The 57,067-nt window shown below is 71.2% G+C and carries 49 protein-coding genes (2 of these 49 only partly in view); 22 read left to right on the plus strand and 27 right to left on the minus strand.

What is annotated here, in order from left to right; all coding sequences use genetic code 11:
- Positions 1-195: the 3' portion of a DeoR/GlpR family DNA-binding transcription regulator gene (locus tag ACIREO_RS13245; RefSeq protein WP_404108312.1), read on the plus strand. Its footprint begins 603 nt before the window's first position; only the last 195 of its 798 coding nucleotides appear in the window; its start codon lies beyond the left edge, outside the window; it ends in the stop codon at positions 193-195.
- Here the strand turns inward: ACIREO_RS13245 and ACIREO_RS13250 are convergent.
- The 4 genes from ACIREO_RS13250 to ACIREO_RS13265 all read right to left on the minus strand — a co-directional run bounded on the left by ACIREO_RS13250 (position 110) and on the right by ACIREO_RS13265 (position 4,385).
- Positions 110-388 carry a TMEM175 family protein gene (locus ACIREO_RS13250; RefSeq protein ID WP_404108315.1) on the minus strand — a complete coding sequence of 93 codons (279 nt, stop codon included), beginning with the start codon at positions 386-388 and terminating at the stop codon, positions 110-112. The genes ACIREO_RS13245 and ACIREO_RS13250 overlap by 86 nt on opposite strands.
- Positions 389-503: 115 nt before the next feature.
- Complete coding sequence (locus ACIREO_RS13255) at positions 504-1,457, minus strand: oxidoreductase (RefSeq protein WP_404108318.1); 954 nt, start codon at positions 1,455-1,457, stop codon at positions 504-506.
- Positions 1,458-1,528: 71 nt separating this feature from the next.
- Complete coding sequence (locus ACIREO_RS13260; protein ID WP_404108321.1) at positions 1,529-3,172, minus strand: MFS transporter; 1,644 nt, start codon at positions 3,170-3,172, stop codon at positions 1,529-1,531.
- A gap of 106 nt (positions 3,173-3,278) precedes the next feature.
- A complete protein-coding gene (locus ACIREO_RS13265; RefSeq protein ID WP_404108324.1) occupies positions 3,279-4,385 on the minus strand; it encodes a PP2C family protein-serine/threonine phosphatase in 1,107 nt (368 codons plus the stop codon).
- Between the two features lie 151 nt (positions 4,386-4,536).
- Between ACIREO_RS13265 and ACIREO_RS13270 the strand changes: the two genes are divergently transcribed.
- The 3 genes from ACIREO_RS13270 to ACIREO_RS13280 all read left to right on the plus strand — a co-directional run bounded on the left by ACIREO_RS13270 (position 4,537) and on the right by ACIREO_RS13280 (position 8,132).
- The gene (locus ACIREO_RS13270) at positions 4,537-5,154 is read left to right on the plus strand and encodes a DUF4232 domain-containing protein (protein WP_404108327.1); all 618 of its coding nucleotides are present in this window, start codon (positions 4,537-4,539) and stop codon (positions 5,152-5,154) included.
- A gap of 243 nt (positions 5,155-5,397) precedes the next feature.
- On the plus strand, positions 5,398-7,011 hold the full coding sequence (locus ACIREO_RS13275) for an ABC-F family ATP-binding cassette domain-containing protein (RefSeq protein WP_404108330.1): 1,614 nt from the start codon (positions 5,398-5,400) through the stop codon (positions 7,009-7,011).
- A 50-nt stretch (positions 7,012-7,061) separates the two neighbouring features.
- Positions 7,062-8,132 (plus strand): bile acid:sodium symporter family protein, encoded by a 1,071-nt coding sequence (locus ACIREO_RS13280; RefSeq protein ID WP_404108332.1) that lies wholly within the window; start codon positions 7,062-7,064, stop codon positions 8,130-8,132.
- A 74-nt stretch (positions 8,133-8,206) separates the two neighbouring features.
- Here ACIREO_RS13280 and ACIREO_RS13285 read toward each other — a convergent pair whose 3' ends face one another.
- Together ACIREO_RS13285 and ACIREO_RS13290 are read right to left on the minus strand one after the other, a co-directional pair.
- Entirely contained in the window at positions 8,207-8,425 is a 219-nt protein-coding gene (locus ACIREO_RS13285; RefSeq protein WP_404108337.1) for an MbtH family protein, read from the minus strand.
- Between the two features lie 96 nt (positions 8,426-8,521).
- Positions 8,522-9,229 (minus strand): MBL fold metallo-hydrolase, encoded by a 708-nt coding sequence (locus ACIREO_RS13290; RefSeq protein WP_404108339.1) that lies wholly within the window; start codon positions 9,227-9,229, stop codon positions 8,522-8,524.
- Positions 9,230-9,323: 94 nt separating this feature from the next.
- On the opposite strand from ACIREO_RS13290, the gene ACIREO_RS13295 reads away from it, so the two are divergent.
- Both ACIREO_RS13295 and ACIREO_RS13300 read left to right on the plus strand, forming a co-directional pair.
- Entirely contained in the window at positions 9,324-9,869 is a 546-nt protein-coding gene (locus ACIREO_RS13295; RefSeq protein ID WP_404108342.1) for a TetR-like C-terminal domain-containing protein, read from the plus strand.
- Positions 9,870-10,066: 197 nt separating this feature from the next.
- On the plus strand, positions 10,067-11,164 hold the full coding sequence (locus ACIREO_RS13300; RefSeq protein ID WP_404108344.1) for a tetratricopeptide repeat protein: 1,098 nt from the start codon (positions 10,067-10,069) through the stop codon (positions 11,162-11,164).
- Positions 11,165-11,198: 34 nt separating this feature from the next.
- Here the strand turns inward: ACIREO_RS13300 and ACIREO_RS13305 are convergent, their stop codons facing one another.
- From ACIREO_RS13305 to ACIREO_RS13320, 4 genes are all read right to left on the minus strand, one after another.
- The gene (locus tag ACIREO_RS13305; protein WP_404108347.1) at positions 11,199-11,765 is read right to left on the minus strand and encodes a GNAT family N-acetyltransferase; all 567 of its coding nucleotides are present in this window, start codon (positions 11,763-11,765) and stop codon (positions 11,199-11,201) included.
- A 130-nt stretch (positions 11,766-11,895) separates the two neighbouring features.
- Positions 11,896-12,813: a cupin domain-containing protein gene (locus ACIREO_RS13310; protein ID WP_404108349.1), complete on the minus strand. Its 918-nt coding sequence runs from the start codon at positions 12,811-12,813 to the stop codon at positions 11,896-11,898.
- A 71-nt stretch (positions 12,814-12,884) separates the two neighbouring features.
- The gene (locus ACIREO_RS13315) at positions 12,885-13,793 is read right to left on the minus strand and encodes a zinc-binding dehydrogenase (RefSeq protein ID WP_404108352.1); all 909 of its coding nucleotides are present in this window, start codon (positions 13,791-13,793) and stop codon (positions 12,885-12,887) included.
- Positions 13,794-13,947: 154 nt separating this feature from the next.
- The gene (locus ACIREO_RS13320; protein WP_404108355.1) at positions 13,948-14,766 is read right to left on the minus strand and encodes a lysostaphin resistance A-like protein; all 819 of its coding nucleotides are present in this window, start codon (positions 14,764-14,766) and stop codon (positions 13,948-13,950) included.
- Positions 14,767-15,328: 562 nt separating this feature from the next.
- On the opposite strand from ACIREO_RS13320, the gene ACIREO_RS13325 reads away from it, so the two are divergent.
- On the plus strand, positions 15,329-15,745 hold the full coding sequence (locus tag ACIREO_RS13325; RefSeq protein WP_404108358.1) for a nuclear transport factor 2 family protein: 417 nt from the start codon (positions 15,329-15,331) through the stop codon (positions 15,743-15,745).
- 113 nt (positions 15,746-15,858) lie between these two features.
- Here ACIREO_RS13325 and ACIREO_RS13330 read toward each other — a convergent pair whose 3' ends face one another.
- Together ACIREO_RS13330 and ACIREO_RS13335 are read right to left on the minus strand one after the other, a co-directional pair.
- Positions 15,859-16,779: an AEC family transporter gene (locus tag ACIREO_RS13330; RefSeq protein ID WP_404108360.1), complete on the minus strand. Its 921-nt coding sequence runs from the start codon at positions 16,777-16,779 to the stop codon at positions 15,859-15,861.
- Positions 16,780-16,970: 191 nt separating this feature from the next.
- Positions 16,971-17,789, minus strand: a complete 819-nt coding sequence (locus ACIREO_RS13335) for an AraC family transcriptional regulator (protein ID WP_404108363.1) — start codon at positions 17,787-17,789, stop codon at positions 16,971-16,973.
- Positions 17,790-17,873: 84 nt separating this feature from the next.
- Between ACIREO_RS13335 and ACIREO_RS13340 the strand changes: the two genes are divergently transcribed.
- Positions 17,874-18,677, plus strand: coding sequence for a sulfite exporter TauE/SafE family protein (locus ACIREO_RS13340; protein WP_404108366.1), 804 nt, complete (start codon positions 17,874-17,876; stop codon positions 18,675-18,677).
- Between the two features lie 119 nt (positions 18,678-18,796).
- Here ACIREO_RS13340 and ACIREO_RS13345 read toward each other — a convergent pair whose 3' ends face one another.
- Positions 18,797-19,855 (minus strand): LacI family DNA-binding transcriptional regulator, encoded by a 1,059-nt coding sequence (locus ACIREO_RS13345; RefSeq protein ID WP_404108368.1) that lies wholly within the window; start codon positions 19,853-19,855, stop codon positions 18,797-18,799.
- A 271-nt stretch (positions 19,856-20,126) separates the two neighbouring features.
- Between ACIREO_RS13345 and ACIREO_RS13350 the strand changes: the two genes are divergently transcribed.
- From ACIREO_RS13350 to ACIREO_RS13365, 4 genes are all read left to right on the plus strand, one after another.
- Entirely contained in the window at positions 20,127-21,497 is a 1,371-nt protein-coding gene (locus tag ACIREO_RS13350; protein ID WP_404108371.1) for an extracellular solute-binding protein, read from the plus strand.
- A 22-nt stretch (positions 21,498-21,519) separates the two neighbouring features.
- Positions 21,520-22,452, plus strand: coding sequence for a carbohydrate ABC transporter permease (locus ACIREO_RS13355; protein ID WP_404108374.1), 933 nt, complete (start codon positions 21,520-21,522; stop codon positions 22,450-22,452).
- Positions 22,453-22,455: 3 nt separating this feature from the next.
- The gene (locus ACIREO_RS13360; RefSeq protein WP_404108377.1) at positions 22,456-23,355 is read left to right on the plus strand and encodes a carbohydrate ABC transporter permease; all 900 of its coding nucleotides are present in this window, start codon (positions 22,456-22,458) and stop codon (positions 23,353-23,355) included.
- A gap of 85 nt (positions 23,356-23,440) precedes the next feature.
- Positions 23,441-25,258, plus strand: a complete 1,818-nt coding sequence (locus tag ACIREO_RS13365; protein WP_404108380.1) for a glycoside hydrolase family 2 protein — start codon at positions 23,441-23,443, stop codon at positions 25,256-25,258.
- An 86-nt stretch (positions 25,259-25,344) separates the two neighbouring features.
- Here the strand turns inward: ACIREO_RS13365 and ACIREO_RS13370 are convergent, their stop codons facing one another.
- Positions 25,345-25,539 carry a hypothetical protein gene (locus ACIREO_RS13370; protein ID WP_404108382.1) on the minus strand — a complete coding sequence of 65 codons (195 nt, stop codon included), beginning with the start codon at positions 25,537-25,539 and terminating at the stop codon, positions 25,345-25,347.
- Positions 25,540-25,675: 136 nt separating this feature from the next.
- Here ACIREO_RS13370 and ACIREO_RS13375 point away from each other — a divergent pair, with 136 nt between their 5' ends.
- The 4 genes from ACIREO_RS13375 to ACIREO_RS13390 all read left to right on the plus strand — a co-directional run bounded on the left by ACIREO_RS13375 (position 25,676) and on the right by ACIREO_RS13390 (position 29,607).
- Positions 25,676-26,596 carry a helix-turn-helix domain-containing protein gene (locus ACIREO_RS13375; RefSeq protein ID WP_404108385.1) on the plus strand — a complete coding sequence of 307 codons (921 nt, stop codon included), beginning with the start codon at positions 25,676-25,678 and terminating at the stop codon, positions 26,594-26,596.
- A gap of 115 nt (positions 26,597-26,711) precedes the next feature.
- Positions 26,712-27,131 (plus strand): hypothetical protein, encoded by a 420-nt coding sequence (locus tag ACIREO_RS13380; RefSeq protein WP_404108388.1) that lies wholly within the window; start codon positions 26,712-26,714, stop codon positions 27,129-27,131.
- Between the two features lie 34 nt (positions 27,132-27,165).
- On the plus strand, positions 27,166-28,065 hold the full coding sequence (locus tag ACIREO_RS13385) for an MBL fold metallo-hydrolase (RefSeq protein WP_404108390.1): 900 nt from the start codon (positions 27,166-27,168) through the stop codon (positions 28,063-28,065).
- Between the two features lie 81 nt (positions 28,066-28,146).
- The gene (locus ACIREO_RS13390) at positions 28,147-29,607 is read left to right on the plus strand and encodes a carboxylesterase/lipase family protein (protein ID WP_404108393.1); all 1,461 of its coding nucleotides are present in this window, start codon (positions 28,147-28,149) and stop codon (positions 29,605-29,607) included.
- A gap of 177 nt (positions 29,608-29,784) precedes the next feature.
- Here ACIREO_RS13390 and ACIREO_RS13395 read toward each other — a convergent pair whose 3' ends face one another.
- The gene (locus ACIREO_RS13395) at positions 29,785-30,438 is read right to left on the minus strand and encodes a CatB-related O-acetyltransferase (protein WP_404108395.1); all 654 of its coding nucleotides are present in this window, start codon (positions 30,436-30,438) and stop codon (positions 29,785-29,787) included.
- Between the two features lie 100 nt (positions 30,439-30,538).
- On the opposite strand from ACIREO_RS13395, the gene ACIREO_RS13400 reads away from it, so the two are divergent.
- Together ACIREO_RS13400 and ACIREO_RS13405 are read left to right on the plus strand one after the other, a co-directional pair.
- Positions 30,539-31,165: a TetR/AcrR family transcriptional regulator gene (locus ACIREO_RS13400; RefSeq protein WP_404108398.1), complete on the plus strand. Its 627-nt coding sequence runs from the start codon at positions 30,539-30,541 to the stop codon at positions 31,163-31,165.
- Positions 31,166-31,219: 54 nt separating this feature from the next.
- A complete protein-coding gene (locus ACIREO_RS13405; protein WP_404108400.1) occupies positions 31,220-32,008 on the plus strand; it encodes a hypothetical protein in 789 nt (262 codons plus the stop codon).
- 82 nt (positions 32,009-32,090) lie between these two features.
- On the opposite strand, the gene ACIREO_RS13410 is transcribed toward ACIREO_RS13405, so the two are convergent.
- The 10 genes from ACIREO_RS13410 to ACIREO_RS13455 form a co-directional block, all read right to left on the minus strand.
- A complete protein-coding gene (locus ACIREO_RS13410; protein WP_404108403.1) occupies positions 32,091-35,099 on the minus strand; it encodes a family 16 glycoside hydrolase in 3,009 nt (1,002 codons plus the stop codon).
- A 203-nt stretch (positions 35,100-35,302) separates the two neighbouring features.
- Positions 35,303-36,706 (minus strand): MDR family MFS transporter, encoded by a 1,404-nt coding sequence (locus ACIREO_RS13415; protein WP_404108405.1) that lies wholly within the window; start codon positions 36,704-36,706, stop codon positions 35,303-35,305.
- Positions 36,703-46,710: an amino acid adenylation domain-containing protein gene (locus tag ACIREO_RS13420; protein WP_404108407.1), complete on the minus strand. Its 10,008-nt coding sequence runs from the start codon at positions 46,708-46,710 to the stop codon at positions 36,703-36,705. Before ACIREO_RS13420 ends, ACIREO_RS13415 begins: the two co-directional genes overlap by 4 nt.
- Position 46,711: 1 nt before the next feature.
- Positions 46,712-47,497, minus strand: coding sequence for an ABC transporter ATP-binding protein (locus tag ACIREO_RS13425; RefSeq protein ID WP_404108409.1), 786 nt, complete (start codon positions 47,495-47,497; stop codon positions 46,712-46,714).
- Positions 47,494-48,435 (minus strand): FecCD family ABC transporter permease, encoded by a 942-nt coding sequence (locus tag ACIREO_RS13430; RefSeq protein WP_404108738.1) that lies wholly within the window; start codon positions 48,433-48,435, stop codon positions 47,494-47,496. The genes ACIREO_RS13425 and ACIREO_RS13430 overlap by 4 nt, the downstream gene beginning before the upstream one ends.
- Positions 48,436-48,485: 50 nt before the next feature.
- Entirely contained in the window at positions 48,486-49,511 is a 1,026-nt protein-coding gene (locus ACIREO_RS13435) for a FecCD family ABC transporter permease (protein WP_404108412.1), read from the minus strand.
- A complete protein-coding gene (locus tag ACIREO_RS13440) occupies positions 49,508-50,509 on the minus strand; it encodes an ABC transporter substrate-binding protein (protein ID WP_404108416.1) in 1,002 nt (333 codons plus the stop codon). The genes ACIREO_RS13435 and ACIREO_RS13440 overlap by 4 nt, the downstream gene beginning before the upstream one ends.
- A 100-nt stretch (positions 50,510-50,609) precedes the next feature.
- Positions 50,610-51,461: a siderophore-interacting protein gene (locus tag ACIREO_RS13445; RefSeq protein ID WP_404108418.1), complete on the minus strand. Its 852-nt coding sequence runs from the start codon at positions 51,459-51,461 to the stop codon at positions 50,610-50,612.
- Positions 51,458-51,697 carry a phosphopantetheine-binding protein gene (locus ACIREO_RS13450; RefSeq protein ID WP_404108421.1) on the minus strand — a complete coding sequence of 80 codons (240 nt, stop codon included), beginning with the start codon at positions 51,695-51,697 and terminating at the stop codon, positions 51,458-51,460. The genes ACIREO_RS13445 and ACIREO_RS13450 overlap by 4 nt, the downstream gene beginning before the upstream one ends.
- Before the next feature lie 379 nt (positions 51,698-52,076).
- Positions 52,077-52,280 carry a WYL domain-containing protein gene (locus ACIREO_RS13455; RefSeq protein ID WP_404108741.1) on the minus strand — a complete coding sequence of 68 codons (204 nt, stop codon included), beginning with the start codon at positions 52,278-52,280 and terminating at the stop codon, positions 52,077-52,079.
- Here ACIREO_RS13455 and ACIREO_RS13460 point away from each other — a divergent pair.
- Both ACIREO_RS13460 and ACIREO_RS13465 read left to right on the plus strand, forming a co-directional pair.
- Entirely contained in the window at positions 52,194-52,898 is a 705-nt protein-coding gene (locus ACIREO_RS13460) for an NIPSNAP family protein (protein WP_404108744.1), read from the plus strand. The two genes, ACIREO_RS13455 and ACIREO_RS13460, sit on opposite strands and share 87 nt — an antisense overlap.
- A gap of 87 nt (positions 52,899-52,985) precedes the next feature.
- Positions 52,986-53,432: a PPOX class F420-dependent oxidoreductase gene (locus tag ACIREO_RS13465; protein WP_404108424.1), complete on the plus strand. Its 447-nt coding sequence runs from the start codon at positions 52,986-52,988 to the stop codon at positions 53,430-53,432.
- Positions 53,433-53,654: 222 nt separating this feature from the next.
- Here the strand turns inward: ACIREO_RS13465 and ACIREO_RS13470 are convergent, their stop codons facing one another.
- Positions 53,655-54,794 carry a lipase gene (locus ACIREO_RS13470; protein ID WP_404108427.1) on the minus strand — a complete coding sequence of 380 codons (1,140 nt, stop codon included), beginning with the start codon at positions 54,792-54,794 and terminating at the stop codon, positions 53,655-53,657.
- A 208-nt stretch (positions 54,795-55,002) separates the two neighbouring features.
- On the opposite strand from ACIREO_RS13470, the gene ACIREO_RS13475 reads away from it, so the two are divergent.
- Positions 55,003-55,551, plus strand: coding sequence for a YciI family protein (locus tag ACIREO_RS13475; RefSeq protein ID WP_404108430.1), 549 nt, complete (start codon positions 55,003-55,005; stop codon positions 55,549-55,551).
- Between the two features lie 155 nt (positions 55,552-55,706).
- Here ACIREO_RS13475 and ACIREO_RS13480 read toward each other — a convergent pair whose 3' ends face one another.
- Positions 55,707-56,642: a LysR family transcriptional regulator gene (locus ACIREO_RS13480; protein WP_404108433.1), complete on the minus strand. Its 936-nt coding sequence runs from the start codon at positions 56,640-56,642 to the stop codon at positions 55,707-55,709.
- A 133-nt stretch (positions 56,643-56,775) separates the two neighbouring features.
- On the opposite strand from ACIREO_RS13480, the gene ACIREO_RS13485 reads away from it, so the two are divergent.
- On the plus strand, positions 56,776-57,067 hold the start of the coding sequence (locus tag ACIREO_RS13485; protein ID WP_404108436.1) for an MFS transporter. 941 nt of this gene lie beyond the right edge of the window; only the first 292 of its 1,233 coding nucleotides appear in the window; its start codon is at positions 56,776-56,778; its stop codon lies beyond the right edge, outside the window.

Genomic DNA, 57,067 nt, shown 5'->3' on the forward strand with positions numbered 1-57,067 from the left:
CAGGCGGCGATGGAGTGCACGGGGTCGAGCGTGCTGGTCGCAGGGTCGTCGAAGTACGGGACGTTCGGCAAGTTCCGGGTGGCGCCGCTCAGCGCCTTCGACACGATCGTCACCGACGACTCGCTGGCCGAGGCGGCCGCCGAGGGGCTGCGGGCCGGCGGCGCCGACCTGCGGCTGGCGGCCTCAACGGGATGAGGAAGGGTCCCCTACCTCTGCGCCGGCCCCGTGTCCGCCCGGTTCCGGTATTGGCCAAGGAGGTAGTGGGCGGGGATGAGCGTGAACCAGAACCACATGGCCGCGGGACCGCCACATTGATGACGAGCAGTGTCATTGCGATGGCATATACGGCGTCGGACAGAGCGGTCAGGCGTGCCACGTCCGGTGGCACTCCTGTGCGTGCGCGCCTCTGCCGCCGGCTCCGTCATATCGACGACAGGGCGTTCTGCCCTGGCTGTGACGCTGAAGCCAGGGCTCAAGAGGGTGTTACTCATCTTGACGCGTCTTCAGGCGCTATGCGGGTCAAGCTCCGATGAGGCATCGGCGGCCGTACCGGTGAGCCGCGCGGATTCCTCCCACAAGGCCCGCGCCGTGTCCATGTCCTGAGCCCGCGCCGACATGGGTGCGGGCCCGGGAGCTCCCCTGGTCCCGCCGAGCAGCCGTGGGCCGTAGTAGCTGCCTCCGAGCGCGGCGGGCACGGTCGCGGCGTACAACGTGGGCAGCGCGCCGGCGGACGCCGGCTGTGTGTACACACGTGTCGCCCGCTCCAGCCTCGCCGCCCAGGCGCGCCCCTCCATCCGTGGCCCCGCCTGCCCGAGCTCCGTCGCCGACAGGCCCGGATGGGCCGCCAGCGCGAGCACCTGCTTGCCGGCCGTGTCCGCCCTGCGCTGGAGCTCCGCGGTGAAGAGCAGGTTGGCGAGCTTGGACTGCGCGTAGGCACGCCACTTGTCGTAGCCCCGCTCGGCATTGAGGTTGTCGAAGTCGATACGGCCGAAGCGGTGTGCCAGCGACGACAGGGTCACGACCCGCGACAGGCCTCCCGCCCCGAGCAGGGGGAGCAGATGGTGCGTGAGTGCGAAGTGGCCGAGGTGGTTGGTGCCGAACTGCATCTCGAACCCGTCGGCCGTACGGCGCAGGGGCAGCGCCATCACTCCGGCGTTGTTGACGAGGAGGTCGAGCCTGCCGTCGGTCTCCTTGGCGATGTGGCCGGCGGCGTCGGCCACGGCGGCCAGGTCCGCCAGGTCGAGACCGACGAGCCGGACGTCCGAGCCCGGAGCGGCACGGTGGATGGCGTCCTGCGCACGCCTGCCGCGCTCGGGGTCGCGGCAGGCGAGGACCGTCCGGGCCCCGGAGCGGGCCAGGGCGAGCGCCGTCACGGCTCCGATTCCGCTGTTGGCGCCCGTGACCACCGCGGTGGTGCCGGAGAGGTCGGGCATGTCGTCGAGAGTCCATGAGTGCATACGTCACGCCTCCCCGGCGAGCGCCGCTCCACACCCGTGGCCGCCGGGCCGTACGGGCCAGGCGCGCACCGTCACCCGTCGGCTCCCCGTCGGCCCGGCCCCGGCTGCGCGGAAGGCTCCGTGGGCGAGTCTCCGGTCACCCGTGTCCCGGGATGCCGGTGCGCGCACAGGTACGCGATGCCCAGCGCGATGGCCATCCCGTAGAACACCCACTGGTTCGCCTCGGCGAAATCCAGTCTGACCGCGTCCATCGAGTCCCTCATCAGGGTCGCGACCCTGCCTCCGCCTGTCGGCTCCTGTGCGTCCGGATTGCCGGTGACGGCCTCGGCAACCGATCTGGCGGCGTCGTTCGCCGCGCCCGCCGGCACTCCCTTGGACGTGAGGGTCTCCACGACCCGGTCGGTGGTGACATGGGTGAGAATCGTCCCGAACACGGCGATGCCGATGGCGGCCGCGTAGTTGCGCACGGTCTGGGTGATGCCGGTGACCTCGCCGTACGAGGCACCGATCGAACGGTTGACCGCATCGGTGGATGCCGGGGCCAGGAGGAGGCCGATGCCCGCGCCGGCGAGGGCGGCGTAGGGCCACTGGTCGTGCATCTCCAGGTCCGTCAGCTTGTACGCCCACAAGGCGAACCCCACGGCGCCGAGCGCGGTACCGAGCTTCATCGCCGGACGGGCTCCGCGCCGGTCCAGGATCCGGCCGCCCCACTGGGACGCGATCCCGAAGCCGATGAAGAAGTACAGCAGGTACAGGGCGGCCTGGTTCGGCGAGGCGCTCAGCGAGACCTGTGCGTAGACGGACGCGAAGAAGAACACCGGGACGAAGGCCAGCATCGCGAAGAAGAGGACGAGCATGTCCACGGTGAACGCCCGGTCGCGGAAGACACTCAGCTTGATGAGCGGTTCCGCCACCCGGAGTTCGTAACGGCAGAACACCGCCAGGACGACGAGCCCGCCCACGATGCACGCCCAGGTGGCGACGCTGCTCCAGCCCCACGAGGACGCCTGCTGGAATCCGAGCACACTCAGGCCCATGCCCACGGCGACCAGCACGGCGCCCGGCACGTCGAGCTTCTCGCGCCGACGGGTCTCGGGGATGTGGGCCATGGCCGCCAGGACAAGGGCGATGACGGCGATCGGCACGTTCACCCAGAAGATGGCCCGCCAGGTCCAGGCCGTCAGCCAGCCGCCGAGCAACGGCCCGACCGCGGTGAGGGCACCCGACAGACCGAAGAACAGCGCCAGCGCACGGCCGCGCCTCTCCACGGGGAAGACGGCGACGACCACGGCGAGCGCCGCGGGGAACATCAGCGCCGCGCCGAGTCCCTGGGTGGCGCGGAAGATGATCAGCCAGGTCTGCGCGAATTCGCCCTTCGGGACGCACCCGCACAGCACGGAGGACACGACGAACACGAGCGTGCCGATCAGCATCACCCGGCGGTGGCCAAGGATGTCGGACAGCCGCCCGCCGAGCGCGAAGAAGGCGGCGAGCGCGAGCAGGTACGCGTTGACGACCCACTGCATCCCGGAGGACGAGAGGCCGAGTTCGTCGGTGATGCTCGGAGCGGCGATGGCGACGATCGTCTGGTCGATGAACGTCATCGAGACGGCGAAGAGCATCGCCGCGAGGGCCAGCGTCTGATTGGCGCCCCCTCCGGCAGAGGGCCGGTTGACCGCGCCTGAGCCGGGATCTGGAGGGGTGTCGGTGTGCATGGACCGAGTCTGGACCGGATGGGAACCGCGCGCATATCGGACCGAGGCCGCGACGAGGACGAGCGGCGCACGACGGCCACCCCGCCGTCGGCGGCCGGACCCTCCGTCAGCCCGGGGAGGCGGCCGGGCGGGCGCGGTACAGGGCCAGCATGGCCTGGTCGTCCTGGGGCCGGCCGCCGACGTGGCGCCGGACGTCCTGGATCAGGGTGTCCAGGATCTGCCCCGGAGTGAGGCGCCCGCCGGAGCGCGCCCGCCTGCCGAGTACGAGCGGCAGGCGGGCGACGGGGTCGTAGAAGCGTCCGCCGGCGTCACGGGACTCGGTGACGCCGTCGGTGAAGCAGAGCAGTGTGGAGCCGGCGGGGAACGGGAAGCTGTCGACCGGGGTGGACCACGTACCCAGATCGCTCATACCCAGCGGGGGCGACTCCTCCGACGCCTCGAGAAGGGTGGTGCGGCCCTGCGCGTCCAGGAGTACCGGGGGCGGATGGCCTCGGTTGACCAGGCTCACGGTCTCCAGATCCGTGGAGAACTCCGCGATGAGGGCAGTCGTGAAGCCCTCCGTCTGCTGCTGGCCGCCGCGCCGGCCGCCCTCGCGCAGGAGGGCCCGCTCCAGCCGGGCCACGAGTTGCGGAAGGTCCTCCGCCTCGTCCGCCGCGTACCGGAAGGCACCGAGGTCGGCGCTGACGGCGCTGACCGCCCCGAGCCCCTTCCCTCGTACGTCACCGACCATGACCCTGATCCCGTACGGGGTGCTCTGCACCACGTACAGGTCTCCGCCGATCATGGCCTCGCTCTCGGCGGGCACGTACCGCGCGTCGATGTGCAGATCCCCCAGGCGCGACGGAGGCCTGGGCAGCACGGCCCGCTGGGCGACGGCCGCGACGTGCTGGGCTCGACGGGCGCGGGCGTCCTGCCTGCGCAGCGTGCGGTGGATCAGGACGGCGAGCGCGGTGACGGCCGCCAGGGTGATCTGGTTGGCCACACCCGCGCGCCATCCGAAGGTCCCGTCGATCCGTGCGAGGAACGCGTGGACGACCATGGCCGTGAGGCCGACACCGATGATCGCGCGGATGCCGCAGAGCGGCGCGGCGGCGACGGGTGCCGCGATGAGAAGCGGCGCGGACGTCACGTCGTGCGGGGTGACCAGGTCGACAACCACGGCCAGCACGATGAGGCCTACGGGGATCCACTGGGTTCTCGTCAGCTGCGGCACTCCCCCACGCTGCCCGCAAGCACGTCCCTCCGCATCCCCGGCGGCCACGGCCCGGCGCACATGGCGGGACCTCTGCCGGGCATGAGCCTCTTGTGGATCGCCCGAGCACATGCTCGTACGGAGCAGCCGGTGCCTCATCACAGGAGAGCTCATGCGCCTTCAGAAAACATCTTTCGTCATCGCCGCCTCCGTCGCGGCCGCCCTCTCCCTGACCGCCTGCGACGGCGACAGCGACGGCGCGGCGGCGTCCGCGGCGCCGGAGAAGTCCTCCGGCTCCATGAGCCCGAGCGGTACCGGCGACACGGACGGCTCCGGTGGAGGGGACAGCCAGGCCTCGGACTCTGCCGCTGCCCCCGCCCCGGAGGCGTCGTCCGGCGACGTCTGCCGGACCGCGAACCTCTCCTTCAGCAGTTCCGGCGGCATGGCGGAGGGTGAGGTACTGATCAACCTCAAGAACACCGGATCCACGTCCTGCTCGATGCACGGATACCCTGGCCTGGATCTCAAGGGCAAGGACGGCACCGTGAGCGCCGAGCGCAACAGCGGCCGGCCGGTCCCGACGGTCACGCTGGCGCCCGGGGAAGAAACCAACTTCTCCCTGTACTTCCCGCCGAACACCGGGGGCGGTTCAGGTGTCACGTTCACCTCGGTGGTCGTGACACCGCCGAACGAGACCCACTCGCACAACATGTCCCTCTCCGTGAGCATTCCCGCTGACTCCGGCTCGGCTTCCCGCATCACGGTGACCCCGGTCGGCTCGGGCAAGTAGGGGTGACGGTGTCTCAGTAAAGGCGGCCGGCCGGCTGCTAGGGTCGCTTTGGAAAATCGCTCTCTCGGTGAGGAGACCGGACATGGTGGGAGACGACGACATCTCCGGGTGACACCCGGATGTGATCGCCCGTGGGCAGGTGCGCGACAGCGCCGTTGCCGCGAGGCCCTGTGTCGTCCCTGTTTCCCCTGCCCGCCCCGGGGCGGAAGCCTGTCCGCCCGCACGCCACCCGAGGTCATTCCCATGTCCGACGCCTCCGCAGCCCTGCTCGCACGCGACATCGTCCGTTCCTTCGGCCACGGCCGGGTGATCGACGGCTTCTCCCTCACGGCGCCCCCGGGACACCGCATCGGACTGATCGGAGAGAACGGCGTCGGCAAGTCGACGTTGCTCCGTCTTCTCGCGGGGGCGGACGAGCCGGACGCGGGAAGCGTCACCCGCCCCGCCGATCTGGGCTTCCTCCACCAGGAGATGCCGTTCGCCGCCGCTGCCACGATCGCCGACGTGGTGGACGAGGCCTTGAGCGAGGTCCGCGACGACCTCGCGGAACTCGAACGGCTCTCCGGACAGCTCGCCCGCACGGAGGGGGACACCCCCGGCTACGCCGCACTGCTCGACGCCTACGGCCAACGGCTGGAGCGCGCCCAGGAGCAAGGGGCATGGGACGCCGAGCGGCGCGCCACGATGGTCCTCGAGGGGCTCGGCCTCGGCGGGATCCGGCGGGAGCGGACGCTCGGCTCCCTGTCCGGCGGGCAGCGCGGACGCCTGTCCCTCGCCTCCCTGCTGGTGCGCAGGCCTTCGGCGCTGTTGCTGGACGAGCCGACCAACCACCTCGACGACGGTGCTGCCGCGTTCCTGGAGGAGCAGGTGTGCGGTCTGCCCGGTGCCGTCGTGGTGGCGAGCCATGACCGGGCCTTCCTCGATGCCGTGTGCACGGACCTGATCGACCTCGACCCCGCCATGGACGGGCCGGTGCGGTACGGCGGCAACTACACCGCCTACCAGGCCGAGAAGCGCGCCGAACGCGAACGCTGGGAGCGGCGCTACGCCGAGGAGCAGGAGGAGCTGGAGGCGCTGCACCGGTCGATCGGCACGACCACGCACCGTGTAGCCCCGGACCGTGGACCCCGCGACAGCGAGAAGATGGGCTACGGCGTCCGGGCCAACCGGGTACAGAGCCAGATCTCGCGACGGGTTCGCAGCGCCGCTCGCAGGCTGGACGAGCTGGAACGCCATCGGGTCGCCGAGCCTCCGCAGCCGCTGCGGTTCCGCCGCACCGCGCTCGCCGGAGCGTCGGAGGACGGAGTTCTCGTCTCCCTGCGCGACGTACGGGTGCGGGGCCGTCTCGCCGTCGACCGGCTCGACGTGTCGGCGACCGAGCGGCTGCTGGTGACGGGTGACAACGGGGCGGGGAAGTCGACGCTGCTGGCCGTGCTCGCCGGGCGCCTCGACGCGGACGGCGACGTACGGCGCAAGGGCGGTCTCTCGGTGGGCATGCTGGCCCAGGACACCGTGTTCGGCCGGCCGGAACGCACGGTCCGGGACACCTACGCGCAGGCGCTCGGCAGCGAGCGAGCGGAGACCGTACCGCTGATCTCGCTGGGCCTGATGAGCGAGGCGGACCTCGGCAAGCAGGTCGGACGCCTGTCCGTCGGTCAGCGCCGCCGGCTCGCGCTGGCCCTCCTGGTGGCGCACCCACCCGAGTTGCTGCTGCTCGACGAGCCCACGAACCATCTGTCACCCCGGCTCTGCGACGAGCTCGAGGCCGCCATGGGGGCGGGCCCGGGGGCGATCGTCCTGGCCGGCCACGACCGCTGGCTGCGGAGACGCTGGCAGGGGCGTGAGCTGCGCCTGTAGCCGTGCTCCGCCGGGCCCGCCGGCCGACGCATCCTGGACATCGAGTCCGAATGGCGAGACGCGTTTGCGGAGGCGCATGCCTGCGGCGTCTCATCGCGCCTGTGCAAACCGAACAGATATCCCCTGATCAACCGGCCTCCGACGACAAGGCGGCGAGGCGCGCCGTCACGGTGTTCCCCGTCCTCGTGCTCGTGGCGGGCGTAGCCGGTCTCGTCACCCCCGGTACGTTCGACGGCTGGACGGAATCGGTTCCGTACCTGCTGGGTATCGTCATGTTCTGCATGGGGCTGACGATGACTCCGCTCGACTTCCGGGGCGTGGCGAAGCGCCCCTGGGCCGTGGCGATCGGCCTGGTCGCACACTATGTGATCATGCCGGGACTCGGCTGGGCCATCGCCCATCTGCTCGGGCTGCCGCCGCAGCTGGCGGCCGGACTGATCCTGGTCGGCTGCGCGCCGAGCGGCACGGCGTCCAACGTGGTGACCTTCCTGGCGCGCGGCGACGTCGCGCTGTCGGTCTCCGTGGCCACCGTCTCCACTCTGGTGGCTCCCCTGGTGACCCCGCCGCTCACGCTGCTGCTGGCGGGTGCGTACCTGCCGGTGGACGCCGGTTCGATGATCACGGACATCCTCAAGACGGTGCTTCTTCCGGTCCTCGGCGGCCTGGTGGTCCGGCTGGTGGCGGGGAAGCTCGTCGACCGGGTTCTGGGCCTCATGCCCTGGCTCTCGTCGCTGGCCATCGCCGCGATCGTCTGCGCCGTGGTGGCGGGCAGCGCCGGCGTCATCAAGTCGGCAGCGGCGACCGTGCTGATCGCCGTCGTGCTGCACAACGGCCTGGGTCTCGCGCTCGGTTACGGTGCGGGCAAGATCTCGGGACTCGGCCGGCCCGCCAGCCGCGCCATGGCCTTCGAGGTCGGAATGCAGAACTCCGGGCTCGCCGCCTCACTGGCGACGGCCCACTTCAGTCCACTGGCGGCCCTGCCCGCCGCGGTGTTCTCCGTGTGGCACAACATCTCGGGCGCGCTGGTCGCCGCCTGGATGTCCCACCGGTCACGGCGCGACGAGTCGGCACAGGCGGTCGCCGGCCCTGCGGCGAGCACCGCGGCCGCCGGGGAGTCCTGACCTCACCCCGCAGTTCACCACCGAAGGCGTTCGTCCGGGGTTCCGGACGAACGCCTTCGGGCGTTCCACAGGGCTCACACGGATCCGGACGACATGCTCCGTATCAGGCTCTTGGGCCGCAGGTCGGTCCAGTTCTGCTCCACGTAGTCGAGACAGGCCTGGCGGGTGTCCTCCTGGTGGGCCACGGTCCAGCCGCCGGGCACCTCGGCGAAGGCAGGCCACAGCGAGTGCTGTCCCTCGTCGTTGACGAGCACCAGATAGGTGCCGTTCTCGTCCTCGAAGGGGTTGGTCACCGGTACTCCTTGAACTTAGGTAAGGCTAACTTCACTCGATTGTTGTCACCCTACCCGGCTCACACCCGGTTGACGCACCCCGTTCCACAACTCGCCTCAGCCCTTCCTGACCGCCTCGCCCACCTCCGCCGGCGAGACGCGCCAGGGGGCGCCGTGCCCCGGCAGCACCCAGGACGCCGACAGCCGGGCGATCCGATCGAGGGAGGCGAGCGCCTCGGCCGGGTCGTCCGTGAAGGGTGCGGGCTGCGGCCCGGTTCGCCCGGTGAGGACATGCCGGGTGGTGAGGGCGTCGCCGACGCAGACGGCGTCGGCGAGCGGGACGTGGACCGCCACGCTCCCCGGGGAGTGACCGGGCATGCCCACGATCTCGGGCTTCCCCGGCAGCTCCAGGACATCACCGTCACCGATCTCGGTCACGTCGCCGACGTAGCGGGTGCGCAGCCCGTTCTTGCGGAGGGAGTACCCGAAGAATCCGAGCGTCGCACCCAGGCGCATGGGGCCGACCGCGACCTTGGGCTTGTCGCCCGTGCGGGCGCGGGCGGCGTCGGCGGCATGCACGAACACCGGGACGCCGTGCTCGCTCCGCAGGCGTTCGGCGAAGCCGATGTGGTCGGAGTCGCCGTGGGTCAGGACGAGTCCGCGGATGTCGTCGGTGGACTTGCCCAGGGAGTGGAGTTCGCGCTGCAGGTCGCCCCAGTGACCGGGCAGGCCGGCGTCGATGAGCGTGATGCCGTCGGGGGTGTCGATGAGGTAGCACGCCACCAGATCGTTGCCGAGGCGGTGCAGGTGGGGTGCGAGTCTCATGAGGTCTCTCCCGATTCAGGATGGGGAACGTGATGGCTAATCTAATTAGCTATGATGGCTATCGTCAATAGCCATCGGTACGGAAGGGCGCACCATGCCGACCCCCGAGAAGACCTCACTCAGCGGGATCGTCGCCGCGGGCCGCGACCTGCTGGAGGCAGGCGGCCAGCAGAAGCTGACGATGCAGGGCATCGCCGGGCGGGTGGGCGTGCGGGCCCCGTCCCTGTACAAGCACGTCGACAACCGCGCAGCCCTGCTGGCCGCCGTGGCCGAGGCCACCGTCGACGACCTGACCTCCCGTCTGGAGGCGACCGACGGCTCCCTCGAGGAACTGGCGCACTGTTACCGGAGGTTCGCCCGGGCCCGGCCCGAGGGGTTCCGGCTGATGCACTCCACGCACGCACCACCCCGCTCACTCGCCCGCGCCGCCGGCCCGGTCCTGCACGCCGCCGGGGAGCTCGTGGGAGAGCAGGACGCGCTCGACGCCGCGCGCCTGCTGACGGCCTGGGTCGCCGGTTTCATCGACATGGAACTCAACGGCTCTTTCCGCCTCGGGGGCGACGTCGACCGCGCCTTCGAGTACGGACTGCGCGGGATGCGTCGCGCTCTCGCAGACGATCACCAGGCCCCGCCGGCCTGACGAGAAGGGCGTCGCCGCGTCCGGCCGTCCCTCGCACGGAGGACCACGCCCCGGTTCCCGTGGCCCTCAGGGACGACCCAGGACCAGCGCGGAGAGGGATTCGTCAAGGCCCCCACCAGCCATACCGTCTTGATCAGGGACGGCGGCCGACCACCGCCGTGGACAACGGTTCCGCAGACGGACGAGACAGTGAGCGGGTGGCACGGGTGGCGCAGCAGGATCGGCCGAAGGACAAGGCGTTCGCTCCCGAGTATCAGGGGGCGCTGGGCTCGTTGTCGGTGAACTCCTCCCTCGCCGAGGTGCTGGCGAAGGGGATCGAGGAAGTACGGGCGGCGGAACGCGCGGGAGAACAGCGGGAGATGGCGCGCTGCGGGCTCGCAGTCGCGGAGGCGTACCGGCGGCTGGGCCGGGTGGCGGAGGCCGATGCCGCCTGGAAGTCGAGCTACCGTGCGGCACGTTCGGCCCAGGACGTCGGAGCAATGGCCTGGGCGCTGTGGAGCGGTGGCACCCTCGCCCGCCAGCGGGGCACGCTGGCACTCGCGTACCGGCTGCTCGGGCTCGCGGCCGAGATGGGCGAGCGAGGCGGTGACGTGATGGTACGGAGCTACTCGCTCGCCGGCCTCGCGGAGACCGGACGTATCCAGGGCGACTACCAGGCCGTCGGCGAACTGCACGAACAGCTGCTCGCCGAGGCGCGCCGGCGCGGCGAGGCCAGGCACGCGGTGTGGGCTCTGGAGGGGATAGCCCAGATGCACCGGAACACCGGCTCGTACGACAAGGCGCTCGCCCTCTTCGAGGAGGCGGCCGAAACCGCGGGCCGTGCCGATGACCGGCGAGGCCGCGCATGGGCGCTGCGCGGTATCGCCGACGTGGTGTCCGTACGCGATGGTGATGTGGAGCGTGCGCTGGCGCTGCTCACCGAGGCCGAATCGGCCTGCCTCGAGATGAAGTTGTCCGGTGCGCTGGCGTACAACCACAAGATGCGCGGCAATGTGCTCTACCGGGCCGGACAGTACGCGCAGGCCCGCGACACGTACGCCCAGGCGCTCGCGGAATTCCAGGAGATGGACGAGCCACGGGGGACGGCTCTGTCACGGCTGGGGCTCGCCAAGTCGCTGGCCCGGCTCGGGGGGAACCCGGCGGAGACGGCCGTGGAACTGGCGGGACTCCGCCGGACCCTGGACCGGATCGGCCTGACGCACGCACGGGACATGGTCGACAAGGCCGCGGCCGAGCTGGGGGTGGGTCCCCTGCCCGACGCGGGCGGCCGCGTCGAGGAGGCGGCGACGCGATGACCTCCCCCACGGGGGCGAGGAGGTGACGCGGGGGTCACCGCACCGACAGGCGCGGATGTGTGGCCCAGTACTCGGCAGCGGTGATGCCGAGCAGCACGACGTCGTGGTAGCCGCCGGCGAAGAACTCGTGCTGGCGGAGCCGCCCTTCCTCCACGAAGCCCAGCCTGCGGTAGAGGGCGAGGGAGGCGTCGTTGAAGGCGTGGACCTCCACCTCACACTTGTTGTGGCGCTGTTCGGCGAACATGTAGGTGAGGACGAGCCCGGTCGCCTCGGCCGCGTATCCCCTGCGCCGGTGTTCGCGGGTGATCTCGACACCGGTTCTGAACCGTCCCGCACGGCTGTCGGTCTCCCCGACGGTCACCGAGCCTGCGAAAGCGTGGCCGTCCAGCGCCTCGACCACCAGGCGGAACGCTTCGCCTCCCGGCGGACGTCCAGCACGCTCAGCAGTCCAGGAACGGAAACTCCCGTCGGAGCGCGGAGGGTCGGCCGAGTCGGCGTCGCGGACATCGAGAGTGTTCCGGGCCAGGTTACGGAAGCCCTCCCAGTCCTCGGGTTCGACCCCTCGCAGGCGTACCTTCTCACCGGTCCACATGTCGCTCATCGGGGAAACGACAGCGGCGGGACACGGCCGGCGCCGCCGCGATCCACGCCGGGTGCCCGGGTGCGAGTTCGCCAGGTGCGGCTCCGGGCGGAACGAGGAGCAGGCCGTCGGACCGACCGAGTGCCTGCGATCACGTGCGAAGCCGAGAACGGTACTCGCCCGGGGGCAGACCTCGGGCACGTCGGAAGGCACGGCTGAAAGCGTGCGGAGAGGCGTAGCCGACCGCGCCGGAGATCGACTCGACCGGATCGTCGGTGTCGCGGAGCCGGACGGACGCCAGGTCCATGCGCCACTGCGTCACGTACGCGCCCGGCGTCTGTCCGAGGGCGGACCGGAAATGCCTGGACAGCGTCGCCCGGGAGACGCTCGTCGCGGCGGCCAGGGTCTCCGTGGTCCAGGGGTGTTCCGGTCGGGCGTGGACATGTGCCAGGGCGTCGCGCACGACCGGATCACGCATCGCTCCCAGCCATGAGCCGGACTGCTCCTCCGGGTGGCGGGCCAGCCAGGCGCGTACGAACTGGACGAGCAGAAGGTCGACGATGCTGTTGACGGCGGCGGTGGTGCCGATCTGCGGCTGCGAGAGCTCCGCAGCAAGAAGTTCGACGGCCCTGCTGAGCTGTGCGTTCTGGCGGGCTGTGACGTGCATCGGCCGGGCGAGGGAGGTAAGCACCGGTGTGCTCACCTCCGGGTCCTGCTCGTAGTGCAGGACGATCACTTCCGTCTGCACCGGCGCCGAGCCCAGCCGCAGGGCTCGGCCGTCGCCGAAAGCCCTGGCCGCCGCCTCACGGTCGCAGGAACCCATCGTCACGCCGGCGCCGCCGGCTATCCCGTGTGCGGTGCCCGGCGACACCAGGACGGCGTCTCCGGCCTGCACCTGAAGTGGCTTCTCACCTGTGACGTGGAGCCACATCGTGCCGCGGGACACCACGTGCAGTGCCGCTCCTGGATAGGAGTCCAGCCACAGTCCCCAGGTTCCTCCGGCCTTCAGCACGACCCCGAGCGCCCCACGCGCACCCGAGACACGCAAGACCTCCGCCAGCACGTCCATGGGTCCATTCTCGTCCACCGCCGCGAACCGCCCGTCGGCGGGCGACGGCGTCCGTGCCCTCGTGCACAGCTTCAGGCCACGTCAAGAACGGCCTTTCCGTGCACCTTCCGCGCGAACAGCGCCCGGACGGCGTCGTCCACGTCCTGCCAGTCGCCTCGCAGTCCGACCGGTGCCGAGAGCCTCCCGGCGGCCATGAGGCCCAGCAGGTCCGTCAGCTCCCCGCTGGTCGGCGTCATGTCGCCGTAGGTGGCGATGCTGCGGGGTTCACCGAAGCCGAACAAGGCCCCCGCCGGGAACGTGGTTTCCTGCCCCGAGGAGTAACCGACCAGGTGGATGGTGCCGCCCTCGGCGAGGGAACTCCACGCCTGGGCCACCAGCGGCCCGCCGACCGTGTCCAGGACGAGGTCGAACCGGTCCTCGGTCTCGGCCAGGTCGGTCAGGACCTCGTCGGCGCCGAGTTCGCGCAGTCCGGCGGCCCGGTCCGGCGAACCGACGAGTGCCGTCACCCGGGCGCCTGCCAGCGCCGCCAGCTGGACGGCGAAGTGCCCCACGCCCCCGCTGGCCCCGGTGACCAGGACGTTGCGCGCCAGCAGGGAACGCTTGCGCAGCACCCGCAACGCGGTGACTCCGGCGATCCCCAGCGCGGCGGCGTCGGCCAGTTCCACGCCCTCGGGGACGGTGCCGAGCGAGGCGGGGCCGACTGCCACCCGCTCCGCCCACGCGTGGGGAGCCATGCCCACTGCGACGCGCGTGCCTTCGGGCGGCCCCGAGCCGTCGGATGCGGCGCGCACCACGACGCCGGCCGCGTCGTGACCGTGCACAGCGCCGGCCGGCCACTGTTCCACGTAATTCAGCTCTCCGAAGTTGAGACCGATGTGCCGTATCTCCACCAACACCTCGCCGGGGGACGGTACGGGCTCATCGACATCGGCGAACCGGACGGGTCCGGTCTCGCCGTGAGCGACCACAAGGGCACGCATAGGGGGTGCTTCCTTCTCTCGTGAATACGCCGGAACACTCGGCGCGGCCGGCGGATCCAGTGCGCGAATGCCGCGCGCCGCCGCCTTCTTGGAACCCTACTCAGGACCGGGACAGCGACCAGTCCCGTGAGAATCAATCAGTTGACGATCTGTGTCAGTACGACTCGCGGCGCGGCGAGCCGTGCACGGATACCTTGGCGGACCGCGGGCGGCGCTTGATCTGGCCGGTGCGGGCGGCGTGCCGCAGCAGGAGGACCGTGGGCACCAGGCACACCAGGAGAGCCATCAGGCTGGCCTCCGGTCCGAACGTGCCCCCGGTCAGCAGGGACGAACCGGACAGCGTGGTGTCCAGCAGGCCGTGGGGCGCCGTGTCCGAGCCGGAGATCACAGCACCGAAGATGCCGGCGTGGGTGAAGTTCCAGGCGAAGTGCAGGCCGATCGGCAGCCACAGCGAGCGGGTCACGACGTAGGCGGCGGACAGCATGACTCCGCCCGTCAAGGCGATCGAGAGCGTGCCCCACAGCGTGGCGTTGACGTTGACCAGGTGCGTCGCACCGAACAGTGCCGAGGACACGACCAGTGCGATCACGGTGCCCGCACGTTCCTCCAGGATGCGGAACAGGACCCCGCGGAACAGTGCCTCCTCGGTGACCGCGACGCCCGCCATCATGCCGGCGGTGGCGATGAGCCCACCGAAGGAGCCCCAGGACAGGTCCTCCCAGCCACCGAACATCCCGATCAGCAGCATCAGGCTGGTGAACGCGCCGAACCCGAGCAGGGCACCGCGCCTCATCAGGGACCACTGACCCGTCTTCGCGAGCTCGGGGACGGTCCGCTGCTCGACGGTCCGGCACAGCCAGCGGTAGCCGGCCACACCGGCGACAGCGAGGCCGGTACCCACCGGCAGTGCGAGGAGCGGAAGGGGAGCGACGAGCTGGTTGATCCCGGCGACCGCCGCCATCACACCGATCATGGCAAGCAGTAGAACGGGGAACCGGAACGTGCGCAACCGGCGCCGGCCGGAAGGAAGTCCGGCCTGCTGTGCGGTGTTCTCCAAACTGCCTGTGCTCGCCATTCTGTTCGACCTCTCAACTTGCTTCTCGAGGCGGCTGCCTGCGACACAACTGAGACTAGAAACCGGAGCGGGCCGCGACATCCCGCCGGAGAGGACACTTGGCGATAGCTCCCATGGGGGACAAGACCGGTCCGGCCGGCCCAGGCGGGACTTGCCGCACGCGATCGTAACAACTATTGTTACGACTAGATCCGAGCGACGAGGCAGGTGGAGTCCGGCATGAGCGCCAACAGCAGACTGCCCTTCGTGGCGCGCGCCCTGACATGGCTCGGGCTGTATCAGCGACGCGGTCACGAGGTCACAGACCACGCTGGAGGACGTACCGCGGGATGTCCTGAGAGCCGCCTGACCTCGACCTCGGCGCGCTGTTCGAAGGCGGGGCGCTCATCAGGCACTTCCTGGCCCGGCCCGGGGCCCGGCCGGCACACCTCATGCGAACGAAAAACTAAGGACAAGGACGATGGCAACAGATACCCAGACCTCGCGGACCGTGACCGAGAAGTTCGTGGAGCGCCTCGGCAGGCAGGACCCCGACGGCATCCAGGAACTGTTCGCCGAGGAGATCGACTGGCACGTCCCCGGCAGTGACGCACTGCCCTGGACCGGGCGCCGCACCCGCCGGGAGGAGGTCGCGCCGTACTTCACCACGATGTGGCCGCACTTCGCGCAGGACAGGAGCAAGGTCGTGCTGGAGCGCGTCATCGTCGACGGTGGTGACGTGGTGCTGCTGGCGGCCTTCACTCACACCGTCGCGGCCAGCGGGAAGGAGTTCACCACACCGGCGGCCATGCACCTGGCGGTCGAGGACAACCGGATCGTCCGCATGCACCTGTACGAGGACACGTTGACCGTCGCGGAGGCGTTCGACGCCGGCTGAGTGGAAAGTGCTCAGGGGCCTCGTGACCCGGGGCACATGGAGGCCAGGACCTCGCGTTCACCAAGTCCCGGACCGCCGCACAAGCCATGCTCCTGCCAGGGCGGCCAGTTCGCCTACCCCAGGAGAGCGGCAACCGTGATCAGTGCCGGGATCGAGGCGACGGTGGACAGCAGGATGGATTCCCGGGCGAGTTGTTCGGCGACCCGGTACTGCGAGGCGTAGGTGTAGAGGTTCTGTGCGGCCGGCAGCGCCGAGACCACCACGACGTCGAGGAGAGCGGCGCCGTGCAGATGGAAGACACCGGCGCCGATGCTCCAGGCGATGAGGGGCTGAGCAGTCGTCTTGAGGGCGGCGGACAGGACGATCGCGGGCCGGTTGTCCCCACGGGCCGGGATGCCGCTGCCGCGCAGGGAGATCCCGAAGGCCAGCAGGACGGCGGGGACCGACATGTTGCCGATGAGAGTGAGTGGTTCCAGGGCCGGCGACGGTACGGTCCATCCGGAAGCGGCCACGAGTACGCCTGACAGCGAGCCGACAGCCATCGGATTCCGGAGCGGTGTGGTCAGGCGCTGCCAGAGGGGGCGGGGCTCTCCGGGCCGGCTCAGGTCGAGGATGGTCAGGGCCAGCGGGGTGACGACGATCTGCTGGAAGAGCAGCACGGGGGCGACGAGCGAGGCATCTCCCAGCACGTAGACGGCGATCGGGATCCCGAGGTTGCCGGCATTGACGTAGCTGGAGCACAGGGCGCCGATGGTGATCTGCCCCGTGCCCCAGCCCCGCAGGAGTCCCACGGTGACGAAGAGGGCGGCAGCGGAGGCCGTTGCCGCCGCGGTGACGAGGAGCCGTTGGGAGAAGATGACCGACAGGTCCGCACCCGCCAGCGTGGTGAAGAGCAGTGCGGGGGTCGCCACATTGAAGGCGAGCCTGGTCAGGACCGTCCGGCCGTCGTCCCCCAGGTGTCCGCGGCGCCCGATGAAGTAGCCGACGCCGATGACGGCGGCGATCACCGCGAACCCGGTGAGCACTCCCTGCATGAACTTCCTTGCTGATGATTCGTACACGGCTGATCAGCGGTGGGGCCGTTGCTGCGGGAACCGCCTGCCGAGGTGTTGACCAGGGCTTAGCCTACGGTCACCACGGAGTAGTGCCGTAAGGGCGCAGCCGTGGGCGCCGCGCACAGCTCACGCGCGGCCACATCACACACAGCCTCACCCCGCGACCGCCGTCAGCGCCCTCGAGCTCCGTGGGACCCGCCGGAACGGCCGGCACCGGGGCGGTGCGCGCCGGCGGTCACGAAGCGGGACGGCGGCAGGCCGAAGGCGCGTGTGAAGGCGGCGGTGAAAGCGGCTGGAGAGGCATAGCCGAGTCGGCCGCCGACCTCGCTGACCGATGAGGTGCGCAGGAGCGGCACGGCCGCGAGGAGACGGGCACGGGCCCGCCAGACGGCTGGACTGTCGCCGGTCTCCGTGCGGAAACGCCGGGTGAAGGCCCGTTCGCTCATGTTCGTTCCGGCGGCCCATGCCGCATTGGTGACGCCGGCGTCCGGGGCGGCCAGGTACGCGCGGCAGAGCCGCGCGAGATCGGCGGATGCGGGGATCCCCACGTGGAACGGCAGAGGTGCGCGCTCGGAGATCTCATGCAGTAGAAGCGCGGCAATGGTTCCCTCGCGCCCCGAAAGGCTGTAATCGGCCTCGAACTCCACCGCAGCCAGAAGGAGTTCACGCAGCAGGGGCGGAACGCCGACCACCATGCAGGTTGCGGGCCACCAGGGGACGGCACCCGGCTCGACGTACAGGCTCCGGGTGCTCACCCCCAGCATGCGCACACGGTGCCGGGTAGCGGCCGGAATGAGTACGGCGCGCTCGGGCGGGACGGTCCAGGTCCCGTCGGCCGTATCCACGACCATGACCCCCGTCGCCCCGTAGAGGAACTGCGCGCGCCGGTGTTCGTGCCAGTCCAGCACATGACCGGGCGGATAGTCGGTGCCGATCGGCAGGACGACCCTGTCGGCATGGTCGACATCGGCCAGTGGGACGTTCTTCACTCCTCCACCGTACTGGCTGGGACGCGAAAGAAGTGTGCCGACCATCGCATGCGGGACGCACGCTGCAGCTGGTGGAGTGGACTCATGGACATGGTGGTGTTGACAGGGGTCGGGCTCCTCACCGGGGTGACGACGGTGCTGTTCGGGTTCGGCGGCGGATTCGTCGCGGTGCCGGTCGTGGTGTGGGCCGACGCCGCACTCGGCGGGGACGCGATGCGGGTGGCGACGGCCACCTCGGCCCTGGTGATGGTGGTGAACGCGGGGTTCGCCACCGCTGTCACACCGCGACGGGTGCTCGTCGCGCTCCGGGGCAGTGGTCCGCTGCTGTTGCTCCTGGCGGCCGGCGCCGCCGCCGGTGCGCTCGTCACGCGCCTCGCGCCCGCCGGTCCGGTCCGCTGGGCGTTCGTCGCCTACGTCGCCCTGACCGTCGCCGATCTGCTCCTGCGCCCCGGCTTCCTGCGTGCGCCCGGCCGGGTCGGGACCACCTCGGACGCCCCGCGTCCCCTGCCCGCCTTCCTCGGCGCGCCGGTCGGTGCCGTCGCCGCGTTCCTCGGCGTGGGAGGCAGTGTGATGACCGTGCCCGCGATGCGGCGGGCCGGACACACCATGCGGACGGCGACGGCGCTCGCCAATCCACTGACCCTCGCCATCGCTCTTCCGGCCGCCTTGGTGTCCCTGGGCGCCGCCACGGTCCCCGCCGCCACGGACGCGCATACGCACCTGGTGGGGCTCATCGACGTACGGGCCGCATCGGCGCTGCTCCTCGGAGCTCTGCCGGTGATCGCCGTGCTGCGACGCCGCCCGCCGCGGATCCCCGACCGCGCCCACGCATGGGCCTACACCGGGCTGCTCATCGCCGTGACCGCGGCGATGCTGGGCTCTGCCTGAGGGCTGTCCCGTCGTCAGATGACCTAGGGGCAGCGGCGATGTACGGCTCGACCTCCGCGACCGGCCGGAGGCCGAGGCCGTCGGACGGGCGGCAGATCTGCAGGACGGGCTGCATCACGTCACCGGGCCCCGGGGCCCTCCGTGCTCTCGCGCAGGACGAGACGGTGGGCCACCACGCGGTCCTGAGGTGCCTGGACACCTGGCCCCCCGGGGTCGGCTTCCTGCGGGCTCCGCGCGGCCGCTTCCCCGATGCGGTGGTGCAGGAGCTGGACGGCGACCCTGGCCACCGCCGCCTTGTCGGGCGCCACGGTGCTCAGCGTCGGCACGCTGAACCGGCCGCCCTCCACATCGTCAAAACCGATCACCGCCACGTCCTCCGGCACGCGGAGGCCGTGTTCATGGAGGGCGCGCAACGCCCCCAGGGCGAGCTGGTCGTTGAGGCACAGCAGACCGTCCGGCCGCAATCCCGCACGCAGGGCCCCGGCCACCGCCCGGGCGCCCGCCGGCATCCTGAAGTCGTCCACCGCCAGCAACGCGTCCGGCTGGCGGGTGAGACCCTCCTCGGCCAGGGCGGCGAGGTAGCCACGTGTGCGGGCCTCCGCGGTCCCCAGGCCGGGGGCCTCGTGGCCACCGACCGCGAGGATGTTCCGGCGCCCGAGGCCGATCAGATGCTCGGTGGCCTGGCGCGCGGCCTTCTCGTTGTCGATCGCCACATGGTCGGCCCCTTCCTCCAGCAGCTCTCCGAGCAGCACGGTCGGCGGAACACCCACCCGCTGACGGAGGTCGTCCGCGGTGAGGGCGAGCGGGCTGAGGATGATCCCGTCGACGAAGTCGGAACCGAAGCCGGCGAGCGCGGCCAGCTCGTGCTCTCGGTCCGCCCCGCTCTGATGGATCAGCACCGTGAGGGAGAGCTGCTCCGCCTCACGGATCACATGCCGGGCGAGCTCCGCGAAGTACGGGACGTCCAGCTCGGGAACCACGAGGGCGATGATGCCGGTACGGCCCTTCCGCAGGTGGCGGCCCGCCAGGTTCACCCGGTACCCGAGGTGGTCGATGGCTTCCCGGACCACGCGCCGGGTCCGGTCGGAGACATGGACGTAATCGTTGATCACGTTGGACACGGTCTTCTCCGACACCCCGGCGTGCCGTGCGACGTCCTTGATCCTGGGCCGTGCCACGACCGACCTCCCTGCCATCGAGCGCTGCCGAGTTTACGTCCCGGCCTCCCGGGGGCCGACGCGGGCTTCCCGACGCGGTGCGATGCACGCCCGAAGGTGTCGAACACCCGTACCGTCCGAACTCTTTACAGCCAATGTACATCGATGTAAAAACATGTGACCGCACTGTTTCAGCCAGTGCGGCCACCCACCTGCCGTGTGCGGTGGACCCGCCCACGCCGGGCGGTCCTCCGCCGATCCGGCATGAGCGTCGGCCGTCGAAAGGTCCGCGATGAGTTCTTCGTCCCCCGCCCATGAGGCGTCGGCCGCGCCCGGCTACGGCCCGGCACCCGGGATCGGCCGTCGCCGCTTCCTCCGTTACGGAACAGCCGGGGCGGGCGCGCTGCTCGCCATGGGGCCACTGGCCGGGTGCTCCTCACCGGCCTCCGCGTCCGACGCCTCGTCCCTCAGCGTCTGGGACCTGTTCCAGGGCGGTGACGGCATGCTGATGAACGACATGATCAAGGCCGTCTCCGAGGGACCGGAAGGCTTCGACATCGATCGCACGATCCTCGACTGGGGGCCGTCGTACTACACCAAGCTCGCCATGTCGGCCGCGGGCGGACGGTCCTCCGACGTGGCGGTCCTGCACCTGTCCCGGCTGGCCGGCTACGCCCCCGGCGGGCTGCTGGACCCCTTCGACCTCGATCTGCTCGCCGAGTTCGGCGTGACCGAGAAGGACTTCACACCGGCCGTCTGGGCACGTACGAAGCACCAGGGGGGCGTCTACGCCATCCCCTTGGACGTCCACCCGTTCATCGTCTTCTACGACAAGGACGTCGCCGCGAAAGCCGGGCTTCTCGATCCGAAGGGCGAACTCGCCCCCATGGGTTCACCGAAGGCGCTCCTGGAGGCGGGCAAGGCCCTGGCCGACGTGACGGGGAAGTCCGGCATCCTCTTCGGCCATGTCACCGACACCGCCCAGAGCTGGCGGCAGTTCGCCGCGTTCTACGCGCAGACCGGCGCCGCCTTCACGCTGCCGGACGGCGGTCCGGCCGAGATCGACACCGACGCCGCGGTACAGGTCGTGTCGTTCATGCAGCAGATCTTCGACGGCAGGACCAATCCCAACAACCTGGACTACAACAGCGCGCTGGCCGGGTTCCTGGGCGGGCGCGGCGGGATGGCCATGCTCGGGGAATGGGAGCTGCCGACGCTCCAGAAGTCCGGCATCCCGCTGGGAGCCGCTCCCTTCCCTCAGGTGTTCGACCGGCCCGCCGTCTACACCGACTCCCACAGCTTCGTCCTGCCGCACCAGAACAGCCCCGACCCGGCACGCCGCCGGGAAGCACACCGCTACGTCGCGCAGATCCTGAAGCAGAGCCTGACCTGGGCGACCGCCGGGCACATCCCCGCCTACCAGCCCGTGCTCGCCGAGCCGGAGTACGCGGCTCTGGACCCGCAGTCCTCCTACGCCGACGCGGGCAAGGTGGCGGTCCTCGATCCGCCGAACTGGTTCGCCGGGGCGGCTTCGAACTTCCAGAACCGCATGTGCCAGCCCCTCCAGTCGGCGCTGCTCGGCAACACCTCCGCCGAGAAGGCGGTGCGGCAGATGGTCCGTGAGGCGAACACGCTGCTGCGGCAGCCCAACCCGGTGGCCTGACCGAGCAGAAGGAGTTTCCGACGTGACCACCACCACGCCCATCGGCGCCCCCGCGCCCACCGGCGAACCACCCCTCGCCGCTGCTCCCCCACGCCGCTCCCGCCGGCGCGGTCCGGGTCTGCTCTTCGTCCTGCCGTTCGCGGTCCCCTTCGTGCTCTTCCTGGTGTGGCCCGTGGTCCAGGGCCTCTGGATGAGCTTCACCGACAGTTCCCTGGCGCTGCGCGACACGTCGTTCGTCGGGTTCGACAACTACGCCGAGGCGTTCGGCGACCCGGACGTCTGGAGCAGCCTCGGCAACACCGTCTTCTTCACGGCCCTCTCCAGCGTTCCCCTGGTGCTGGTCGCGCTGGTCATGGCGCTCCTCGTGCACAGCGGACTGGCCGGTCAGTGGGTGTGGCGGCTGTCCTTCTTCGTGCCCTACCTCCTGCCGGTGACCGTCGTGACCCTCATATGGACCTGGCTCTACCAGCCGGACGTCGGCCTCGGCAACGAACTGCTCGGGGCGCTCGGTCTCGAACCCGTCGGCTGGCTGTCCGACGAGGCCGTCGCGATGTGGTCGGTGGCCGCGCTCACGGTGTGGTGGACGGTCGGCTTCAACTTCCTGCTCTACCTGGCCGCTCTGCAGTCCCTGCCGACGACGTACGACGAGGCCGCCGCGCTCGACGGCGCCGGCGCCTGGCGCCGCCTTTGGTCCGTCACACTCCCGCAGCTGCGCAGGACCACCGTGCTGGTCGCCATGCTCCAGATCCTCGCGTCGCTGAAGGTGTTCGACCAGATCTACATCCTCACCAAGGGCGGCCCCAACGGCTCGACCCGCCCCATCCTCGAGTACGTCTACGACGTCGGGTTCACCGGCTACCGCCTGGGCTACGCCTCCGCGGTGTCCTACGTCTTCTTCGCCCTCGTCATCGTCGTCTCGCTCGCGCAGCTCCGTCTCTTCCGCCAGGAGGACTGACCGATGTCCACCACCGCAACCACCCTGCGGAACCGGCGCCGCCCACCCAGGGACCCGTCCGGATCGCCCCTGCTCCTCGGCCACGGCCGGCTGCCCCGCGTCCTGGCCGGCACCGCGCTCACCGTGCTGGCGGCCGTGTGGCTCCTGCCCTTCCTCTGGGCGGTGGCCACCTCCCTCCAGAGCGAGCAGGACGTCGCGAAGCCGGGCCTTTCACCGTTCAAGGGCGCCTTCACCCTGTCCGCCTACGAGCAGATCCTCGAACGCGGAAACGTGCTCCTCTGGGCGGCCAACAGTTTCCTGGTGGCGGGACTGGTCACGCTGATCACCGTCGCGATCTCCACCCTGGCCGCCTACGGCTTCTCGCGTGGCACCTTCCGCGGCCGGCGTGGCCTGATGGCAGTGACCGTCGCCGCCGTCATGGTCCCGCCGCAACTGCTCGTGGTGCCCCTGTTCGAGCAGATGCTGATGTTCAACCTGGTGGACACCTACGCGGCGGTGATCCTGCCCCAAGTGGTGGCGCCCATGATGGTGTTCATCCTGAAGCGGTTCTTCGACGGCATCCCCCGGGAGCTGGAGGACGCGGCCCGGCTCGACGGCGCGTCCGAGGTGCGTGTCTTCCGGTCGGTCGTGCTGCCGCTGTCCCGGCCGATCGTGGCTGCCGTCTCGATCTTCGTGTTCATCGGTGCCTGGAACAACTTCCTGTGGCCGTTCATCGTCACCAACGATCCCGGCCTGATGACGCTCCCCGTGGGGCTGGCCACCGTCAAGGACGCCTTCGGCATCCAGTACGCCCAGGCCATGGCGTCGGCACTGCTGGCGGCGCTGCCGCTGGTCGTGGTCTTCCTGCTCTTCCAGCGCCGCATCGTCAGCTCGGTCGCCACCACCGGGCTCGGCGGATCCTGATCCGTCCCGCCCGTCCCTTCCTCCGTACCACCCCGGGGCCGGCCCTTCACCGCCGGCCCGACGACCCACTGGAGCACGCGTGCCCATGCACTCCGTACCGCGCCCGGAGTACCCGCGACCGCAGTTCGTCCGTCGCGACTGGCTCAACCTGAACGGCCTCTGGCAGTTCGAGACCGACCGAGGGGACAGCGGTCTCGAACGGGGTCTCCTCACCCGTGAGCTGGACGGGGAGATCCTCGTTCCCTTCCCGCCGGAGTCCGTGCTGTCGGGTATCGGCGACACCGACTTCCTCGAGGCCGTCTGGTACCGGCGTGTGCTCTCGCTGCCCGCCGAGTGGGCGGGACGCCGGGTGCTGCTCCACTTCGGGGCCGTCGACCACGACACGACCGTCTGGGCGAACGGCACCGAGGTCGCGCGCCATCGTGGCGGCTTCACCCCGTTCTCCGCCGATCTCGGCGACATCGCGGGCTCCGGACAGGACGTGGTCGTCACCGTCCGGGCGCGCGATCCCCGCTCGGGCCCGCAGGCCCGTGGCAAGCAGGCGGTCCAGTACGCCAACCACGACTGCAACTACACGCGGGTCACCGGTATCTGGCAGACCGTCTGGCTGGAGCCCGTCCACGAGGTGCACCTGCGGCGCCCGCGGATCACCCCCGACCTGGCCGGTTCCGCCTTCCACCTGGAACTCCCGCTGTCCGGCAGCCTGCCGGGCCACCGGGTGCGCGCCGTCCTGAGCGACGGGGACGGAGAGGTGTGCCGGGCCGAGGCGCGCGCCGACCTCGGCCTCGCACCCCGCCTCCACCTGCCGGTCCCGGAGGACAGGCGGCGCGAGTGGGGTCCGGATGACCCGCATCTGTACGGCCTCCGGCTCGAACTGACCGACGGACGGGGGGAGCTGCTCGACACGGTGGAGAGTTACGCCGGGCTGCGTGCCGTCGGAGTGCGGGGCAAGGCGGTGACCCTCAACGGGCGCCCGCTCTTCCAGCGGCTCGTACTCGACCAGGGCTGGTACCCGGACGGCCTGATGACCGCACCGACCGACGAGGCGCTGGTCCGCGACATCGAGCTCGCGATGGACGCGGGCTTCAACGGGGCCCGGCTTCACCAGAAGGTCTTCGAGGAGCGCTTCCTCTACCACGCGGACCGCCTCGGCTATCTGGTCTGGGGCGAGTTCGGGGACTGGGGCTGTGAGACGGGCGGCTCCTCGGGAAACAACCAGCAGCCCGACGCGTCCTACGTCAGCCAGTGGCTCGAAGCCGTGGAGCGCGACTACTCGCACCCCTCGATCGTCGGCTGGTGCCCGCTCAACGAGACGTACCAGAAGCTGCACGACCGCATCACCGGGCTCGACGACGTCACCCGGGCCATGTTCCTCGCCACCAAGGCGCTGGACACCACCCGGCCCGTGATCGACGCGTCCGGCTACGCCCACCGGGTCGCGGAGACCGACATCTACGACGCCCACAGCTACGAGCAGGACCCGGAGGCCTTCCGGCAGCTGATGTCCGGACTGGCCAAGGGCGAGCCGTTCGTCAACGCCTACGAGAACGGGGCCTCCTACTCGCAGCCCTACCGGGGGCAGCCGTACTTCGTCAGCGAGTTCGGCGGCATCTGGTGGAACCCGGAGGCTGCCGCGGAACAGTCCGGCGAGGACCGCACGCTGTCCTGGGGCTACGGCGAGCGGGTGCGGAGCGAGGACGAGTTCCACGCGCGCTTCAGCGGTCTCACCGGCGTCCTGCTGCGGGATCCGGACATGTTCGGCTACTGCTACACGCAGCTGACCGACGTCTTCCAGGAGGAGAACGGCGTCTACCGCTTCGACCGCTCCACCAAGCTGGACGTGGAACGCGTCCGCGCCGCCCAGTCACGCCCGGCGGCCATCGAGGAGCGGGACGGTCACTGACGCACCCGGGCTCAGGCCTCCTCGCGGAGGCCTGAGCCCTCCCGGTGGTGTACGCCGCGTCTGCGGCGGCCGATCGGTATGAGGGATCAGGGGCCGGCGTGGCCGGTGATCCACTCCACCAGGGCAACCAGGGTGGACTCCGCGCTGTCGGCCATGTGGTCGCGCAGCGCCTCGATGTCCTCGCGGGTGTCGCCCAGGACCGGATCGGTGCGCAACAGCTGCCAGGACTGCTGGACGACGCTGCCGCCGCCCTGTTCGCTGAAGTGCCAACTCCAGCGCACGATGCCGTGGTCGGCACCGCCGACGACAAAGGCGAACGCGGTCCCCGGGGTCCCGGGCCGGGGACGGCCAGACCCTGCGGATACCTACCCCATCAGGGTGCGGCACGGATCGCCGTGGGTGCGCATACTCGGAGCCATGAACAAGCACGGGCAACTCGCCGACTTCCTCCAGGCACGCCGAGCCCAGTTGCGACCCGAGGACGTCGGGCTGCCGACCTACGGCGAGCGGCGCCGGGTACCGGGGCTGCGGCGGGAGGAGCTCGCGATGCTCGCGGGCATCAGCGCTCCCTACTACACCCGCCTGGAGCAGGGCCAGTCGCGCAACGCCTCCCCCGAGGTGCTCGACGCCATTGCGCGGGCTCTGCGACTGGACGAGTCCGAGCGTGCCCATCTGCTCGCCCTGGCCCGTGCACCGAGAGGAGGCCGATCCGCGGGCCGACCGCGGGCCGAACGCGTCACCCCGGCCACCAGCGCCCTGCTGGCAGCCATCGACGGTACACCCGCCATCGTCATGGGCCGCCGCAGCGATGTCCTGGCCTGGAACCGTCAAGGCCACGCTCTGTTCGCCGGCCATCTCGATCCGAGCAGCCCCGACGACCCGGGCCGACGACCCAACATGGCCAAGCTGGTGTTCCTCGACGCCCACACCCGTGACCTCTACACCGACTGGCCCGCCAAGGCCAGGGCCGTGGTGGGCAACCTGCGCCTGACAGCCGGCCGGTACCCGGACGATCCGCAACTGGCCGGACTGATCGGCGAGCTGACCATGCGCAGCCCGCAGTTCGCCACGATGTGGGCCGACCACCGGATCCAGGCCTGCGACACCACCGACTACGAGATGCGCCACCCCCTGGTCGGAACCCTGACAGTCACCCAGCAGACGCTCCAGAGCCCGCAGGGCGACGGTCCCGTCCTGGTGGTGGCCACGGCCGACCCCGACTCCCCCTCGGCGACAGCCCTGGCCCTGCTCGCCCACACCACCGTCACCACCCACGCCCTCGCGCCCCAGGGAGCGGCCCAGCCGTCCCACGACGCCGAGCCCCGCACCACCGGCTGACCCAGGCAGGCCGACACCGCTGCGTGCGCGCCCGCCGTAGCGCCGCCCGGCTGCCCCCTGCCCGCGTACTCCCGCGCCCTCCGGCCGCACGACCGCCCCGCGGTGCAGCTTCCGCATGCCCGAAACCAATAAGGGAACACCATGTCCGAACGAAGCATCACGAGCACCGTGTCGGCGGTCCTCGTGGCCGCGGCAGCCATCATGGGTCGACAAGGGCACCCTCCTGCGCATTCCCGTCGGCGCCCGCAACCGCGCCGGAAAGCCGCAGGTCAAGGCAGCGGGCCTGGTCGGCATCGACGACTTCACCTTCACCGGGCGCGGCGACCAGGTCCTGGCCGCGCTCAACGGCCCCAACAAGGTCGTGCTCATCCGGCCCGACGGCACCAGCGCCACCCTCCTCGACGCCGCCGACGGACTGCAGGGCCCGACCTCCGTCGCCGTGCACGGCAATGACGTGGCCGTCCTCAGCGCCGCCTACAACTCCGCCACCGATCCCAACCTGCTCCGCGCCCACCTGCGCCGCGGCCACCTGTAACACCCGACCCACTGACGACACAGGAGTACACACCATGAGCGACATGATTCTCGGCGATGTCGAGGTGACCCGCGTCGAGGAGATGCACGGACCGATCGGCATGACCCCGGACGTCTTCTTTCCCGGCTCGCCGAAGCAGGACTGGGACGAGCAGCGGTCCGCGCTCGTCCCGGACTTCCTCAACGCGGAGACCGACATCTGCGAGGTCGCCGTGCAGACGTGGGTCCTGCGCAGCGAGGGCCGGACCGTACTGATCGACACCGGCGTCGGCAACCACAAGGAGCGGCCATACGTTCCGTCCTGGGGTCATCTGGAACTGGACTTCCTCGGCAACCTCCAGCGGGCGGGCGTGGACCCCGACGACGTCGACATCGTGGTCAACACCCATCTGCACGTCGACCACGTCGGCTGGAACACTCGTCTGGAGGGCCAGTCCTGGGTGCCGACCTTCCGCAACGCCACCTATCTGATGCCCAAGGCCGACTTCGAGTTCTGGAACCCGGCAGACAACCCGAAGATCGCCGGCGGGGTCAACCAGAACGTCTTCGAGGACAGCGTCGCTCCAGTGCACGCGGCGGGCCAGGTCCAGCTCTGGGAGTCGGGTCACGTGATCGACGGCAATCTGCGGCTGGAGGCCGCACCTGGCCACACACCGGGATCGAGCATCGTGAAACTGGCGTCCGGTTCCGAGCGCGCGGTCTTCGCCGGCGACCTGATGCACTCCCCCTTCCAGGTCATGCAGCCGGACCACAACAGCTGCTTCTGCGAGGACGCGGAGACCGCCCGCAAGACCCGTCACGAGTTCCTCGGCTGGGCCGCTGACTCCAACGCGCTTGTCCTGCCCGCCCATTTCGCGGGACGCGGCGCGCTGGAGGTGGAACGGCGCGGCGGCTCGTTCGGCATCAAGCGGTGGGCCCCGCTCGACCGGCTCTGACAGCCGGGCGGTCCGCGGACCCGGGGGTCGTACCCCGGGTCCGCGGTCCACCCTCGCCCCCACCACGGACAAGGACACGAGATGGCATTCCCTGACCCCTCCCCGAACGTCAGCACCACCTCGGGTACGGTCCGAGGCCGCCGCCACGCCGACGGCACCACGTTCCTCGGCGTGCCCTACGCCGGCGCCCCGGTAGGAGCCGGCCGCTTCGCCCCGCCGCAGCCGCACGAACCCTGGAACGGCGTCCGGGACGCCACCCGGCAGGGCCCCACCGCACCACAGCCCCGGCGAGACAGCTTCGGCGCTCTCGACATGTCACCGTACTTCGGTCCGGGCTGGATCCACGGCGACGACTACCTCACGCTCAATGTCTGGGCTCCCGAACCCCGGTACAGCCCGGCCCCGGTCATGGTCTTCGTCCACGGCGGCGGATTCGTCGCCGGTTCCTCCCACTGCGAGCTCTACGACGGCCGGGGCTTCGCGCGGGACGGCGTCGTACTCATCACCGTCAACTACCGCCTCGGCATCCCCGGCTTCCTGCACCTGGACGACGCGCCCGACAACCGCGGCATGCTGGACATCCTCGCCGCACTGCACTGGATCCAGGACAACGTCGCCGCCTTCGGAGGCGACCCCGCCAACATCACGCTCTTCGGCCAGTCCGCCGGCGCCATCCTCGTCAACGGCGTCCTGGCCGACCCCGCCGCACAGGGACTCATCCACCGGATGATCGTCCAGAGCGGGACCGGCACCGGTGCCTTCACTCCCGACCAGGCCGACCGCGTGACGGACGAGGTCGGCCGGCAACTCCGGCGCCCGCCCACAGCCATGGCCCTGGCCGATCTGTCCGACGAGGAACTGGTCGCTGTCATACCGCAGTTGGGCTCCGTGGACCTCCGCACCCGGGACGCCTTCCACCCCCTGGGCGGAATCACGCCCTTCAGCCTCGTCCTCGACCGGCAGCCCGCCGACGCCATCGCCGCAGGAGGCGGGGCCGAGGTCGACCTGCTCATCGGCTCGAACACGGAGGAAGGAAACCTCTACCTGGCCCCTCACGGCCGGTTGACCGGCACCAGCGATGAAGACCTCCTCCTGACCGCCGCCCAGTCCCACCCGCACCCCTCCGTCCTCGTCCAGGAATACCGGAGCCGGCACCCCGGCGCGTCCAACCCCGAGCTGCACTCCGCGATCGTCAGCGACGCGCTCTTCGGAAACGGCACCCGGCGCACAGCCACCGCCCACGCCACCGCACACCCCGCCAGAACGTTCCTCTACGAGTTCGGCTGGCGGTCCGACGCCCTCGAAGGACGACTCGGCGCCGCCCACACCATCGAGCTGCCCTTCGTCTTCGACAACGTCCGGCTCCCCGGCCTCCACGGCCCGCAGGCGCTGCTCGGCTCCGCGCCCCCGCCCGCCGACCTCGCAGAGCGGATGCACCGGACCTGGATCCGATTCGCCACCACCGGCGACCCCGGATGGCCTCCCCACGAAACCCGGCGCCCCCGTGCTATGCACATCGCCGGTACCTGGACCTGGCAGTAACCAGCAGGCCACTCCGGCGTGGACGGGCACGGCGTGGAAGGGGGCCTTTTCCACTGGTGCCTTCCACACGTAGGACAACGCTTGCGAGCCTGCCGCGGGTGGCAGACGAGCCTCACCCGGCGTGCCGCTTCCCAGGATCACCGCGCCGCGAAGGTGAAGTGCGGCGAGGACGCGGTGTCAGGGCCGGCCGGCCCGCGCGGCGGCCTCCTCCAGGCCGGCGACGGTCCCCGACATGATCGTCCGTACGTGCCTGGTGATGTGCTCCACGGGCCAGTCCCACCACGCCACGGCGAGGAGCCGGGCGATGTCCGCGGCCTCGTAGCGGGTGCGGATGAGCCGGGCGGGGTTGCCGCCGACGATGCCGTAGTCGGGGACGTCGCCGGTGACCACGGCGCCGGCGGCGATGATCGCGCCGTGACCGATGCGCACACCGGGCATGACCGTGGCACCGTGGCCGAACCACACGTCGTTGCCGACCACCGTGTCGCCCCGGCCGGGCAGGCCGGTGATCAGGTCGAAGTGCTCCGCCCAGGAGCCCCCCATGGTGGGGAACGGGAAGGTGGAAGGACCGTCCATACGGTGGTTGGCGCCGTTCATGATGAACCGGGTGCCCGTCCCCAGCGCGCAGTACTTTCCGATGACGAGCCGCTCAGGACCGTAGTGGTAGAGCACGTTGCGCGTCTCGAACTCGGTCGGTTCGTCCGGATCGTCGTAGTAGGAGAAGTCACCGGCCTCGATCAGCGGCGACTTCACCAAGGGCTTGAGCAGGACCACGCGCGGGTGCTCGGGCATCGGGTGGAGCACGGTGGGGTCGGCGGGGACGGGCGGCATCGTGGAGGCGATTCCTCTCCGGTGGACCTAGAGCGACAACTGTCGCGTTAAGATGCTGACACAGCCCTGCCGCCTCGATCAACCGGATACTGGATTACCGATGACAGACCCGTCGGCCACGACGTCGGACCGCCGCCCGGGCGGCCGCACCGCTCGCATCCGCGCCCGGGTTCTCGACGCGGTGCGCGCCGAACTCGCTGAAGGCGGTCACGAGGGACTCACGATGGAGGGTGTCGCGACGCGGTCCGGAGTGCACCGCGCCACGGTCTACCGGCGTTGGCGCGATGTCGGCGGCCTGCTCGTCGACGTCATCGACGCCGCCGGCGAGATCGACTGGCAGCCACCGGACACCGGCTCGCTGCGCGGCGACCTGACGGCCCTCAACCAGGAGATCCAGGAGTCCCTGGTCGTGCAGCCGTCGTTCGCCGTCGCCCTGATGGCCGCCTCGTTCCACTCCGAACAGGCCGCGCGGGCCCAGACGCAGCTGTGGGCGGACCGGTACGCCCGGTGCGAGATTCTCGTCGAGCGCGCCACCGGCCGGGGCGAACTCCCCGCACAGCACACGGACGCGCGGAGCCTGCTGATCGCCGCCACGGCGCCGCTCTACCACCAGCTGGTACTCCTGCGTGCCGAGGCGGATCCGCGACTTCCGGAACGGGCCGCGCAGGCGGCAGTCCTCGCGGCTGTCGCGGGTGCGTTCCGCGTCGGTCGGGAAGAGGGCGTGTGACACGGATCCGACACCCCCGTCGGCACGGTGGCACGCACACCCCCCGGCCGAACTATGGTGAGGCACCAGACCTGGGACGACGAGGGGGACACGATCAACACCGCCGAGACGGGACGGCACCCGCTGGACCCCGCCAGCGTCCTGAACGCGAAGAACACCCTCCTCGAGCTCCTCGGCCGCGCAGGAGTGTTCCGGGGCGAGGCCGAGGAGCTGCTGGCGCTCGTGGAGGCCGGCGCGATCGCCGACGCGCACGGGGCGGTCGCCAAGACGGAGGGCCCCCCGGCCGCGAGCGGGGAGCTGTACGGCGCCGGCTGGCACGACGGCGCGCGCGCCGTCGGCGAGGGGCTCCTGCGCGTCGCCGAGCACGCGCTCGATCGTGCCATCGGCCAGGCGACGTCCGGCTCGGTGGAGGGCTCAGCACGAGGCCGCCACCCCGTCGGGAGGGTGGACGTGGAGCGTGCGAAGGTCGCCGTGACACCGCTCTACCTCGCGTTCACCACCACCTCGGACCTCGATCCCGAAGTGTCGGACGAGGTCCTCACCGCCGTACTAGGCACGATGAGTGTCGTGGGACGGGTCGGGTACGCCGGACAGCTGGAGCGGTTCACCGAGGCCCGTCGACAGCGGCTGGACCGGCTGTACACGCGGTACGGGCCGGACAGCCGCATCGCCGTCCACGGCCGCTACTCCCTCCTCCACTCCCCCGCGAGCATCGCCGTACTCGAACGCCTCACCGGCGCACCGGCGGCCCTCCGGGCGGAATGGGAGGACGCGGAACTGCCGCCGGCCTGGCTGGAAGGGCTCGCGACCGCCTGGGACACCTCGGAGGACCCGCCGGGCTGAGCGCCCGTCCCCGCCAGGACCTGCGCGGCCGACGCGGGGCACCTGCGGTCCGCAGGTGCCCCGTGTCGGCGGGACCGGAGCCTCAGCTCAGAGGTTCCACCCGGATGTTGCGGAACCGAACCGTGTTCCCGTGGTCCTGGAGCCTGATCGCTCCGGCCGACGGGCCCTCCGGCACACCGGCGCCGGTCGGTCCGTCGATCGTCACGTCGTCGTGGACCTTCTGACCGTTCCACACCACCGTCACGCGCGCGTCGGCGGTCTTGCGGCCGCTGTCGTCGAAGCGCGCCGCCCGGAACGTGATGTCGTACGTCTGCCACGTCTCCGGGGCCGTGCCCGCGTTGATGTCCGGCGCCCTCTTCTCGTAGATCGCCCCGGCCTCGTTCGGGTCGAGGGTGGTGTCGCCGTACGAGTCGAGGACCTGGAGCTCGTAGCGGTCCTGGAGATAGATGCCGCTGTTGCCACGGTCCTGGCCGGTGACGTCGTCCGGCAGCAGTGGCACCCGGAACTCCAGCCGCAGCCTGAAGTCCTGATAGGCCTCCTTGGTCCGGATGTCACCGCAGCAGACCTCCATCGACTGCTCCGCGGCCTGCGGCCATTCGACTCGGCGGCCGTCCGTGTGCTGCCACTGCTCCTGGGAGGCGGTGGTTCCGTCGAAGAGGGAGACGGTGGCCCCGTGCGGACGCACGGTGATCAGGTCGAGGTTGACATGACCGGTGTCGCCGGGTTCGAAGCGGTACGAGAGGGTGTTGGGCCCGGCGTGCAGGCGGATCCGCTCGGTCTGCGTCGACCAGTCGTCCCAGGTGCCGGTCGAGGCGAGTTTCGTCTGTCTCAGCTTCTTCCCGTTGACGTAGAGGGAGAGGGACTTGGCGCCCTGGAAGGGGTCGGGCCCGTTGGCGTAGCGCAGGTTCACGTCGTAGTCACCGACCTCGGGAACCGATACGTCGAAGGTCGTGGCGGCCCGGCCCTCCGTGTTGTAGCGGTCGACGAAGCCGCTGCCCGAGTAGCCGGTGTGGTCGGTGTGGACGCCGGCCGTGCCGGTGAGCCGTGCCTCCTCCGCCTCGTACAGCGTGGCCGGCGGCGGCTGCTTCCCGGGCAGGGCGTTGAGTGTGTACCAGGCCTCCGTGCTCCACAGCTTCTCGCCGGACGCGGAATCGAAGGGGCGCGGGGAGCGCAGATGTACGACATGGCCGGGCTTCAGCCCGTCGAGACGCAGCTGCACGGTGCGGCCGTCGTCGGAGAGGGTCGCCGAGCGTACGGCCAGCCGCTCCTCGGCGATCTTCGGACCGCCGTAGTCGGACGTGGGGGTGTAGCGCCACTGCTCCGCCTGGTAGTGGGACGTCAGCTCCTGCGCGGTGGCCTCAGACAGCGGTTGGGTGTACTCCAGGTCGAAGCCGCCGGGAACGGCGCGCATCTCCTTGACGTCGAAGGTGTTGCCGCCGTTGGGGGTGAGCTTCTGGAGGCCGAACTTCAGCTTCCCCTCCTGGCCCCAGTTGCCGTCGGCCCCGAGGCCACCGGCGTATATCGCCCCGTCGGGCCCCATGGTGATGCGGTTGACTCCTGCTTCGAGTCCCTGCGTGTAGCGGAACACGGCTCCCTGGTACTGGCCTTTCACCTTTTCCAGGTAGCCACGCTGGAGCCCGCCGTAGGTGACGTCGCCGAACAGCATCTGGCCGGCGAAGCGGCCCTCCGTCAGGTACAGCGGCGTGCTGGGAGAGTTGCCGATCTCGTTCTGCGGCAGCCAGAGCACCGGCTGGGTGACGGGCTGGTTGTCGAACTGGCCCGACGGCTGGGTGTAGTGGTTGAAGAAGCGGTCCTGCTTGATCTGGACGAGCTTCGACGCGGGCAGCCAGCCACCCTGGTTGTCCGTGGTGAAGATGGAGTTGCCGGGGCCCCATCCGATGCCGTTCGGGGTCCGCAGCCCGCCCGCGATCGCATGGATCCTGCCCGTCTTCTTGTTGACCTTGTACGTCGTACCGCGGCCCTTCGCCGGCTGCGGAGTGGTGGTCGCACCGCCGTAGTCGATGGCGACCGACAGGTTCACGTAGAAGTAGCCGTCGCGGTAGAGCAGTCCGAACGCGAACTCGTGGAAGTTCCCGCCGTACGGCCAGGTGGCGACCGTGCGGTACTCGTCGGTGACGGAGTCCTCGTCCGTGTCGACGAGTTGCGTCAGCTCGTGCTTCTGCGAGACGTACAGCGAACCGTCGACGTACTTGATGCCCATCGGCTCACGCAGGCCCTCGGCGGCCTTCTTCACCGTCACCTTCTCGCGGCTGGTGTCACCGGTGACATGGTCGAGGATGTACACCTCGCCGGTCACGTTCTCGGAGCCGCCCCACGTGGAGAGTGCGAGCCGCCCGTCGGGCAGCCAGTCCATCCCGGTGACCTGTGGCTCGAACCCCTCCGGCCGCAGGTCGGTGAGGTCGAGGTCGGGCCGCACATCGGCGAGCGGCAGGCCGTCACCGGGGCTGTCCGCGCCCGACTCGCACTCCTTGCGGCCCGGAGCGGTGACACGGACGACCCCGGCGTCGGTGCTCAGGGCCTCGCTCGGGACGACGCCGAAGTCGTCCGTGCCCGGCGGCTTCCATGCGAGCGTCAGCTGCTGCTCGCCGCCGCGCTCGAAGTAGTCGACCCGGAACGGATGGGATCCCGCGGTGAGCTGGGCGGATCCGTCCTTGGGCTCGGCACCGTGCAGACCGTCGTGGTCGATGACCTCCCGGTCGTCGATGGTCAGCCGTGAGCCGTCGTCGCTGTTGAGACGGAAGGCGTACGTCCCGTCGGCGGGGACGACCAGATAGCCGGAGACCTCGGCCACGAAGTTGTCGGCGTAGCCGCCGAAGTCGTCCACCGTGGACCAGTCCACGGTGGGCATCAGCTTGTCGTGGTTGGGCGTCTGGCCCGGTTTGAGTGTGCACAGCGTGCTGAGTGGCACCTGGGTGTCGAAGACGCGCAGGGTGACACCGGGTTCCTGGGGCGGGATGTCGTCGGGTGCGGCGGCGGCCGGGTGGCCGGCCCAGACGCCTCCCGCGAGGAAACCTCCGACGAGCAGGGTGGTGAGCTGTCTTCGGGCACGTCGGAACAGCCGTGAATGCATCGGTCCTCCAGAAGGGGGCACTCCGGTCGGGCTGCACTGATCCGCGAAATAGCACTACGCCACGGTGGCGCCGCCACGCTAGGGGACTTCTGCCGAGGAAGTCCATACTTTGTCATCTGTGAGTTCAAAGTCGGGTCATGCCCCCATGCCCCTCGGCTTCATATTCCTGATGTCACGTCATGAACGGTCCACCGGTGGGGGCTTCACGGCTTCCTGGCTGCCTGCGTGCGGGGCAGTCTCGTCGCCCCGGCGGCAGCGAGCAGGCAGAAGCCGACCACCCACCAGAAGGTGTCGGCGAACGCCGAGTGGATGTCCTGGCCGTGGGCCGACAGCCGGCTCTGCAGAACCACGGCGAGCGCGGCGGTGCCCACCGAACCGCCCACGGTGTTGAGCAGGTTGAGCGCTCCGGACGCACGGGGCAGATGCTCGGGCTCGATGCGGCTGTAGACGATGTTCATCACGGGCGCGCCGACCATCGCCATCCCGAGGCCGCGTACCGCGAGCGCCGCGGCGATCAGGGTGTCCGGGATCCCGGGGCCGAGCTGGGTGAACGGAACGGTGCCCAGGAGGATCAGCGCGATGCCGGTGACCACCAGGGCCCGCGGTGCGACCTTGTCGATGGTGCGGTTGACCAGGACCGACCCTGCGGCCGCGCCCAGCCCCTGCGGGGCGAGGAGCAGTCCGGCCTCCCACGCCGACAGGCCGCGGCCGGTCTGGAAGTACAGCGGCAGCAGGAACATCGTGCCGAACACCGACGCGCCCAGGACCACCAGCGCGAGGGCTGCGGCGCCGAAGGGCGGCCGGGTGAACAGCCGGGGGTCGACCAGCGGCGTGGCGCGGGTGCGCAGCCCGTGCACGGTGAAACCGGCCAGCATCGCGAGCCCCGCGGTCACTCCGATCGTGGCCGGGAGGGTGCGGCCGTGGGCCACTTCGGTCAGCCCGTAGACCAGGACGGCCAGGCCGGGTGAGAGGAGCACGGCGCCCCGCAGGTCGAACGCCGTGCGCCTCGTCGACGGTGGCACCGCGGGCACGTAACGTCGGGCGAGCAGAGCGGCGACCGCCCCGATCGGCAGGTTGATCAGGAACAGCCACGGCCAGGACGCCACACTGAGGACGGAGCCCCCCGCGAGCGGGCCGAACACCGGTGAGAGCAGCGGGACGACCGCGACGACGCTGATCACCCGTCCGGTGCGGCCGGGGCCCGCGACACGGGCCAGGAGTGCCTGCCCGGTCGCGGGCAGGAGTCCCCCGCCGAGGCCCTGGATCACCCGGAAGACGATCAGGCTGGTCGCCGACCAGGCCAGCGCGCACAGGAGCGAGCCGAGCAGGAACACGCCCACGGCGGCGAGCCATGTCCGCTTCCCGCCGAACCGGTCGGCCAGCCAGCCGGACGCGGGCACGGCGCCGACCACGGCCAGCAGATAGGCGGTGGTGACCCACTGGATCTCCGCGACGGAGGCACCGAACTCCTCGGTCAGGGCGTCGATGCCGACGCTGACGATGGTGGCGTCCAGCGAGGCCATGAAGGTGCCGAGCACCAGGATGAACGCGACCCGCAGCAACTGCCGGTCCACCCGCTCGGCGGGCGCCGCGGCCTCCCCGCTCACCGGCGCTCCAGGAGACCGAGCACGTCGTCGTCGAGGTGCTTGTCCAACGACCTGAGGAGGTCCAGCAGTTCCTCGGCGAGCCCGTCGACGTCCACGCCCGCCCGGTGGGCGAGCACGCCGGTCCAGCCGTCGCCGTCCGGCATGACCGTCAGCGTCACCGGGTGGTGCGTGGCCTCCCGGAATCGGGTCCCTACGACCGTGAGCCCGGGGGCGGGTTCGCGGAGGCGGTCCGGGTCGACCGGGTAGTTCTCGAACACCACCAGGCTGTCGAACAGCCTGTTCCGTCCGGTCAGCCGTTCCAGGTCGGACAGGGCGACGTGCTGGTGGTCCACCAGGGCCCGCTGCCGGGTCTGGAGACCGGCCAGCATGTCGGCGAGTGTGCCACCGAGCCGTGCCCGTACGGGGACGGTGTTGGCCAGCAGCCCGATGATGTCCTCGACGCCCTCCAGCTCCGGGGGGCGGCAGGCGACCATGGCCCCGAAGCAGACGTCCGTCCGGCCGGAGCGCCGGGCGAGCAGCACCGCCCAGGCGCCCTGCACCAGCGTGTTACGGGTCAGTCCACGCCCTGCGGCGATGCGGCTGAGATCCGCCACCAGGGCGGCGTCGAAGGCGATGACCTCGGGTGCCTGCCATGCCGGGCCGGGTGTGCCGCCGCCCAGGTGGTCACCCTCCGGCAGGCCGTCCAGCTCGGCCGCCCATGCCCCGAGGTCCGGCTCATGGTCGGCGCACCAGTTCAGGTAGTCGGCGAACGGTACGGGGGCGGGCAGCTCCGGGGCCACGCCTCGGACCCGCGCCGCGTAGAGGGCGAACAGTTCGGTGAGGATGCGGGGGGCCGACCAGCCGTCGGACAGTACGTGATGGGTGGTCAGGACGAGGTCCGCGAGCTCGGGGCCGCGCCGGATCACGGTCAGGCGGACGAGCGGGCCCGCCGCGAGGTCGAAAGGCTCGGCCAGGTCGGCGGCCAGCACCTCGTCCGCCGGACCGTCGGTCACCCTGAAGTCCGGCCTGGTCGACATGGGGATCACCGCCAGGGCGGCGGGGAACACAGCTCCCAGGTTGGGGTGACGGGCCAGCAGTTCTCCACCCGCGGCGCGCAGGGCGTCGATGTCGAGCGGGCCGGCGAGGGAGAACGCCGACTGCACGGTGTACGGGTCGGGCCGCTCGGTGCGCGAGTGCCGCAGCATCACCTCCTGCATCGGGGTGAGCGGCTGTATGTCGGCGACCGGCCGGTCGGGGCCGAGCGCCCTGATCTCCGGCGCGGCGGCGGTGCGCAGGAGCGCGGTCCGCAGGTGTTCGGCGAGGTCCTCGACCTCTGCGGTGGTGAACAGCGCGGACGGCCACGTGATCCGTATCCCGAGCACGTCGTCGCGTACGAGGGCGTTGACCATCAGGCTGTGGGGCAGAGGCATCGCGTCGGAGCCGCCCGAGCCGAGCGGACCGGCGTCCGGGGGTGCCTGCCACGGCGTCTCCTGCGCCGGGGCGCCGGGGTACCTGCCGAGGTAGTTCCAGGCGACCTCCGGCTCCACGGGGTCCAGCAGACCGGCCGCGGTGAGGATGCCGTGGCCGAGCCCGTCGCCCTGAGCGCGCAGTCGCTCCCTCACGGCCTTGACGTCGTCGTCCGCGTCGAGCAGTACGGGGTGGACGGCGGTGAACCAGCCGACGGTCTGCGACAGGTCGGCCTGCCTCGGGCGTCCGTGGCTCTCCAGTGCGACCAGGAGCTCCGGCGTCCCCCGCCAGGCCCGCACCGCCTGGGCGAGCGCCGTCAGCAGCACGGCGTCCGGTGTGGTGCGGTAGGCGGCGGGCAGAGTCGTGATCAGGGCGCGTGTCGACTCGGTGTCGAGCCGGATCTCGTGGTGCGCCGCCGTGGCCACGGTGTCCCGGGCGGGGTCGAGCGGGCGGGTGAGTGTCCGCGGGGCGGTCGTCCGCTGCCAGTGCGGGAGTTCGGCGCTCCGGTCGGCACCGTGCAGCGAACGCGCCCAGCCGAGGAACGACTCGCCGTGCCTGGCCAGCGTTCCACCGGAGCAGGCGTGTTCCACGTCGTCCAGCAGGACGCGCCAGGACACACCGTCGACGACCAGGTGGTGGGCGACCAGCACGAGCCGGCCCGGCCGGTCCGGTCCGGCGTCCACCCACACCGCGCGCAGCAGGGGGCCGGTGCGCGGGTCGATCGATGCGCGGGCCGCGTCGGTCGCGGAGCCGGACGCGGCCCGCAGGTCGTCCGCAGCCTGCACGCGGGTCAGTACGTCGGCTCCGGTGACGGTCCCGACGGGCGGGATGCGCAGCATGTCCCCGGCCAGGTGGGCCCGGAGCACGTCGTGACGGGCCAGGAGTGCGTCGAGCACGGCCCGCCAGGCCATCTCGTCGCCCCCGGCCGGCACGCAGACCTCCACCCACTGGCAGAAGCCGTCCGCGGCTGATCCCGCGCGGCGCAGCAGGTCCCGCATGACCGGGGTCAGCGGGGCGTCCCCAACGGCGGGTGCCTCGCCGGCGTCCAGGTCCCGGGCCAGCGCGGCGATCCCGGCGACGGTCTCGCCTTCGAACACATGCCGCGCGGCCAGTCCGAGCCCTTGCCGCCGGGCCCGCGACACCACTTGCAGCGCCACGATGCTGTCCCCGCCGATGGCGAAGAAGTCGTCGTCGAGGCCGACGTCGTCGGTGCCCAGGATGTCCCGGAACACCGCGAGCAGCACCGCTTCCGCCTCGGTGGCGGGTTCACGGCGTGCCGCGACCGTCGTCTCGGGGGCCGGCAGCGCCGAGGTGTCCAGCTTGCCGCTGGGGCTCAGCGGCAGCCGGCCGATCGGCACGAGCGCCGTCGGCACCATGTGGTCGGGCAGCTCCCCCGCCAGGTACTCGCGCAGGCGCCCGGTGTCGAGGTCGGCGTCGTCGGTCGGGATGACATAGCCGACGAGCCTGCCCTCCCGCATGATCACGGCGCACGCGCGGACATCGGGGTGGCCGGTGAGGGTGGACTCGATCTCGCCCAGTTCGACGCGGAAGCCACGGATCTTGACCTGGTGGTCGGCACGGCCGACGAACACCAGCTGTCCGTCCGGCCGCCACCGCACCAGGTCGCCCGTGCGGTAGATCCGCTCCCCCGGCGGGCCGAACGGGGCGGCCACGAACGTCGAGGCGGTCAGGCCGGGGCGGCCGAGGTAGCCGCGGGCGAGGCTCGGCCCGCCGAGGTACAGCTCGCCCGTCACGCCGACGCCGACCGGCTGGAGCCCGCCGTCGAGGACGTAGGCGCGGACGTTCGGGTCGGGACGGCCGATCGGTAGTGGTCCGGTGTCGTCCGGGTCGTACCGCCACAGCGTGGAGTTGATGGTGACCTCGGTCGGCCCGTAGGCGTTGAAGAGCGCCCTGCGGCCCTGGCCCCACCGTCGCGCGAGTTCGGGGTCGAGCCGCTCGGCGCCGACGACGAAGAACACGTCGGGATCGACGGTGCGGTCGTCGGGCATCGCGGCAAGGAACGAGGGGAGCAGGTTCACTCCGGTCACCCGGTGCTCCACGATGTAGTCGAGGAGTTCGTCGCCGGGGACGCGCACCTCCTCGGGTGCGATCACGGACGTGCCGCCCGAGAGCAGGGGCACCATGGTCTGCCAGAACGCGACGTCGAAGCTGGTCGACGCGAAGTGCAGGTACCGGTCGTGCTCGGTGACGCCGACGACCTCCTCCTGGAGCGCGATCAGGTCGGGCACGCCCCGGTGGGTCACGCCGACGCCCTTGGGGCGTCCGGTGGTGCCTGAGGTGTAGATGACGTAGGCGAGTGCGTCGGCGGTGAGCGCGGCCCGTGCCTCGGCCGGGTCGGTGTCGGGCGCCGACGCGAGGGTGCCCGGGTCGTCCAGCCGCAGGACGGGGATCTCGCGCGCTACGGGCAGTTCGGCGCCGGTCGTCACGACGGCGGCCGGGGCGATGTCGTCGAACATGTAGGCCAGCCGGTCGCGCGGGTAGCTCGCGTCCATCGGTACGTACACGGCACCGGCCTTGGCCACGCCGAACAGTGCGACGGTCATCTCGATGTCGCGTCCGAGCAGGACCGCGACCGGGTCCTGGGGCCGTACTCCGCGTGCGATCAGCGCGTGGGCGAGCCGGTTGGCCTGTCCGTCCAGTTCGGCGTAGCTGAGGCTCCGGTCGCGGCAGACCAGGGCCTCGGAGCCGGGCTTGCGGTCCACCCAGGCGGCGAACTCGTCGAGCCAGTGCCCGCGGGTCCTGGCGGCGACGATCTCGGTGCCGGTGCGCAGCATCCGCCCCCGCTCGTCGTCGTCGAGTGCGGGCAGCCGGACCGCGGGCCTGCCCGGGTCGTCGACGATCTCCCGCAGGAGGTTGCGCAGCCAGCGGCCGTAGTCGCGTACGGCCGCCTCGTCGAAGGCGTGCGGCTGGTAGCCGAGACCGATCGTGATCTCGTCGTCGGGGATCACGATGACGGTCAGCGCGTAGTGCGTGGCGTCGGTGATGTCCACCCCGGCCAGGTCGAGTCCTGGGGCCAGCGGGGTGCGCTTCCGGCTGGACAGCGGGAAGTTCTCCATCACCAGCATCGTGTCGAACAGTTCGCCGATGCCGGTCGCCCGCTGGATCTCGGGCAGACCGACGTGATGGTGCTCGGCCAGTACGACGCTCTCCGCGTGTACCTGTGCCATGAGGTCGCGCGCCGTCGTGTTCCGGGTGTGCCGGACGCGTACGGGGATCGTGGTGCCGAGCTGGCCGATCATCGACTCGACTCCGTCGACCTCGGCGGGCCGTCCGGAGACCGGGCAGCCGAAGACGACGTCCAGACGCCCGGTGAGCCTGCCGAGCAGCAGTCCCCACGCGGTCTGGAGCACGGTGGTGAGGGTGACGCCCTCCTCGCGGGCGAACGCGCGCAGCCGGTCACTGAACTCACGGCCGAGACCGACGGTTTCACGTCCCGGCCGCTCGATGCCGGTCCCGGTGCGCGCGGGTGCCAGCCTCGTCGCGTCGTCGACGCCGGCCAGGGCGTCCCGCCACGCGGCGAGCGACGCCTCCCGGTCGCGTCCTGCCAGCCACCGGAAGTACTCCGGGAGCGGCTGGGCGGTGGGGGCGGCGGGCCCGCCGCCCAGTTCGGCGTAGATGGCGAGAAGGCCCCGGCCGACCAGCGGCATCGACCAGCCGTCGAGCAGGGAGTGGTGGTTCGTGATCACCAGCTTGTGCTCGGTGGGCCCGACACGGGAGAGCAGGAAGCGGATCAGCGGCGGCCTGCTCGGGTCGAACGGGCGCTCCAGATCGGCGCGCGCGGCTTCGGGAAACCGGTCGTCGGCCCGCCAGTCGAGGGCGATGTCGGCGGGGATCACCTGTACCACGTCGTCCCCGGCGGTGCCCAGGTAGACGCGCAGGGCGGGGTGCCGACGCAGCAGTTCGCGTGCGGCCTCGGCCATCCGGCCGGGGATCAGTTCGCCGACCAGGGTGGTCACGGCCTGGACGACGTAGACGTCGGTCTCGTCATCGTCACGGACCATGGTGTGGAAGGACAGCCCGACCTGAAGGGGTGTGGCGGGCAGCACGTCGGCGATGCGGCCGGTGCGTTCGAGGGCGTCGATGGCGGCCTGGTCCAGGCCGACCAGCGGGAGGTCGGACGGGGTGAGCCCGCCGCGGGTGTGGCGCGCGTGCTCGGCCAGGGTGCCCAGAGCCGTGCTCCAGGCCGTCTGGAGGGCAGCGACCACGTCGGTGCCGAGCACCTCGGTCGCGGCCGTCCACTCGACGGCGAGGCGCGGCGTGTCTCCCTCGTGGACGAAGCAGTTGAGGGCCAGGACCTGTTCCAGTGCCTTGGCGCCGGGCTCGGTCACCGAGAAGGCGTCCTGCTCCGGCAGACGCCATCCGGTCGCGGACAGTGGAGCGAAGCGGCCCAGGTAGTTCAGCAGCACGTCCGGGGGCGGGGTGGCCGAGAGTTCGGTACCTGTCTCCGGGTCGAGATGGCGCAGGACGCCGTATCCGATGCCGCCGTCGGGGACGTGGCGCCTGGCCTCCTTGGCGGCGCGCAGGGCCCGCCCCACGTCGTCGGCGGAGGGGACGCGTACCGGGTACTCGCTGGTGAACCAGCCGACCGTGCGGGACAGGTCGAGGTGTTCGCGGCCGTGGCCCTCCATCGAGACCGTCACGTCGTCGTCGGACAGGCCCCAGTTCCGCAGGGCGAGCACGAGCGCGGCGAGCAGGACCTCGTCGACGCCGGCGCGATACGCGGCGGGCAGGGTGGTCAGCAGCGCCTCGGTGACCTCGGGCGAGGCCACGGTGACCGAACGGTGTGCGGTCGACACGGTGTCCCGTGCCGGGTCCAGCGGCCGGGTGCCCAGCCGCGACGCGGATGCGAGCGCCGTGCGCCAGTGGTCGAGTTCGTCCCGTCGAGCGCCGGACGCCCCCTGTTCGGCGAGCAGCAGGGCGTGCCGCCGCCAGGACGCCCCGACCGGTTCGAGGGCGCCGCCGGTGCATGCGGTGTGCAGGTCGGGCAGCAGGACGCGCCAGGACACGCCGTCCATGGCGAGGTGGTGCACGACGACGACCAGCCGGTCCGCCGTACCGTCGCCGGTACGGAGCAGGGCAGCCCGCAGCAGGTCGCCCGTCCTGGGGTCGAGCTCTCCCGCCAGCCGGCCGGCCAGAGCGGTCGTGTCCTCGCCGCGTACCTCGTCCACGACGGCCCGTACCGTCCCCCGGGGCAGCACCTCCAGGCCGTCGGCCACCCGCAGCCGCAGGGCGTCGTGGTGGTCGAGCACGGTCTGCACGCCGGTGACCAGGGCGTCGCGGTCCAGTTCGTCGACGCTCAGAGCGGTCCACTGCGCGTATCCGGCGACGACGTCCACGTCGGGATGCGGGTCGAGCAGGCCGCGTACGATCGGCGGCGCGGGCACGGCCCCGGTCGGGTCGTCCACCGGTTCGGCCACGTCCGCCAGCAGTTCGGCGGCGGCGGCCAGGGCGGCGAAGCTGCGGCGCGCCAGCAGGTCTCGCGGCCGCAGCCCGAGCCCCACGGCCCGCAGCCTGCTGCTGACGGTGATGGCGGTGATGCTGTCTCCGCCGAGAGCGAAGAAGTCGTCGTCCACACCGACTCGTTCGACGTCGAACGCGTCGGCGAGCACGGCACAGAGCAGGCGCTCGCGCTCGGTGCTCGCCTCCCGGCCTCCGCCGGCCGAGGCGGGCGCGGGCAGCGCCGCGCGGTCGAGCTTGCCGTTGGGGGTGACCGGCAGTTCCGCCAGGACCACCACCGACGCGGGCACCATGTGGTCGGGCAGCCGCTCGGCGAGGTGCGCACGCACCGCGTCCCCGGTGGCCGAGGCGGACACGACGTAACCGATCAGCCGGGACGAGAGCACCCTGGCCGCCGCCGCGGTGACACCGGGCACCGCCGCGAGGGCCGCTTCGACCTCTCCGGTCTCCACCCGGTGTCCCCGGATCTTGACCTGCCCGTCGCCCCGGCCCCCGTACTCGAGGCCCCGGCCGGGCACCCAGCGGGCCAGGTCGCCCGTGCGGTACATGCGCTCTCCCCCAGACTTCGTCCGGGGGGACCCCCACGCGCCGAAGGGGTCGGCGACGAAGCGGTCGGCAGTGGCTCCCGGCCTGCCCAGATAGCCGCGGGCGAGGTGCGGCCCGGCCAGGTAGAGCTCGCCCGTCGTGCCGTACGGAACGGGCTGCAGCGCGCTGTCCAGCACATAGGTCCGGGTGCCGGCGAGCGGGTGGCCGATCGTCGGCCCGCCGTCGTCGATCCGGGCGGTGGTGCTGTCCACGGTCGCCTCGGTCGGGCCGTAGATGTTGCGCGCGTTCGTGCCGGACTCGGCGACCCTGCGCCAGAGCGCGGGCGGGGTGGCTTCCCCGCCGAGGACCAGCAGCGTCGGCCGCAGGTCCAGCAGGCCGCCCTCGACCAGCGGTGCGGCCATCGACGGTGTGGTGTCGACGATGTCGATGCCGTCGCGGATGTACGCGGCGAGAAGCGCGTCGGCGTCGCGTATCGTCTCGGCGTCGTAGACGTGCAGTTCGTGGCCGCAGAGCAGCCACACCAGGTGGTCGAACGCGGAGTCGAAGGCGAACGAGTAGGTGTGTGCGGCGCGGAGCCGCCTTCCCGCGGCCTGCTCGGCCTCCGCGACGACCGTCGACCGCTGGTGGTGCAGCAGCGCGGCCAGACCGCCGACGCGGCCGAGGACTCCCTTGGGGCGCCCGGTCGACCCGGAGGTGTGGATCACGTAGGCCAGGTGCTCGGGGTGCCGGGGCGCGGCCAGTTCACCGGCCGTCAGGGGTGCGCCGGACAGGCCGGCCGCCTCGCCGAGCAGGGTGTCCCACAGCAGCCCGTCCACCGCGCCCGAGGTCACCACCAGTGCGGGGCGGGTGTCGTCGATCAGCTCGTGGAGCCGCTCGGGCGGGTAAGCGGCGTCCAGGGGCAGGAACGCGGCGCCCGCGTCCAGCACCGCGAGCAGGGCGACGACCGAGTCGGCGGAGCGCGGCAGCGCGAGCGCCACGACGTCGTCCGGACCGATCCCGCGGGTCCGCAGCGCACGGGCCAGCCGGTGCACCCGGTCCGCGAGTTCCGCCGCGGACAGCCGTTCGTCAGCGCAGACCAGGGCCGTATGTCCGGGGCCCATGGCGGCCATCGTGTCGAAGGCGGTGGGCACGTCCATGGGCGTGCCGGGCAGTGCGGGCGGGCACCAGGCCGCCATCAGCCCGTCGACGTCCTCGGCCATCGCGATCCGCCCGACGGGGCGGCCGTCGACGAGCGCAGCCAGCAGGGTCCGCAGCCCGGACAGCAGGCTGTCGACCGAGGCCTGGTCGTTGGTCCGCGCGTCGACCTCGAAGCCGAGCAGCAGCCCGCCGTCACGGGTCGGCAGCACACTCAGGCCCATGTCCTCCGGCGGGCCGCCCGCGACGTTGCGCATCACACCGCCGGACCCGGCGAAGTCGATCGCCAGGTCGAAGGCCTTGAGGTTGATCCCGCGTCCGTGCAGCAGAGCGCCGGCGCCGGGCACGCCGAGGTCCTGAGGCAGGTCCTCGCCCCGGTACCGCTGGTGGTCCCGCATCTCGCGCATGGCGGAGGACACGCGCCGGCTCAGGTCGCCGAGCCCGTCGCCGCCGCGCACGGTGACCCGCAGGGGCAGCACGTTGACGGCCATGGCGGGCGTGCGCAGCTCGACGGAGCCCGCACGGCACATCAGAGGCAGCGCGAACACGACGTCGATACGGGCGAGCATGCGGTGCAGGAAGGCGGCGTACCCGGCGATCAGCGCCTCGCCCCAGGTCACGCCCTCGGCGTCGGCGAACTCGCGCAGCCGGGACGTCTCTTCGGGCGTGAGGACGGTGCGGGCGGTCAGGGTGCGGTCGGGGGCACCGACGGCGGTGTCGAGGTCGCCCGCGCCGTCAGGGGAGCCGAGTTCGGGCAGCGGGGTGAACCGCTCGACCCAGTACGCGCGATCCTCGGAGAACCGGTCGCTGTCCCGGTAGGCCTGGTCGGCGGCGACGAGGGCGGCGAAGCTGCCGAAGGTGCACTTGGCCGGCTCGGTCCCGCGCACCAGGGCGGTGTAGCGGGCTCCCGTACGGCGGGCGAGCATCGCGGCGGTGTAGCCGTCGAAGACCAGATGGTGGCCGAGCTGGGTGTACCAGACCTCCCGGTCGGAGAGCCGGATGACGGTGCGTGAACAGAGCGGCCGGTCCACCATCCCCCTGCACTCCTCGGCCGCCCGCGCCCGCTCGGCGTCGACCAGTGCCTGAGCGGCGGCCACGGGATCGGCCGCCCCCCTGACGTCGAGCACCTCGGGCGGCTCGACCGGCTCCTCGCTGACTGTCTGGCGCGGCCCCTGGGGGGTGTCGTACACCCGCAACCGCAGCGTCTCGGCCTCCTGGGCCGTCGCCCGGACCGCCTCGGTCAGCGCCTCGACGTCGACCGGCTCGGTGCCGGATATCTCCACGACGTCGCCGACCACGTAGTACGGCGAGTCCGGCTCCAGTCGCTGGGCGTTCCAGATGCCCAACTGGGCGCGGGTCAGGGGGAGGAGGCCGCCCGAGGACGCGCTTGCGGTGCTCAACTTACTCTCCTTGCAGTGTGGGAACGACCATCGGTGTGCCGGTCACGGGGTCGGGGACGATGACACTCGGCAGGTCGAAGACGTCCTTCACGAGCGCGGCGTCCACGATGTCTCCGGGGACTCCCTCGGCGACCACCCTGCCGCCTCTCATGGCGACGAGGTGGTCGGCGAATCTGCACGCCTGGTTGATGTCGTGCAGGACCGCGATCACCGTGCGGCCCTCGTCGCGCAGCCGGGCCAGCAGGCCGAGCAACTGGTACTGGTGGGTGATGTCCAGGAACGACGTCGGTTCGTCGAGCAGCAGATAGGGCGTCCGCTGGGCCAGGACCATGGCTATCCACACCCGCTGCCGCTGCCCGCCGGACAGCTCCTGCACCGGCCGGCCGGCCAGGTCCTCGACACCGGCGGCGGCCATCGCCTCGGTGACGGCCTCCTCGTCCTCCGCCGACCACAGCGCCAACAGCGACTGGTGCGGGAACCGTCCCCGGCTCACGAGCTGCCGGACCTTGATGTCGTCGGGGGCGAGTGGATCCTGCGGCAGGAAGCCGAGTTGCTTGGCCAGTGCCTTGGGCGCGTACGCGCCGACCTCCCGGCCGTCGAGTTCCACCTCCCCGGTCTCCGGGCGCAGCAGCCGCACCAGGGCGCGCAGCAGAGTCGATTTCCCACAGGCGTTGGGGCCCACGACGGCGGTGAACGCGCCGTCGGGGACGTCGAGGCTCAGCCGTGTGGACACGACCCGGTCTCCGTAGCGCAGGGTGATGTCCCGCGCGGTCAGGCGTGCGGTCACGCGCGCCTCACCTCCTTGGTCAGCAGCCAGATCAGATAGCAACCGCCGATCGCGGTACTCACCACACCTACGGGCAGCGCGACGGGCGCCAGCAGCATCTGGGCGAGCAGGTCGGCGCCTTCGAGCAGTACCGCCCCGGTCAGGGCGGCCGGGAGCAGCGGCACGCCGGCCGCGCCGGCGAGCCTGCGGCCGATCTGCGGGGCCGCCAGGGCGATGAACGCGATCGGCCCGGCCACCGCGGTCACCGTGGCGGTGCAGCCGACGCCGACCAGCACCATCAGCAGCCGCAGCCGGTTGAGCCCGACCCCGGTGGTCGCCGCGACAGCGTCGCCGAGGGATGCCTGGTGCATGGCGTGCGCCCGCGTCGTCATCAGGATCAGCAGCACGGCGATCACCGCGAACGGGATTCCCACGTCTTCCCAGCCCACACCGTTGAGCGATCCCGCGTTCCAGCCGACGGCGGCGATCGCCACCTCCAGTTCGGCGCGCAGCACGATCCACGAGTTGATCGCCGTCATCATCGCGTTGACCGCGATACCGATGACCACCAGCCGCAGTCCGGAGAAGCCCCGTTCGTAGGCGAGCAGGTAGATCGCGGCCGCGACGAGCAGTCCGCCGAGCACGGAGCCCGCGGCCAGTTGCAGGGATGTGCCCGACAGCACGGTGATGGCGACCAGGGCACCGGTGTAGGCGCCGGCGTCGAGGCCGATGACGTCCGGGCTGCCCATCGGGTTGCGGGTGAGGTTCTGGAAGATCGCCCCCGCCACTCCGAGTGCGGCGCCGAAGACGAGACCGGCGAGCACGCGCGGCAGCCGCCAGTCCGAGATCACCACGGAGCGTTCCGCTCCGGTCAGCACGGCGAACACCTTGCCCGGTGAGTCCCAGGAGGCCCCGTAGCACAGCCCGAGCAGTCCGAGGCCCAGCATCAGGGCGACCATGACAGCGACGAGTACCGTCGTACGGCGTTCGACCCTCAGTCCGAGTGTCTTCACAGTGACCCCGCCCCGTAGCGTCGGACGGCCCAGATCAGCATGGGTCCCCCGAGGAACGCGGTCACGATGCCCACCGGCACCTCGCCGGTCGGCAGCAGCAGCCTGGAGCCGATGTCGGCGACCAGCAGCAGGACCGGTCCCAGCACCATCGAGTAGAGGATGAGCCAGGGCACGGAGCCCGCCGCCGGCTTGCGTACCAGGTGCGGCACGATCAGGCCGACGAACAGGATGGGCCCGGCCACCGCCGTCGCCGCCGCGCAGAGCACGGTGATCAGCACCAGTGCGGCGGCCCGCAGCCGGCCGACTCCCGCGCCCAGGGTGTGGGCCACGCTCTCGCCCAGCGCCAGGGCGTTGAGCGCCCTGCTCAGCAGCAGCGCGCCGCACAGGCAGACCACGATCGCGGTCAACGGGAGTGCCAGCGGGGCCTGTTCGCGGGCCGCCAGCGATCCGACCGACCAGAACCGGTACATGTCGAAGACGTCCGGAAGCATCAGCCGCAGGCCCAGCGAGACACCGCTCAGCACCGCCGTCAGGGCTACGCCGGTGAGCACCAGGCGCAGCGGCGAGCGCTGTCCGACGGCGGCCACCAGCAGTGCCGCGAGCACGGATCCGATGACCGCGAAGCCGAGCTGGCCCGCCTGCCCGGCGGCCAGTCCGAGCGCCGAGCCGACGGTGATGGCGAACCCGGCGCCCGCGGTGACCCCGAGGATGCCGGGCTCGGCCAGCGGGTTGCGCGCCAGCGTCTGGATCAGCGCGCCCGCGACCGCGAGGGCGGCTCCCACCGCGACGGCCAGCAGCGAGCGGGGCCCCCGGACGTCACGCACGATCACATGGTCGTCGGTGCCCTGATAGTCCAGCAACGCGCGTACGACCTCGGTCGGTTGGACGTGATGGGCGCCGATGCCCATGCTGAGCACGGCGACCGCCGCCAGCAGCACCAGTCCCCCGACGAGCAGGCCGATCTGCGGTACGGCGGACCGCTTCTTCTCCGCCCGTCCCGGCGCGCGACCCGCGTCGGTCACGGCTTCAGCAGCGGAGCGAACGACGTGTCGATCGCGTCCAGGGTGTTCATGGCCGACCCGTAGGTCGCGGCCTCGGTGTAGCGGAGCGGGAACGTCTTCCCGGCCTTGACGGCGGGCAGGTTCTTCCACAGCTTGGAGTCCAGGACGTACTGCACCGCCTCGGAGACGCTGCCGTCGGCGTTCACCGAGTAGGTGATGGCGTCGGCCTCGGCGAGCGAGGCCGGGAGCTCCTCGATGGAGGGGTACTCGCTGACGGCGCTCGATCCGGTGCCGGGCTTCTTGACCTTGCCGTAGTACTTCGCGCCGACGTCCTCGGCGATGTTGGTCCCCCACGAACCGCCGAACTCGCGGTGGAAGTTGCCCTTCGCCACCTCGCCGTACGCCCCGACGTGGCCCAGCTTGAGCTGAGGCAGCACGTCCTTGTACTTGGTCGCCAGCCCGGCGGCCTTCGCCTCGTAGGCTTCCTGCCCGGCGTCGAACTTCCCGAGGGCGCCGGCGGCATCGGCCTGCTTGCGGGAGAGTGCGCGCCACGCGGACGGCACGGTCGGGCCGATCGCCACGACGGGGGCGATGGACTCCAGCCGCTTGACGTCGATGTCGCCGAGCACGGGGGCGGGCACACCGATGACGATCAGGTCGGGCTCGGCCTCGGCGATCGCCTCGTAGTTGGTCTCGGCCGCCTGCTCCCCCGCCACCTTGGTGAGCTTCTTGTACTCGGCGAGGTCCTCCTTGCTCATCATCGGCTCGCCGCGCTTCCACGACGAGATCCCGACGAGGGGCGCGTCGGCCTCGATCAAGGCCGGCACGGCGTAGCCGGTGGCCACCACACGCTTCGGGTCCGCCGGAATGGTGATCTTTCCGTTGTCCGCGGCGAACACCCGGGTCTTGCCCTCCCCCGAGGCGTCCGAGCCGCCCTCATCCGACGAGGACCCGCATCCGGCCAGGACCAGAGCCAGCGACACCGCGCCGACGAGACCGGAGGTTCTGCGTATGGACATGCAATGCTCCTTGAAATTTAGGTAAGGCTTACCTTAGTTGAAAATTTCGCGTCAGAACACCACGAGCAGCGCCGAGTCCGCTCCATGGCCGGTCCACCGGTCAGTGGCCGTCGTCGTCGAAGTCGGCGATGCCGCGCTTCCAGTAGCCGGTGATGTCATGGTCGGCCTTCTCCAGCCGCAGCTCGTCGCGGACCCAGCGGCGCAGCGGCTTGATCTGCCCCGCCTCGCCCGCGACCCAGACGTACACCCGTTCACCGTCGGGTACGGTCACGGACGTCACGGCCCGCACCAGCGCCTCGTCCGCCGCAGCCGACCGGTCGGCGCGGTGCAGCCAGCGCACCTCGACACCCTCGGGCGCGGACAGCTCGATCTCCTGTGCGGCGTCGGGGACTTCGACGAAAGCCCAGCCCTTCGCGTCCCTGGGCAGTTCCTCCAGCCGGCGCGCGATCGCCGGCAGGGCCGTGATGTCGCCCGCCAGCAGGAAACGGTCGTAGGAGTGCGGGACGATCAGCCCGCCGGGCGGGCCCGCGAGATGCATGACGTCGCCCGGCCGGGCCTCGCGCGCCCAGTCGGAGGCGAGGCCACCGTCGTGGAGAGCGATGTCGATGTCGATCTCTCGGGAGACCGGGTCGTAACGCCGCACCGTGTACTGACGAGAGCGGAGCACCGACCCGGCCCAGCGCAGCATCGTCCCGTTCGGCTCGGGCAGCCGCAAGGAGCCGTCCGACTCCGGGAAGAGCATCTTCACGTGCTCGTCCGGGGCGTGGGCCTCGAAACCTTCAGCGTCCTTCCCGCCGAGGGTCACCCGCAGCAGACCGGCGCCGACCATGGAGGTTCGTACGACCTCGGTCTTCCGGATGCCGATCGGGTACCCTACCTTCTCGGCGTGGAGGCCCGCCCTGACCTCTGCGATCCGGTCCAGGTGACGGGCCCGGTGGTCGGCGAGGCTCATGCGGCGCCACCCGTCAGGAGCTCGGTCCAGTGGGCCAGTTCGGGCTGCTCGGCCAGGTCGGCGTAGTCCAGCGTGGCCGCCCCCGCCCCGCGCCAGCGCTCGACCAGGGCCATGGTCCGCACCGAGTCCAGACCGAGGTCGTTGAGGTTGTCGTCGGGTGCGATCTCGGCGGGGTCGCAGCCGATCAGTTCCGCGACGTCGGCGCGGACACGTTCGGGCGACAGAATCTGGTTCATGGAATGACTCCTGAGGGGATGGACACCGACAGCGCGGTCAGCGCCGGTGGTCACGACGCCACGGCACAGGGCGACGTATGCGCACGCCCGGCCGGGGCTCGCGGGTGTGGTTCGGCGACGGGTCGGCCACGTCGACGACCTCGGTGACCCCGGCGCGGCGACCGAGCCGCCACCACCCACGTCGCCAGCCGACATAACCTCCCCCTCACCCGCACAAACCTAGGCGAGGCTAACCTAACTTAGTACTCCTTGGGGCAGAATACACAGCTCGGATCAGTGTGATTCGGCCCTCTCACCACGTGACTCGGCAGGAGCGGGCCCGGCGCCCGGTCCGTCAGCCGATCTCGGCGCGCCGATAGGCCGCTTGCATGCCCCGGTGTCATACGGGTCCGTAGACACGGGCGAGTTCACCGACGACGGCGGCCATGGCGCGGCGCAGTTCGGTGGGTCCGACGACCTCGACGTCGGCGCCGAGCCGCAGCAACTCGCCACACGCGTGCTCGGTGCTCTCGGTCGGGATGACCGCCTCGACCCACCCGTCACCGTCCGCCGCCGTCGCGGTCGACCGGACAGCCTGTACCAGGAGACCGGGATGACGGTGCTCGGCCAGTTCCGGGACCTCGACGACCCCGACCGCTTCGTCTGGCTGCGGGGGTTCGCAAGCATGGAGACGCGCAGCCGCGCCCTCGCGTCCTTCTACGGCGGCCCGGTATGGGCCGAGCACGGCCCCCAGGCGAACGACACCATGATCGACTCGGACGATGTGCTCCTCCTGCGCCCCGTGTCGGCCGACAGCGGTTTCACCCGCTCCCCCTCCCTGCGCCCCGAGGCCGGCACTCCGGCGCCGGACGGTTTCGTGGCCGCCACCGTGTGGCCCTCCCCACCCGGGCGACACGACATGATCGCCTTGATCAGGGACGGCCTTCTCTCCGGGCTCATGAGGACGGGCCCCGCGCCGCTCGCGCTTCTCACCACCGAGACCGCTCGCAACACGTTCCCGAGACTGCCGGTCCGCACCGGGGAGAACGTCGCTGTGATCGTCACCTCCTACCCGGACGAGGACGCTCACCGTCGGCACCTCGCCGCCCTGCACGCCGACCCCCGGACGCGTGACGAGATCCTTCCGTGCATCAACCGCGCCCGGTCCGCCGCCCCTCGGACACTCCGGCTGGCCCCCACCGGCAGATCGCTCATCTCCTGAGTGCCGATGGCCCGCCCTCGCCGGTGCCGGCCGGGGCCCACGGCTCCCCGGAACCGGCCCCGCGATCATGGTTGGTAGCCTCGGAAGATGACTGCGATTTTCGACGAAGCCGTCCGTACCCGGCTGCAGGCCCCCCACATCTGGTACGTCGGCACCGTGTTCGCCGATGGAGCGCCGCAGGTCAGCCCGATGTGGGTGGACCTGGAGGGCGAGGGGGAGCTGACGTTCAACACCTCGGTGGGCCGGGTGAAGGAGGAGAACCTGCGCCGCGACCCCCGCGTCTACCTCTCGCACGCGGACGCCGACAATCCCTTCGACCGCGTGCAGATCAGTGGCGAAGTGGCCCGCTTCATCGAGGGGAAGGAGGCGCACGAACGGATGGACCGGCTGGCACAGAAGTACCTGGGCAGCGAGCGGTTCGAGTGGGTCATGCCGGAGGAGCAGCGGGTCGCGGTGGTCGTGCGCCCGCTCAAGGTGCGGCACATCGTCGGTGTGGAGCGGTTCCGGCCCGGCGGCCCCGTCCCCGCTCCCTGATCGTCACGTTCAGAGGCCACGGCCCGTCACATGCCGAGGCCACGACCCGGGCCGGGTCGCGGTCTCGATCATGCGGCGATGGGCTACCGGGGAGCCCGTGCGGTGGATCCGCCTCTGCGTGGTCACCTCCAGTACGCTCCGGGCGAACCGCGATCTCCGGATCCCTGGCGGTCTTCGAGATCCCGTACAGGCAGAAGCGGGACCGTCCCAGCGAGCCGTCGCTCAGCGGAAGGGGCCGTCGTTCGCGAAGGCATGGGCGGCGAAGCGTCTGCCCATCCGCCGGTATGCGGGGGCGGTGGGGTGAAGGCCGTCGGCAAGATCGTCAGCCTCGTCCGGGCCGAGCAGGCGGCGGCCGTCGAGATAGTGGAGGTGGGGATCGCGTGGCCGCCGTACCGTCACGATCCTTTCGAGCTCGGCACGGACTACGGCCAGCGACAGCGCCCCGTTGGCCACCTGTGCCGGGTCGCCCATGGCTGTGATCTTCCCGTCCGGGCCCGTCGTGGTCGGACCGGGGGTCTCCTCGAGGGCCGGACAGCTCACCGGCGACACCATCAGCAGCGGGGTGTCCGGGTGCCCGTCCCGGATCGTGTCCAGGAATCCGTGGACCGCCGGGCCGAACGTCCGCAGCCGAAAGGCGGCGAGGCCGACGATGTTGATGCCTGTCTTGAGGCTGATCAGGTCGGCGGGCATGTCGCGGATTGTCCGGGCGACATAGGGGTCCAGCAGCGCGTTGCCCGCTTGGCTGATATTGACCACCTCCACACCTCCGAGCGCAGCCGACACCACCGGCCAGGTGCCGGTGGGGCCGTCGGCCTCGATGCAGTGGCTGATGGAACTGCCGTGGTGCACCCAGCTGCGCCGCCCGTCCGGTAGCGGCGGAAGCACGTCGCCGTCGGCCCGCAATGCCACCAGTTCCGTGGGTGTCTGCTGCGGCAGCCACAACTCGACATCCTTCATGCCGACCGGCAGTCCCGCGAACCGCACAAGCCCCGGTTCGCCCGGAATCAGGCGCTGCGCGCCCCTGGGGCCCGCCATCCGCAGCACGTTACCCACCGGCGCTTGCCGGCGCCCGGCCAGGGCGCCGTTCACCAGCAGTTCCAGCACCCCGGTCGGCCGGGGCCGGGGGTCGCCGTCGAGCTGCCCCGTGGAGGTGAGCACCTCGAACTCCAGCTCACACGCATCGGTGCGGAACACCAGCCGCACACCCGAAGGCATCAGGGTCGCCGCGTAGACCGACGGGTCCTGGTACTGCTCCTCGGTCCAAGCGGGCAACCGGCGCGGCATCACCCCCGCCGACGTGATGTCCACATCCAACGCACCGCGCAACTCCACCGGCCCGCCCGTCAGTGGAACCGCCCGCATCGCCACTGTCACCGCTCCTGCCCAAGGTCGATCCACGGTCGGGAATCATGCACGGGCCTTCGCGTCGCCCACCATCGCCTGGCAGACGAACACTTCGTGCCACTCACCCTTCGCCACCAGCGTAGTGGGAAGACCCACGCGGGGAGCGGGCGGTCGTCGCCGCGGAAGTCTGTTGAGATGCTGTCGTACGTCGGAGAAGGTGATGGGCATGGAGTTCCTCTGCTATCACCGCGACCGGTCCGACTCCCTCACCCTGCGCGACGAGCTGCTGCAGGAGCACTGGTCGTACATGGACCAGTACGCCGAGGAGATGATCGCTCGCGGCCCGGTGTTCGCCGCCGACGGCGAGACACCCATCGGCAGCGTACACATCGTCGACCTGCCGGATCCCGCTGCTGCCCGCGCGTTCGCCTTCGACGAGCCCAACTACCAAGCCGGCGCGTACCGTGACGTGCTGCTGCGCCGGTGGCGCAACTTGCTGGGACGCACCATGTGGGACTTCCCGGGGGGCCCGGCGGGCGACAACCGGTACCTGGTACTCGGCCTCGGATCGGGTCGGCCGGCCGACCTCGCCCTGCCGCCCGACCGGGACGGACTGATCGCCTTCGGACCGCTGCTGTCCGACGACGGTGACACCTGGCTGGGTACGGCGGTGCTGCTGAGTGCTCCGAACCCGGACTCTGCACGCACCGCCCTCACCCCTGACAGGTACGCAGACATCGAGGTGCAGCTCTGGGAGTTCGGCGGACGACGGTGACGAGGCGCGGAAGCACCAGGCTGCCGGCGCCCGATGTGGTCGGGGTGGGGGCGGCAGGGCACCTCGGGGTTCGACCGGCCGGCGGCTCCAGGGCCTCACCCGGACCGGCGGATGCCGGCACCGAGGTAGGCCCCGGCATCACCGGACGGCGGCGTTCAGCTCGGAAGCACCCAGCCCGGCGCCCACGTCCCGGCGGCACCACGGCCGGCCGCCGTGGCGGCGAGATAGGCGCGGAGGGTGGCCAGCGCCGGGTGGGGATTGTCGCGGTGCCAGAGGAGTGAGTGCGGGTAGACGGGCGTCGGGCCGGTCACCGGGATGCGGCGCAGGCCGTGGCCATCGGGCCAGACGAGGCGGGTCAGCCCACCCATGAAGGTGGCGAGGGCAGGGGTGTCGGCGATGGTGTCGAGGAGTGCGTCGGAGCCGAAGTTGGGTCCTGTGGCCTCGATGGTGAGGCCGAACTCAGCGACGAGATCGTCGTAGTACGCGGCCCACTCGGTACCGGGGACGATGCCTGGCATCCAGATGCGGTGCCCCACGAGCTGTGTGACGGTCACCGACCGAACGCCCGCCAGCTCGTGTGCGGGGCCTGTGAGCAGCTGGAGCGGTTCGTCGAGCACCCGGACGGACTCGATGTCCTCGGGCAGGGGTTGGCCGGGCGCGCCCACGGCGCGGAAGGACGCGTCGATCACACCGGACCGGATGGCGGCTACGGCCGTCTCGATTTCGAACAGCATCACCACGTCGAGCTCGATCTCCGGGTGCGCGCGGTGGAAGTCGCGCATCACGCCCGATGCCGCGCCGCGCGAAGCGATCACGTCGACCCGCAGCGGACGGCGGCCGGTGCGCACGGACGCGACCGCACGCTCGGCGACGCGCAGCAGCTCACGCGCGTGGGGCAGGAACGCCTGCCCGTCGATGGTGAGCTCGGCTCCGCGCGCGGAGCGGGTGAACAGCCGCACACCGAGGTTGCGCTCGAGCGCGGCGATGCGCTTGGAGACGGCCTGCTGGGTGACCGCCATCTCGGCGGCGGCCGTCTGGAACTGCCCCGCGTCGGCGGCGGCCACAAAGGTCCGGACGGAGTCGAGGTCCATGCCGACACCCTATGTCCACAACTGCTGGTTGTGGCTGGTGCCTCCCTGGTTGTTTGACCTCTGGATACGGGGCTCGCTTTGATACGTCCGATCCCGGATCGGTTGTACGGGTGAGTGGCGAGAGGCGTCGGGTATGAGGAGCGGGCACCGGCTGGGCCGACGGTTCGGGTGGCTCTGGGGAGCCTACGGAACCAGCGCGCTCGGCACCTGGCTCGCCTTCGGCTCGTTCCCGCTGATCGCCGTCCAGGTGCTGCACGCCGGACCGGCCGAGGTCGCCGCGCTCGCCTCCGCCGGGGCCGCGGTGGGCGCGGTCGTCGCTGTGCCGCTCGGCCCGTGGGTGGAGTTCCGCCGCAAGCGGCCGGTGCTGATCACGATGGACCTGGTGCGGTGCGCGGCGCTACTGACGATCCCCGCCGCGTTCGCGC

Source organism: Streptomyces sp. NPDC102441 (assembly GCF_044765585.1).
Taxonomy (GTDB): Bacteria; Actinomycetota; Actinomycetes; order Streptomycetales; family Streptomycetaceae; genus Streptomyces.

What these genes read in the sequence shown, in the direction of transcription:
- ACIREO_RS13340 (WP_404108366.1), top strand. Translation starts at nt 17,874, where the DNA reads ATGGACATGGTGGTGTTGACAGGGGTCGGGCTCCTCACCGGGGTGACG.
- ACIREO_RS13330 (WP_404108360.1), bottom strand. Translation starts at nt 16,779, where the DNA reads ATGCAGGGAGTGCTCACCGGGTTCGCGGTGATCGCCGCCGTCATCGGC.
- ACIREO_RS13270 (WP_404108327.1), top strand. Translation starts at nt 4,537, where the DNA reads ATGCGCCTTCAGAAAACATCTTTCGTCATCGCCGCCTCCGTCGCGGCC.
- ACIREO_RS13400 (WP_404108398.1), top strand. Translation starts at nt 30,539, where the DNA reads ATGACAGACCCGTCGGCCACGACGTCGGACCGCCGCCCGGGCGGCCGC.
- ACIREO_RS13445 (WP_404108418.1), bottom strand. Translation starts at nt 51,461, where the DNA reads ATGAGCCTCGCCGACCACCGGGCCCGTCACCTGGACCGGATCGCAGAG.
- ACIREO_RS13405 (WP_404108400.1), top strand. Translation starts at nt 31,220, where the DNA reads ATGGTGAGGCACCAGACCTGGGACGACGAGGGGGACACGATCAACACC.
- ACIREO_RS13385 (WP_404108390.1), top strand. Translation starts at nt 27,166, where the DNA reads ATGAGCGACATGATTCTCGGCGATGTCGAGGTGACCCGCGTCGAGGAG.
- ACIREO_RS13280 (WP_404108332.1), top strand. Translation starts at nt 7,062, where the DNA reads ATGGCGAGACGCGTTTGCGGAGGCGCATGCCTGCGGCGTCTCATCGCG.
- ACIREO_RS13440 (WP_404108416.1), bottom strand. Translation starts at nt 50,509, where the DNA reads ATGTCCATACGCAGAACCTCCGGTCTCGTCGGCGCGGTGTCGCTGGCT.
- ACIREO_RS13255 (WP_404108318.1), bottom strand. Translation starts at nt 1,457, where the DNA reads ATGCACTCATGGACTCTCGACGACATGCCCGACCTCTCCGGCACCACC.
- ACIREO_RS13310 (WP_404108349.1), bottom strand. Translation starts at nt 12,813, where the DNA reads ATGGACGTGCTGGCGGAGGTCTTGCGTGTCTCGGGTGCGCGTGGGGCG.
- ACIREO_RS13350 (WP_404108371.1), top strand. Translation starts at nt 20,127, where the DNA reads ATGAGTTCTTCGTCCCCCGCCCATGAGGCGTCGGCCGCGCCCGGCTAC.
- ACIREO_RS13315 (WP_404108352.1), bottom strand. Translation starts at nt 13,793, where the DNA reads ATGCGTGCCCTTGTGGTCGCTCACGGCGAGACCGGACCCGTCCGGTTC.
- ACIREO_RS13465 (WP_404108424.1), top strand. Translation starts at nt 52,986, where the DNA reads ATGACTGCGATTTTCGACGAAGCCGTCCGTACCCGGCTGCAGGCCCCC.
- ACIREO_RS13365 (WP_404108380.1), top strand. Translation starts at nt 23,441, where the DNA reads ATGCACTCCGTACCGCGCCCGGAGTACCCGCGACCGCAGTTCGTCCGT.
- ACIREO_RS13320 (WP_404108355.1), bottom strand. Translation starts at nt 14,766, where the DNA reads ATGATCGGTGTGATGGCGGCGGTCGCCGGGATCAACCAGCTCGTCGCT.
- ACIREO_RS13360 (WP_404108377.1), top strand. Translation starts at nt 22,456, where the DNA reads ATGTCCACCACCGCAACCACCCTGCGGAACCGGCGCCGCCCACCCAGG.
- ACIREO_RS13430 (WP_404108738.1), bottom strand. Translation starts at nt 48,435, where the DNA reads ATGGTCGCCCTGATGCTGGGCCTCGGACTGCTCGGGCTGTGCTACGGG.
- ACIREO_RS13305 (WP_404108347.1), bottom strand. Translation starts at nt 11,765, where the DNA reads ATGAGCGACATGTGGACCGGTGAGAAGGTACGCCTGCGAGGGGTCGAA.
- ACIREO_RS13380 (WP_404108388.1), top strand. Translation starts at nt 26,712, where the DNA reads ATGCCCGAAACCAATAAGGGAACACCATGTCCGAACGAAGCATCACGA.
- ACIREO_RS13275 (WP_404108330.1), top strand. Translation starts at nt 5,398, where the DNA reads ATGTCCGACGCCTCCGCAGCCCTGCTCGCACGCGACATCGTCCGTTCC.
- ACIREO_RS13295 (WP_404108342.1), top strand. Translation starts at nt 9,324, where the DNA reads ATGCCGACCCCCGAGAAGACCTCACTCAGCGGGATCGTCGCCGCGGGC.
- ACIREO_RS13390 (WP_404108393.1), top strand. Translation starts at nt 28,147, where the DNA reads ATGGCATTCCCTGACCCCTCCCCGAACGTCAGCACCACCTCGGGTACG.
- ACIREO_RS13470 (WP_404108427.1), bottom strand. Translation starts at nt 54,794, where the DNA reads ATGCGGGCGGTTCCACTGACGGGCGGGCCGGTGGAGTTGCGCGGTGCG.
- ACIREO_RS13480 (WP_404108433.1), bottom strand. Translation starts at nt 56,642, where the DNA reads ATGGACCTCGACTCCGTCCGGACCTTTGTGGCCGCCGCCGACGCGGGG.
- ACIREO_RS13410 (WP_404108403.1), bottom strand. Translation starts at nt 35,099, where the DNA reads ATGCATTCACGGCTGTTCCGACGTGCCCGAAGACAGCTCACCACCCTG.
- ACIREO_RS13395 (WP_404108395.1), bottom strand. Translation starts at nt 30,438, where the DNA reads ATGCCGCCCGTCCCCGCCGACCCCACCGTGCTCCACCCGATGCCCGAG.
- ACIREO_RS13290 (WP_404108339.1), bottom strand. Translation starts at nt 9,229, where the DNA reads ATGAGACTCGCACCCCACCTGCACCGCCTCGGCAACGATCTGGTGGCG.
- ACIREO_RS13325 (WP_404108358.1), top strand. Translation starts at nt 15,329, where the DNA reads ATGGCAACAGATACCCAGACCTCGCGGACCGTGACCGAGAAGTTCGTG.
- ACIREO_RS13450 (WP_404108421.1), bottom strand. Translation starts at nt 51,697, where the DNA reads ATGAACCAGATTCTGTCGCCCGAACGTGTCCGCGCCGACGTCGCGGAA.
- ACIREO_RS13475 (WP_404108430.1), top strand. Translation starts at nt 55,003, where the DNA reads ATGGAGTTCCTCTGCTATCACCGCGACCGGTCCGACTCCCTCACCCTG.
- ACIREO_RS13260 (WP_404108321.1), bottom strand. Translation starts at nt 3,172, where the DNA reads ATGCACACCGACACCCCTCCAGATCCCGGCTCAGGCGCGGTCAACCGG.
- ACIREO_RS13375 (WP_404108385.1), top strand. Translation starts at nt 25,676, where the DNA reads ATGAACAAGCACGGGCAACTCGCCGACTTCCTCCAGGCACGCCGAGCC.